This is a genomic window from Ruegeria sp. YTSC002 (assembly GCF_059609845.1).
Map to the genome: position 1 here is coordinate 1 of NZ_JBXWML010000002.1, position 56,935 is coordinate 56,935.

General features: G+C 55.5%; 57 protein-coding genes and 1 tRNA gene (1 of these 58 cut by a window edge). 41 read left to right on the plus strand and 17 right to left on the minus strand.

Annotated elements, in window-relative coordinates; translation table 11 throughout:
- Window positions 1-427: 427 nt before the first annotated feature.
- Window positions 428-1,993: a DUF6538 domain-containing protein gene (locus AC2FFD_RS05165; RefSeq protein ID WP_496872264.1), complete on the minus strand. Its 1,566-nt coding sequence runs from the start codon at window positions 1,991-1,993 to the stop codon at window positions 428-430.
- A 277-nt stretch (window positions 1,994-2,270) separates the two neighbouring features.
- On the opposite strand from AC2FFD_RS05165, the gene AC2FFD_RS05170 reads away from it, so the two are divergent.
- From AC2FFD_RS05170 to AC2FFD_RS05215, 10 genes are all read left to right on the plus strand, one after another.
- A complete protein-coding gene (locus AC2FFD_RS05170) occupies window positions 2,271-3,455 on the plus strand; it encodes a tyrosine-type recombinase/integrase (protein WP_496872266.1) in 1,185 nt (394 codons plus the stop codon).
- Entirely contained in the window at window positions 3,455-4,330 is an 876-nt protein-coding gene (locus AC2FFD_RS05175) for a hypothetical protein (protein ID WP_496872267.1), read from the plus strand. The genes AC2FFD_RS05170 and AC2FFD_RS05175 overlap by 1 nt, the downstream gene beginning before the upstream one ends.
- 106 nt (window positions 4,331-4,436) lie before the next feature.
- Window positions 4,437-4,616: a helix-turn-helix transcriptional regulator gene (locus AC2FFD_RS05180; protein ID WP_496872269.1), complete on the plus strand. Its 180-nt coding sequence runs from the start codon at window positions 4,437-4,439 to the stop codon at window positions 4,614-4,616.
- A 116-nt stretch (window positions 4,617-4,732) separates the two neighbouring features.
- Window positions 4,733-5,104 carry a hypothetical protein gene (locus AC2FFD_RS05185; RefSeq protein WP_496872270.1) on the plus strand — a complete coding sequence of 124 codons (372 nt, stop codon included), beginning with the start codon at window positions 4,733-4,735 and terminating at the stop codon, window positions 5,102-5,104.
- A 327-nt stretch (window positions 5,105-5,431) separates the two neighbouring features.
- The gene (locus AC2FFD_RS05190) at window positions 5,432-5,641 is read left to right on the plus strand and encodes a hypothetical protein (RefSeq protein ID WP_496872272.1); all 210 of its coding nucleotides are present in this window, start codon (window positions 5,432-5,434) and stop codon (window positions 5,639-5,641) included.
- Window positions 5,638-6,495: a DUF7146 domain-containing protein gene (locus AC2FFD_RS05195; RefSeq protein ID WP_496872274.1), complete on the plus strand. Its 858-nt coding sequence runs from the start codon at window positions 5,638-5,640 to the stop codon at window positions 6,493-6,495. Before AC2FFD_RS05190 ends, AC2FFD_RS05195 begins: the two co-directional genes overlap by 4 nt.
- Window positions 6,492-8,000 carry a YfjI family protein gene (locus tag AC2FFD_RS05200; RefSeq protein ID WP_496872276.1) on the plus strand — a complete coding sequence of 503 codons (1,509 nt, stop codon included), beginning with the start codon at window positions 6,492-6,494 and terminating at the stop codon, window positions 7,998-8,000. The genes AC2FFD_RS05195 and AC2FFD_RS05200 overlap by 4 nt, the downstream gene beginning before the upstream one ends.
- Window positions 7,997-8,452 (plus strand): hypothetical protein, encoded by a 456-nt coding sequence (locus AC2FFD_RS05205; protein WP_496872278.1) that lies wholly within the window; start codon window positions 7,997-7,999, stop codon window positions 8,450-8,452. Before AC2FFD_RS05200 ends, AC2FFD_RS05205 begins: the two co-directional genes overlap by 4 nt.
- The gene (locus tag AC2FFD_RS05210; protein WP_496872280.1) at window positions 8,442-8,735 is read left to right on the plus strand and encodes a hypothetical protein; all 294 of its coding nucleotides are present in this window, start codon (window positions 8,442-8,444) and stop codon (window positions 8,733-8,735) included. The genes AC2FFD_RS05205 and AC2FFD_RS05210 overlap by 11 nt, the downstream gene beginning before the upstream one ends.
- A 678-nt stretch (window positions 8,736-9,413) precedes the next feature.
- Window positions 9,414-9,893: an HGGxSTG domain-containing protein gene (locus AC2FFD_RS05215; protein ID WP_496872281.1), complete on the plus strand. Its 480-nt coding sequence runs from the start codon at window positions 9,414-9,416 to the stop codon at window positions 9,891-9,893.
- A 579-nt stretch (window positions 9,894-10,472) separates the two neighbouring features.
- On the opposite strand, the gene AC2FFD_RS05220 is transcribed toward AC2FFD_RS05215, so the two are convergent.
- Together AC2FFD_RS05220 and radC are read right to left on the minus strand one after the other, a co-directional pair.
- Window positions 10,473-10,868, minus strand: coding sequence for a thermonuclease family protein (locus tag AC2FFD_RS05220; protein WP_496872283.1), 396 nt, complete (start codon window positions 10,866-10,868; stop codon window positions 10,473-10,475).
- 49 nt (window positions 10,869-10,917) lie between these two features.
- A complete protein-coding gene (radC, locus tag AC2FFD_RS05225) occupies window positions 10,918-11,856 on the minus strand; it encodes a RadC family protein (RefSeq protein ID WP_496872745.1) in 939 nt (312 codons plus the stop codon).
- A gap of 180 nt (window positions 11,857-12,036) precedes the next feature.
- Between radC and AC2FFD_RS05230 the strand changes: the two genes are divergently transcribed.
- From AC2FFD_RS05230 to AC2FFD_RS05250, 5 genes are all read left to right on the plus strand, one after another.
- Complete coding sequence (locus AC2FFD_RS05230; RefSeq protein ID WP_496872285.1) at window positions 12,037-12,255, plus strand: hypothetical protein; 219 nt, start codon at window positions 12,037-12,039, stop codon at window positions 12,253-12,255.
- Window positions 12,252-13,652, plus strand: coding sequence for a hypothetical protein (locus tag AC2FFD_RS05235; protein ID WP_496872286.1), 1,401 nt, complete (start codon window positions 12,252-12,254; stop codon window positions 13,650-13,652). Before AC2FFD_RS05230 ends, AC2FFD_RS05235 begins: the two co-directional genes overlap by 4 nt.
- Entirely contained in the window at window positions 13,649-15,865 is a 2,217-nt protein-coding gene (locus tag AC2FFD_RS05240; protein WP_496872288.1) for a hypothetical protein, read from the plus strand. The genes AC2FFD_RS05235 and AC2FFD_RS05240 overlap by 4 nt, the downstream gene beginning before the upstream one ends.
- Before the next feature lie 183 nt (window positions 15,866-16,048).
- Window positions 16,049-16,270 (plus strand): HGGxSTG domain-containing protein, encoded by a 222-nt coding sequence (locus AC2FFD_RS05245; RefSeq protein ID WP_496872289.1) that lies wholly within the window; start codon window positions 16,049-16,051, stop codon window positions 16,268-16,270.
- Window positions 16,271-16,322: 52 nt separating this feature from the next.
- Entirely contained in the window at window positions 16,323-16,586 is a 264-nt protein-coding gene (locus AC2FFD_RS05250; protein ID WP_496872291.1) for a hypothetical protein, read from the plus strand.
- Between the two features lie 135 nt (window positions 16,587-16,721).
- Here AC2FFD_RS05250 and AC2FFD_RS05255 read toward each other — a convergent pair whose 3' ends face one another.
- The 4 genes from AC2FFD_RS05255 to AC2FFD_RS05270 form a co-directional block, all read right to left on the minus strand.
- Window positions 16,722-17,150 (minus strand): Rap1a/Tai family immunity protein, encoded by a 429-nt coding sequence (locus AC2FFD_RS05255; protein WP_496872294.1) that lies wholly within the window; start codon window positions 17,148-17,150, stop codon window positions 16,722-16,724.
- A 196-nt stretch (window positions 17,151-17,346) separates the two neighbouring features.
- Window positions 17,347-17,514, minus strand: a complete 168-nt coding sequence (locus AC2FFD_RS05260; protein ID WP_496872296.1) for a hypothetical protein — start codon at window positions 17,512-17,514, stop codon at window positions 17,347-17,349.
- Window positions 17,515-18,949: 1,435 nt separating this feature from the next.
- Window positions 18,950-19,123, minus strand: coding sequence for a hypothetical protein (locus AC2FFD_RS05265; RefSeq protein WP_496872297.1), 174 nt, complete (start codon window positions 19,121-19,123; stop codon window positions 18,950-18,952).
- Window positions 19,124-19,396: 273 nt separating this feature from the next.
- Entirely contained in the window at window positions 19,397-20,191 is a 795-nt protein-coding gene (locus AC2FFD_RS05270) for a hypothetical protein (protein WP_496872298.1), read from the minus strand.
- Window positions 20,192-20,358: 167 nt separating this feature from the next.
- Between AC2FFD_RS05270 and AC2FFD_RS05275 the strand changes: the two genes are divergently transcribed.
- Window positions 20,359-20,745: a hypothetical protein gene (locus tag AC2FFD_RS05275; protein WP_496872299.1), complete on the plus strand. Its 387-nt coding sequence runs from the start codon at window positions 20,359-20,361 to the stop codon at window positions 20,743-20,745.
- 39 nt (window positions 20,746-20,784) lie between these two features.
- Window positions 20,785-21,078 (plus strand): MerR family transcriptional regulator, encoded by a 294-nt coding sequence (locus AC2FFD_RS05280; protein WP_496872302.1) that lies wholly within the window; start codon window positions 20,785-20,787, stop codon window positions 21,076-21,078.
- A 74-nt stretch (window positions 21,079-21,152) separates the two neighbouring features.
- Here the strand turns inward: AC2FFD_RS05280 and AC2FFD_RS05285 are convergent, their stop codons facing one another.
- From AC2FFD_RS05285 to AC2FFD_RS05305, 5 genes are all read right to left on the minus strand, one after another.
- Complete coding sequence (locus AC2FFD_RS05285) at window positions 21,153-21,467, minus strand: helix-turn-helix domain-containing protein (protein WP_496872303.1); 315 nt, start codon at window positions 21,465-21,467, stop codon at window positions 21,153-21,155.
- Window positions 21,464-21,838, minus strand: a complete 375-nt coding sequence (locus AC2FFD_RS05290) for a type II toxin-antitoxin system RelE/ParE family toxin (protein ID WP_496872305.1) — start codon at window positions 21,836-21,838, stop codon at window positions 21,464-21,466. Before AC2FFD_RS05290 ends, AC2FFD_RS05285 begins: the two co-directional genes overlap by 4 nt.
- 165 nt (window positions 21,839-22,003) lie before the next feature.
- Window positions 22,004-22,348, minus strand: a complete 345-nt coding sequence (locus AC2FFD_RS05295; RefSeq protein WP_496872306.1) for a hypothetical protein — start codon at window positions 22,346-22,348, stop codon at window positions 22,004-22,006.
- Between the two features lie 45 nt (window positions 22,349-22,393).
- On the minus strand, window positions 22,394-22,684 hold the full coding sequence (locus AC2FFD_RS05300; protein ID WP_496872308.1) for a hypothetical protein: 291 nt from the start codon (window positions 22,682-22,684) through the stop codon (window positions 22,394-22,396).
- Entirely contained in the window at window positions 22,681-22,902 is a 222-nt protein-coding gene (locus AC2FFD_RS05305; protein WP_496872310.1) for a helix-turn-helix domain-containing protein, read from the minus strand. Before AC2FFD_RS05305 ends, AC2FFD_RS05300 begins: the two co-directional genes overlap by 4 nt.
- Before the next feature lie 128 nt (window positions 22,903-23,030).
- Between AC2FFD_RS05305 and AC2FFD_RS05310 the strand changes: the two genes are divergently transcribed.
- Genes AC2FFD_RS05310 through AC2FFD_RS05320 form a run of 3 tightly spaced genes read left to right on the plus strand, consistent with a single transcriptional unit; the run spans window position 23,031 to window position 24,502 of the window.
- Window positions 23,031-23,597, plus strand: a complete 567-nt coding sequence (locus AC2FFD_RS05310; protein ID WP_496872311.1) for a hypothetical protein — start codon at window positions 23,031-23,033, stop codon at window positions 23,595-23,597.
- 12 nt (window positions 23,598-23,609) lie between these two features.
- Window positions 23,610-23,969: a hypothetical protein gene (locus AC2FFD_RS05315; protein WP_496872312.1), complete on the plus strand. Its 360-nt coding sequence runs from the start codon at window positions 23,610-23,612 to the stop codon at window positions 23,967-23,969.
- A gap of 11 nt (window positions 23,970-23,980) precedes the next feature.
- Window positions 23,981-24,502, plus strand: a complete 522-nt coding sequence (locus AC2FFD_RS05320; protein WP_496872314.1) for a hypothetical protein — start codon at window positions 23,981-23,983, stop codon at window positions 24,500-24,502.
- 208 nt (window positions 24,503-24,710) lie between these two features.
- Here AC2FFD_RS05320 and AC2FFD_RS05325 read toward each other — a convergent pair whose 3' ends face one another.
- A complete protein-coding gene (locus AC2FFD_RS05325; protein WP_496872317.1) occupies window positions 24,711-25,106 on the minus strand; it encodes a hypothetical protein in 396 nt (131 codons plus the stop codon).
- Window positions 25,107-25,768: 662 nt separating this feature from the next.
- Window positions 25,769-25,853 (minus strand) — tRNA-Leu (locus AC2FFD_RS05330).
- A 732-nt stretch (window positions 25,854-26,585) separates the two neighbouring features.
- Here AC2FFD_RS05330 and AC2FFD_RS05335 point away from each other — a divergent pair.
- The 13 genes from AC2FFD_RS05335 (at window position 26,586) to AC2FFD_RS05395 (ending at window position 43,843) form a co-directional block, all read left to right on the plus strand.
- Window positions 26,586-27,107, plus strand: coding sequence for a hypothetical protein (locus tag AC2FFD_RS05335; RefSeq protein WP_254439997.1), 522 nt, complete (start codon window positions 26,586-26,588; stop codon window positions 27,105-27,107).
- Between the two features lie 2 nt (window positions 27,108-27,109).
- Window positions 27,110-29,122 carry a dynamin family protein gene (locus AC2FFD_RS05340; RefSeq protein WP_170345366.1) on the plus strand — a complete coding sequence of 671 codons (2,013 nt, stop codon included), beginning with the start codon at window positions 27,110-27,112 and terminating at the stop codon, window positions 29,120-29,122.
- A gap of 8 nt (window positions 29,123-29,130) precedes the next feature.
- Window positions 29,131-30,882 (plus strand): dynamin family protein, encoded by a 1,752-nt coding sequence (locus AC2FFD_RS05345; RefSeq protein WP_496872320.1) that lies wholly within the window; start codon window positions 29,131-29,133, stop codon window positions 30,880-30,882.
- Between the two features lie 82 nt (window positions 30,883-30,964).
- The gene (locus AC2FFD_RS05350) at window positions 30,965-31,336 is read left to right on the plus strand and encodes a hypothetical protein (RefSeq protein ID WP_480684903.1); all 372 of its coding nucleotides are present in this window, start codon (window positions 30,965-30,967) and stop codon (window positions 31,334-31,336) included.
- 23 nt (window positions 31,337-31,359) lie between these two features.
- On the plus strand, window positions 31,360-32,232 hold the full coding sequence (locus AC2FFD_RS05355; protein WP_480684904.1) for a hypothetical protein: 873 nt from the start codon (window positions 31,360-31,362) through the stop codon (window positions 32,230-32,232).
- A gap of 68 nt (window positions 32,233-32,300) precedes the next feature.
- On the plus strand, window positions 32,301-34,343 hold the full coding sequence (locus AC2FFD_RS05360; protein WP_480684905.1) for a dynamin family protein: 2,043 nt from the start codon (window positions 32,301-32,303) through the stop codon (window positions 34,341-34,343).
- Entirely contained in the window at window positions 34,340-35,626 is a 1,287-nt protein-coding gene (locus tag AC2FFD_RS05365) for a dynamin family protein (RefSeq protein WP_496872325.1), read from the plus strand. Before AC2FFD_RS05360 ends, AC2FFD_RS05365 begins: the two co-directional genes overlap by 4 nt.
- 341 nt (window positions 35,627-35,967) lie before the next feature.
- The gene (locus AC2FFD_RS05370) at window positions 35,968-38,148 is read left to right on the plus strand and encodes a serine/threonine protein kinase (protein WP_496872328.1); all 2,181 of its coding nucleotides are present in this window, start codon (window positions 35,968-35,970) and stop codon (window positions 38,146-38,148) included.
- Window positions 38,149-38,349: 201 nt separating this feature from the next.
- Window positions 38,350-39,390 carry an FHA domain-containing protein gene (locus AC2FFD_RS05375; protein WP_496872329.1) on the plus strand — a complete coding sequence of 347 codons (1,041 nt, stop codon included), beginning with the start codon at window positions 38,350-38,352 and terminating at the stop codon, window positions 39,388-39,390.
- Window positions 39,391-39,393: 3 nt separating this feature from the next.
- Window positions 39,394-40,176 carry a PP2C family protein-serine/threonine phosphatase gene (locus AC2FFD_RS05380; protein WP_496872332.1) on the plus strand — a complete coding sequence of 261 codons (783 nt, stop codon included), beginning with the start codon at window positions 39,394-39,396 and terminating at the stop codon, window positions 40,174-40,176.
- Between the two features lie 21 nt (window positions 40,177-40,197).
- Window positions 40,198-41,460 carry a transporter substrate-binding domain-containing protein gene (locus tag AC2FFD_RS05385; protein ID WP_170345357.1) on the plus strand — a complete coding sequence of 421 codons (1,263 nt, stop codon included), beginning with the start codon at window positions 40,198-40,200 and terminating at the stop codon, window positions 41,458-41,460.
- Window positions 41,461-41,504: 44 nt separating this feature from the next.
- Complete coding sequence (locus AC2FFD_RS05390; RefSeq protein WP_224857035.1) at window positions 41,505-42,614, plus strand: LysM peptidoglycan-binding domain-containing protein; 1,110 nt, start codon at window positions 41,505-41,507, stop codon at window positions 42,612-42,614.
- Between the two features lie 194 nt (window positions 42,615-42,808).
- Entirely contained in the window at window positions 42,809-43,843 is a 1,035-nt protein-coding gene (locus AC2FFD_RS05395; RefSeq protein WP_496872746.1) for a glycosyltransferase family 2 protein, read from the plus strand.
- 574 nt (window positions 43,844-44,417) lie between these two features.
- Here AC2FFD_RS05395 and AC2FFD_RS05400 read toward each other — a convergent pair.
- The 3 genes from AC2FFD_RS05400 to AC2FFD_RS05410 form a co-directional block, all read right to left on the minus strand.
- Window positions 44,418-46,631 (minus strand): NADP-dependent isocitrate dehydrogenase, encoded by a 2,214-nt coding sequence (locus AC2FFD_RS05400; RefSeq protein ID WP_496872335.1) that lies wholly within the window; start codon window positions 46,629-46,631, stop codon window positions 44,418-44,420.
- Between the two features lie 319 nt (window positions 46,632-46,950).
- Window positions 46,951-48,009 carry an ABC transporter ATP-binding protein gene (locus AC2FFD_RS05405; protein WP_170345354.1) on the minus strand — a complete coding sequence of 353 codons (1,059 nt, stop codon included), beginning with the start codon at window positions 48,007-48,009 and terminating at the stop codon, window positions 46,951-46,953.
- Window positions 48,006-48,812 (minus strand): IclR family transcriptional regulator, encoded by an 807-nt coding sequence (locus tag AC2FFD_RS05410; RefSeq protein ID WP_257600981.1) that lies wholly within the window; start codon window positions 48,810-48,812, stop codon window positions 48,006-48,008. The genes AC2FFD_RS05405 and AC2FFD_RS05410 overlap by 4 nt, the downstream gene beginning before the upstream one ends.
- A gap of 141 nt (window positions 48,813-48,953) precedes the next feature.
- Between AC2FFD_RS05410 and AC2FFD_RS05415 the strand changes: the two genes are divergently transcribed.
- The 8 genes from AC2FFD_RS05415 to AC2FFD_RS05450 all read left to right on the plus strand — a co-directional run.
- Window positions 48,954-50,213, plus strand: coding sequence for an ABC transporter substrate-binding protein (locus AC2FFD_RS05415; RefSeq protein ID WP_496872338.1), 1,260 nt, complete (start codon window positions 48,954-48,956; stop codon window positions 50,211-50,213).
- A gap of 92 nt (window positions 50,214-50,305) precedes the next feature.
- Window positions 50,306-51,232, plus strand: coding sequence for a carbohydrate ABC transporter permease (locus tag AC2FFD_RS05420; protein WP_496872340.1), 927 nt, complete (start codon window positions 50,306-50,308; stop codon window positions 51,230-51,232).
- Between the two features lies 1 nt (window position 51,233).
- Window positions 51,234-52,082, plus strand: coding sequence for a carbohydrate ABC transporter permease (locus AC2FFD_RS05425; RefSeq protein ID WP_170345350.1), 849 nt, complete (start codon window positions 51,234-51,236; stop codon window positions 52,080-52,082).
- A complete protein-coding gene (locus AC2FFD_RS05430) occupies window positions 52,079-53,419 on the plus strand; it encodes an alpha-glucosidase/alpha-galactosidase (RefSeq protein ID WP_496872341.1) in 1,341 nt (446 codons plus the stop codon). Before AC2FFD_RS05425 ends, AC2FFD_RS05430 begins: the two co-directional genes overlap by 4 nt.
- A 58-nt stretch (window positions 53,420-53,477) precedes the next feature.
- Window positions 53,478-55,184, plus strand: coding sequence for an IlvD/Edd family dehydratase (locus AC2FFD_RS05435; RefSeq protein ID WP_496872343.1), 1,707 nt, complete (start codon window positions 53,478-53,480; stop codon window positions 55,182-55,184).
- A complete protein-coding gene (locus tag AC2FFD_RS05440) occupies window positions 55,184-55,948 on the plus strand; it encodes an SDR family NAD(P)-dependent oxidoreductase (protein WP_425079626.1) in 765 nt (254 codons plus the stop codon). The genes AC2FFD_RS05435 and AC2FFD_RS05440 overlap by 1 nt, the downstream gene beginning before the upstream one ends.
- Before the next feature lie 4 nt (window positions 55,949-55,952).
- A complete protein-coding gene (locus tag AC2FFD_RS05445; RefSeq protein WP_496872346.1) occupies window positions 55,953-56,846 on the plus strand; it encodes a 2-dehydro-3-deoxygalactonokinase in 894 nt (297 codons plus the stop codon).
- Window positions 56,843-56,935: the beginning of a 2-dehydro-3-deoxy-6-phosphogalactonate aldolase gene (locus AC2FFD_RS05450; protein WP_496872347.1), read on the plus strand. Its footprint extends 513 nt past the window's final position; the window shows 93 of its 606 coding nt (coding positions 1-93); the start codon lies at window positions 56,843-56,845; its stop codon lies off the right edge, out of view. The genes AC2FFD_RS05445 and AC2FFD_RS05450 overlap by 4 nt, the downstream gene beginning before the upstream one ends.

A 56,935-nucleotide genomic window follows, 5' to 3' on the forward strand; every position in this document is an offset into this window, starting at 1 on the left:
GCCTTCAACACCATGTTTTATATAGGAAATATAATGGTCAGGACAGCGAAATCAGCGCCTTACTTGGGAAATGTGGGTTCAGTGGTCGGCTGAAAACAATCCGGTCGTGAACTATAGACGAAACAAAGCACGCTTAGAATCCTAGTGTCATATAGCGATTAAATCCACGTTCTGATGCGGAATCATACACAACTGAATTAAGGTGGACTAAGGTTAATTGTTCCACCTCGGGAATGACCGCTACGACCGGTGGAACGTCGTTCTTGCTCAACGCCCAGCTCTCGAACGCAACATCCAGTCTAATTGGGCACAAGGGCATCATATTGCGCATTGGTTCCAAGTCGAGCCATGTTGATAATGCCCGACTGGAACGAAGTAGCGTTAGATGGTTGGTCAATTTCCTAAGTTTAATTTGTTATTCAATTCGTTAACTCAATACATAGAATGGCAGCTTCACAATTGCGTCGATCTTGGTTTTGAGCGTCACGTCGCCGTAATCGTCGCCTGCCGTTTTCCCGGCGTGGCCTTGGATGGCATCGACAACGCGATCTGAGATACCGAGTTCACGGCATTGGGTTTTGAGCCGGTGTCGCCAAGCGTGGTTTGGTTGCAAGCCTTCCGGGGTTAGTTTGCTCTCACGCAACCAGTCGGAAAGCTTGTTCGATACAATCTCAGCGGCCCGCTTGTATTTCTCGGGCTTGTCAGCGTTATGGAATAGAGGCCCGGGTGCAGAACTCGCCACAAAGTCTAAAAAACCCTCGCTGATGATCTGGGGATGCAACGGCACGTCGCGATAACCACCTGCTTTGACGGTGCCTGCGTCTGGTGTGATCCGCGCCACCCATTGCCCATCAACTTGGCGTAAATCCTCCTTGCGTAGCTGCGTGATTTCTGAAACGCGCGCACCAGTGAAGGCGCAGATGATAGGCACCCAGCGCTTCAGATTTGCCGCCTTCTCTGACTCTCTGACATATCCGTTCACATCTGCGACTGGCTGGTAAGTGCGCGTGGCTTTCAGCACTTTTCCGGCCTCAACATCTGTGTAGCCGCGCTCGCGACCATAGACCTTTTTGGGCTTGGGCTGTTTGACGTTGGCCGCGACGTTCTCGGGCAGCCGGTCGTTCTCAACGGCCCAAGAGAATAGCGACCTCACCCCCGACAGGTAGATATCGTTCACTGTCTTTGCGGACAGGTCTTTTCTCAGATGGTCACGCCAGCCGATGATATCTTTCTTGGTCACACGCCGGGCATCGTCGTGTCTTAGAAACTTGCGCAGCCTTTCTTCAACCGGGCGCAGACGCTTACCGTTGTCGCGCATGAACCCAGCCTGAACGCGGCCATCAACGTAATCGGTCCAGAGCTTTTTTAGGCTCACACGCTCAACGGCCTGTTCAGGAAGTCGTGCATTCACAATGATCGGCGCAGTGGGTTTGCCGCTGAAATCCCCTTCATCGCGCTCAGCGGTGCGCGCTAGGGCCTCAAGTTCAGCTTGGCAAAGGGCACGGGCTATAGTTCGCCATTCGGTGCTTCCCGGTGCCGCATCCAGATTGCCAGCAACCCGGAAGCGTTCAATCTGTGCGCCAACCAACTTCCTTAGCTCAGAGTTATCGGCGTTACCAGCAATCGCGGTGCGTAATCGGCAAACCAGCAGATCGTCAATACCGACCGACGCATAGCGTGGATCGTTGCGCAGTTCGTCATCAAAAGCCATGCGCTGCGTGTAGTGGCTGTGTGCGATCTGATCTGGGGCCAAAGGATACCGCGCCACGGCTGCCAATGGTCGCCCCTGATTGGCTTTCTGCTCAGCCAAGGCGATCTGATGTTGAAGCTGAGCTACCGCTCCCGGAAGCAGCTTGAGCGCCTGACGGTAGTCGCCTCCTAGCGGGGTGCGAAGCTCGGTCTTGCCGATGATTCCGCGTAAGTCTTTCGGGACCACCAGCCGCGCATGATACCGTCCATTGCGGTCGATCAGGTGACGAACCTTGCCTGCCATGAGAACACCATTTGTAACAAAATTTGTAACCTTCAAACGAATAAGCGCCCATATTTGCAAGGCTTTTCTTTTGTTTCAAGAGGTTAGTTTGGTGCGGGTGGAGGGCATTGAACAAAGCTTCCAGAGCATTCCATGCAATTCCGGTGTTTTGGGTAAATTGCTTTTTTTCTTAAGGTTGCCATGTCATTGTTGTTCCGGGTTGTTCCTAATTAATCCGTGATATACAAGATATAGTAGTGGGACTGAAAGTTGGACCGCCAGAAAGCACTTTCCACCAATGCGCCAAACAAACAAACTTAGTGGAGCTAAAGTTAGGACTGCCGATGCCGGAAAGTATGGCGACGGCGGCGGGCTGTGGCTGCACAAGCGCGACCAGGCGCACGGAAAGTGGGTACTGCTTGTAACTGTTCACGGTCGTCGCCGGGAAATGGGCCTTGGTGCCTACCCATCTGTTTCACTGAAAGAAGCTCGAGAAGACGCCGAAAAGTGGCGTATGGTCGCGCGGAAAAACTTGGACCCCATCAAGGAACGGGAACGCGAGCGAAGACAACTAGAGCGAAACATGCACCTTCTAAAGGACATTGCTCTTGATGCCTTCGAGTCCCGCAAAGCCGAACTAAAAGGTGATGGTAAGGCAGGGCGCTGGTTCTCGCCTTTGGATCTTCACGTTTTGCCTAAACTCGGGAAAGTGCCTGTTGCAGATATCGACCAGATTGACATTCGCGACACGCTGGCACCGATTTGGCATGAAAAGGCAGAGACAGCCAGCAAAGCCATGGACCGCCTGGGAATATGCCTTAAACATGCTGCGGCTCTTGGATTGGACGTGGATCTCCAAGCTACAATGAAGGCCCGCGCCCTTTTGGGAAAACAGCGCCATAAGCCCAAGAATATACCGGCGCTACCGTGGGCAGAAGTTCCCGCATTCTACGCCAGCTTAAATGAAGCTACGACGACGCACTTTGCGTTGAGACTGTTGATCCTAACGGCAGTTCGTTCTGGCCCAATACGTTACGCGCATGAGGATCAGTTCGACAGAAACGTTTGGACGATCCCTGCTGAGATAGTCAAAGGCCGAAGAGATGCTACCGAAGACTTTCGAGTCCCGCTGTCGGCTCCCGCTTTGGAAGTGATTGAAGCCGCCAAGAAACAAGCGCGTGATGGCTATCTGTTTCCCAGCGTCCGCAAAGGTGTCATTTCAGACGCAACAATGTCTCGCCTAATGGAGCGCCGAGACATGCAGGCTCGGCCTCATGGTTTCAGGTCAAGCTTTCGGGATTGGGTGGCAGAGACCACAAATACCCCACACGAAGTTGCCGAAACTTGTTTGGGTCATGTCGTTGGCGGAAGTGTAGAGCGCGCTTATCGCCGCACGGATCACCTCGACCAGCGGCGTATTCTCATGCAACGCTGGGCGGATTTCGTGACCCAGAAACAGGCTGAAATTGTGAGGATTGGTTGATGTTTGCTCCGGAGGGATGGATTTCTGCGCCTGACGTTATCCAGAGGCTTTTTGTCACGAATTTGTCTGACCCAAAATACAGAAAGCTAAGTAAGCGTGAACAGCAAGAAAAGGCTTTTGAGGATTTTCGGGTTTTTGTTGGTTCAGTGCCTGTAGGTGGTGCGCTTCATCCAAATGGCCAACTGTTTAGAATAGGTCCTGCGTTTCTCTACCAATTTACACCCAGTGGTAGGGATCACTATCTTTTTTCGCTTTGGTCAGGACAGGTAAGAAATCTAAGCGAAGCAAGGATCAGGGTGGAAGGGGGCAAGTCAAAGCAGAGGAAAATCAGGGGAATACGAGATTTCTTCTTTTCGCTTCTCCCATTCGTGCACTACTCCGCTGCCTTGTGCCTCAGCATGTTCTTGGTTGCGTTAGCTGCACTTTCATTGTTTCAAAACATCTCCCACCCGCATTTTTTTGAAATGCCACTAATTGGTACCGCTCTATATTTATCTGTTATCTTTGGGTTTCCGGCTGGCTTCGCGCTCTACGTGTTTCGAATAATGTACTCGATCCCCGTTTTAAGGGGGAGCAAGCCAATATTAGATGTGGGTGACTTCAAAGGGTGTTCGGTCGTTTTCCGTGAAGAAGACATTTATTCATTTGAAAGTGACATAGAAAACCTAAACGTGAGTGAACCGAATGGCGTTAGCGAAGAAATCGCGAGTAAAACAATAGTGGAGGCATTTGACAGGGGTGAAACCTTCACTCGTGCTGAAATGAAAGCTCTATTTGGAAATGACCTTACGTCGCGGGGATTTGAGAGAGCATGGAGTAGGGCACGCGAGTCGCGTCCCGAGCTTGGAAAGCCTGGTCGCAAGCGACTTAACTAAATCTCTACGCCGTTTCGATACGCATTTTTTTTCGTGACGGCTTTTTCTTCGCGCTTTGTCCCCCGAACCTTCCTGCATGTTCCACTGAATGCAGGAGAATACCGACATGCTGGAAAAGCATTATCGCCGCACCGAAGTTGAAGAAATCACCGGCCTGAGCCGCAGTGCAATTTACGACATGATGGATAAGGGTGAGTTCCCCCGTCCGATCCGTGTGAGCAGCAAGGCCGTTCGCTGGCCTGAAAGCAAAATTGCAGAATGGCTGTCCGAGCGTCAGGCCGCATAAACGAAACCCGCGCCATGGGGCTGCATGGGCACGGGCGATTTCGTTATTTTCGGTAACGGCTTAGACGCTCCATGCTTACATTATTCGCCCCCTTCGCGCAAGTGAGGATAGAGCAAATGGCTGCACGTAGAGGTAGCAAAACCCCGACAAAGGAACCGAAAAACACTCTGTACGTTCAACGCTGGGCGGACCTGCCTGCGCTGACGGATATGGCCGAGTTCGCAATCACAAACAGTGATGGCGACAGCCACACGATCCACATCAACAAAAACACGCGCCGTGTATTTGAGGCACTGTGGAAGAGCCCAATTTATTGCGCCTCACGTTGCCGGATCAGCCACTACGTCAACCTGCTGCGTCATGAGTACCACGTGGAGATTAAGACCGACCGTTACAGCAACGACCCGGATACAGGCCGTCTAACCTACGGCGTGTTTCGATTGGTCAGCAAGGTCGAACGGATCGACAGTCAGGCGGTGAAGTCATGACATCGATCGATATTCAAGCCCGCACGTTGCGCCGCAGGTTCGGCCTTTCCGAGGTCGCTGCACGTCTGATTGCCAGCCTTTACTACGGGGAGGGCCGGTCATGATGATTACAGTTCAATGCAATGAGCGTGAAGAAATCCGCATTTCCCGGCCCCCGATTGAGGGTAAGCCTTGCCCTGGTGCCGACGTGGTAGATTTTCGCGTTTGGTCCAAAGCTCAAAAGGGGAACATGCGCCCCTCCAATCGGGGTATCACTTTCGACGCAACTCTCCTGCACGAAGTATTGCGAGCGTTGGTGGATGTGATGAACCGGAAGGGGGGTGCGTCATGAAAGCTGAGAACATCAAGCAGTTCCAAACTATATCCATCTGGGTCAAGCGCGACGGAACGCACCTTGTGCGCGGTTACTATCGAGGCTGTAGCTACCCCCTCGGTTCCTACACCTCGCTTCAGGACGCTTTTGACGCGGCCATTCAGAAGCCGCGCAAGCAAGATGCGATTGCCGTGGTTCCACCTTTCGAGGGAGGTGCAACGTGAACGCCAAAGACCTGACTTACAAGCTTGGCGGCGTCTGGCGCAACGGGCGGGGCTCTGTCCCCTGCCCTGTGTGCCAGCAGGAACGCCGGAAAGACCAGAACGCGCTTTCAGTATCAGAATCCGGTGGCAAACTGCTGCTGTACTGCTTCAAGAGCGGTTGCAGCTTCAGTGACATTGCCGAGGCGGCCAACGTTCCGGCCAGCTCGGCGCGGACCGATCCCGAAGCGCAGCGAGAGGCAGACAGAAAGCGCGAGGAATACGAGGCGCAAAAGCGCGACCAGGCGCGCGGGATCTGGGATGCCTGTCGCCCCATTGAGCGCACCAAAGCCGAGGCCTATCTGCGCGGGCGCGGTATCACCTGCCCCTTACCCCCTTCTTTGCGTTTCGCCCCGGATATCTTTCATGGCCCGTCAACGTCTTGGTGCATGGCTATGGTTGCTCAGGTCACGACCGGAGGCATTCACCGGACGTTCTTCGACAAGAAGGGTAATCGGCTGACGAAGAACGCCAAGATGATGTTGGGGCCATGCTCTGGCGGCGCGGTTGTGCTGTCAGAGGCCGTAGAGCCGCTTGTAGTGTGCGAGGGCATCGAGACAGGTTTATCCCTGCTTTCAGGCATGTTCAGCGGCCCTGCTACGGTGTGGGCCACGCTCAGCACCTCGGGAATGAAGGCTCTGCGCCTTCCCAAAAAACCGGGGGCGTTGATTATCGCAACAGACGGAGACCCAGCCGGATGGGAAGCGGGCGATAAGCTCGCCTCTCGGGCTCACACCCTTGGCTGGACTGTATCGATGATGCCCGCACCAGGCGGACAGGATTGGAATGACGCCCTGATAGAGGGAGCAGTAAAATGACAGACCGACGAACACCGAACATCGTTCCATTCGACCCCGCTTCACAATGGCCAGAACCGGATATGAGCTTTGGCATTCCGAACCGCCCCGAGGCACCGCAGATGAGCGAAACTGAATTTGACGCCGTGTTTGGCCCTTGGTCGAACTGGATCAAGTCGGCGGCAGCGGTCAAGAACGTGCCAATTGATTATGTGGCTCTGACATTGCTGAGTGTTGCTGGCGCTGCAATCGGCAATACCCGCTGGGCTGTTCCTTGGGACGGGTGGAAAGAACCTCCTGTCCTATGGTCAATGCTGATTGGTGATCCGTCGGCTGGTAAAAGCCCAGCGTTGGATAGCGTTCTTGATCCTGTCAAAGAGATTGAGCGCCTTCTATCGGAAGATTATCGGCGCGACCGAGAAAAATGGGAGGCCGAAAATGAACTGGCCTCATTCGCTTTGGCGCAATGGAAAGCAGATGCCAAAGCCGCCGTAGCCGAGGGCTTGGAACCGCCTGCAAAACCTAATGAGGCCGACGCAGGCAAGCCCCCGGTTCGGGAACGGATCAGCATAACAGATATCACAACCGAAAAAGTTGCTGAGTTGCTTTCTTCAACATGGCGCGGGTTGCTATTGGCGCGTGATGAGCTTTCCGGCTGGTTATCCAGCATGGATCGCTACAATGGTGGCGGAGACCGCCCGTTCTGGTTGGAAGCATATGGCGGGCGCAGTTACACCATCGATCGAAAGAACAGCCCCGAGCCGATTATCGTTGACCACCTGAGCGTTGCCATCGTCGGGGGAACTCAGCCTGACCGACTGTCCGACCTCTTGGTCAAAGCGGATGATGACGGCTTACTTGCCCGATTCATGGTGGTGTTCCCGGATCCGGTGCCTATTGCGCGGCCTGCCGCTGTCCTTGATGACGCACGTATGGTTCGCGGAATTTCGCAACTCAGGGCCTTACCTCACGCAGTCGATGAGGATGGCGGAAAACGTCCATTCTTCGTTCCTTTCAGTGATCCTGCCGCAGATATCTTGCAGCAATTTCGCGAGCAATGCAGGGGTTGGGAGGCGAGCGCATCCGGCTTATTCAAAAGCCATATCGGTAAGATGCCGGGTTTGGTTGTCCGTGTCTCCAATGTACTGGCGCATCTGGATTGGGCCGCTACCGAGGGCGCATCGTACCCGTCCACCATTGACGAAAGCCATGTAGGCCGCGCCTGCCACTTCGTGGGCGAGTACCTCCGCCATCACGCGTACCGCGCTTATGGTGCAGTTAGGGTTCCACCTGAAATGGAGGCAGCACAGTCAATCGCAAGCGTCATTCGTGCCGAGGGGCTGCAACTGTTCAAGGCCCGTGACATTTACAATCGCCGTCGCTCTGGGCTCACGAAATCGAAACAGGTCAAGGCAGCGTTGGCAATCTTGATCGAGGCTGATTGGGTGCGTGAGGTCCGTTCCTCCACTGGTGGTAGCCCGAGCGTTGACTATGCGGTCAATCCTAAATTGAGGTTCGACACATGAGCAGGTGGTTAGACATAGCGCGCCAGGCCGAAGCAATTGCCCCTTCCCTTACCGGCACCCAGCAAGAACCAGCAAAAAGGTCGGAAAGCCTTAATCTCAAGGGCGCACCCAGCGCTATGACCGCCCAGCAAGAACCAGCAAAAAGGGACGCAAGCACTACCCGAGAGGGCTTTTTGCTGGTTTCTGCTGGCACGGGGCCTTCCGATAATAACCAAACAAAAAAGGGACCAGATGGCTTTTTAATGGTTTCTGCTGGGTGCCGGGTGGAAGCCGAGGGGAAAGGTTCTGAAACACCGAAACGCCCCACTTTGAGTAGTCGTCCTACAACATGGACCGGCAAGGTTGTCAGCCTGGACGATTGGCGAAACCTATCCGAATGGGAACAGCACGGCCCGAACGGCAAGGTATGGAACGGGAAAACGCGGCAATGGGAGAAACCCAATGACGGATAGCCCCCAATACCTACCGCCCGAAGAATCCAAGAACCTGCTTGCCGGAATTCTGTTGGACTTCGCGGAGCAAGGTGCCGAGGAACTGGGTAAGTATCTGATGCACATTGGGTTTGATATCTCGGCAATATCCAGCACTGAAGAATTGCTGCCCGCCTTTTTCGGCCACTACAGGATCGGACAAGGCACCTATGACACGGATAGGGCTTCGCGTGACCTTCTGACGTGGCCCCCGATAGCGGCTCACGTGTTTGAGCTGATGGAAAGCCGGGGTTTAGCCAATTGATTTGTGAAGCCGTTCAGCAAACACGGATTGGGGACTTTGACACAGCGGGGCGTGATTGGGTCACTGTGGGAGGGTGCCGTGTGGAACTGGATCGAACCCCGTGCAACCTGGGTGGGCTACGGGTGTGGTTCCTGTGTCCCGGCTGCGATCGGCGCTGTGGTGTTCTCTACCCTCTCGAATGCCGCCTGTGCCTCGGGCTGCGGTATGCGTCAGAAGCCAAGGGCATTCAGGACAGGGATTACCAACAGGCGTTCAAGGTGCGTCGCGGTCTCGGGCAGATCAAAGGCGGTCTTGAGCAACCCTTTCCACCAAAGCCGAAGCTGATGCGCTGGCACACATACTTGCGGATAAGAAAACAGGCACTGGCCAGAGAAGCACGGGTATTGGGCCGTTTGGCCACTGTGCTACCTCATGAGGTTAAACACTCTGACGCTTAAATAGAGGCGGTCTATGACAGAATGTAGATTAATCCGGGGTCAATCCGAGCGCGCGCGTGGTGGGGTGTTAGATACCAGTAAGTTGACCAGCACGCACGCGCGCGTAAGGCTCTTACTGGCCTGCCGGAAATTTGAGGCGGTCATTAGGTTTTGCAGATTTTCTTCCGGTCTCGATGTGCGCGCGATATGGGGTTTTATTCTGCCGTGTTTTGCGAGGCCCTAAAAAGAAGGATTCAGGCAGATGTTGACCGGCAAGGATATCAAAGCGGCCCGCAAGGCCCGTGGTCTCAATCAAACCGAGTTGGGCAGGCTGGTGGGCTGTGGTCGGCATACAGTGAGTTATTGGGAGAACAGAACACGCCTTAGCCGCTGGGGCGCTTGTGCGGACATCTGTGAGGCTTTGGATCTGTCCAAACTTCTGTTGGCTGATTGGAGCAGGTTCCGCGACAACCAGAAAGAAGCACTCGACCACAAGGTAGAAGTGGAGATACAGCGCGCCAGAAAGGCCGCAGAGCGACGGAAAGCAACACGCCGGGTGCCTTGCGGCGCAAAAACCCGTAAGGGCCACCCTTGCCGCGCTCTGTCGGAGCCTGGGAAGAGGCGTTGCCGGTTTCACGGGGGCATGTCCACCGGGCCGACAACCGAGGCCGGAAAGAAGCGAATTGCCGAGGTTCAGAAACGGCGATGGGCGGCATATCGCAGCCAGAACAACCGGGACTGACCACCCTTTGATTACCCTGAGGTTTCCGCATCCTTGATGGCCACCAGCTTAAAGGGCAGCATGGCGAACCCTCGTTTATTTTGCTTAAGCTTAACACTGAACCCATGCGAGGTCATGAACACATCAAATTGCCGTTTTTGCGCTGGAGATAGCCCCTCCGTCACACCGCTTTCGGTGCACCTATGGCATATTTCTATGCCCCATTTGTTTCGCCCAAACCATCGTGAGTTTTCCCTAATAGGACGGCTGCACAAGTGGCACATTGAATAGTCAGCCATAACTTTCTTCCCTTTTTTTGACTGACCCATGAGTATCCCCAGACGGAAAAGTGCCAAATGCACGGCAAACTCTCAGGCAACGCAGCTGTGCTATTCTTCGTTCAAAACATCGAAGAATAACCACAGAATAGCCATAGACCCGAACGGTGACCAACAAAGGGAAATAATCCACCAGGGCCAAGGGCTGTGGCCTCGCGCCCTAGCCATATCTCCGACTAGGGCAAAGATCTGATAAACAATAAAGAAAACTGTCAGCAGAATTACGATAGCAGTTAGAGGTTCGAGCAACACAACCAAGCCCTCATCTGCAATACCGGGCTCTTTTTAGCCGTGATTTGGCCGCTGGTGTCTCTAAATGCCTGTATCGGCCCCCTGAATACCTCGCACAGTCCAAAGCGTGCCCAGCAGCAATTACTGCGGCTCCTATGTCCTGTCCATCCGCATAGCAGATACCTACCCAGCGGTCATAAGTGCGCTCACCGTTCAATTCGCAGGATATCGACTTGCCGCGCAGATAGTTCACCATCCAGCGCTTTGCGTTCCGACCAGACTGTGTACCCAGTTCTGGAGCGTCTACACCGTTCAATCGCACAGGCGTTCCATCAACGACGATTGTATCAGCGTCTCGCACATGCAGACTGGCGGCGCTTGCGGAAGTTGCGAGGAAAAGTGCTAAAGCGGGCAAAAAGGTCTTCATTCTGATATTGGTTCCGTATCAATCGCGTCTCGCAAACTCTATTTACAGGCTATAACTTGAGTAGCAAACCACTTGAACCGAAAGAAAATTCTTCCTTTTTTCCTATAATAACGTGGTCATGGACGAGAATACCCAAGGTGCTACAGGCGTCTTGGATACGTTCAGTCATAGTGATGTCTGATTTGCTCGGAGTCGGATCGCCGGACGGATGATTGTGGACGAGGATGATCGAACTGGCATTCAATTCCAGAGCACGCTTGACCACCTCGCGCGGATAGACCGGCACGTGGTCAACTGTGCCCCGCGCCTGTTCTTCATCGGCAATCAGAACATTCTTTCGGTCGAGGTACAAAACGCGGAACTGCTCGACTTCACGATGCGCCATTGCGGTGCGACAGTAGGTCACCAAGTCCTCCCACGATGACATAACGTCCCGCTTCATCACTTGCGCTTGCGCCATTCTGTGCCCAAAGGCTTCAACGACACGAAGATGATAATAGACCCAATCGTTAGCCCCTTCGACCTGTAGGACGCGATGCTTCGAAGCTGCAATCACACTGTTGAGGTCACCGAATTCCGCCAATAGGCGTTTAGCCAGCGGTTTGACGTCGATCCTGGGAATTGCGTTGAACAACAGAAGTTCAAGCAACTCGTATTCGGGCATCGGCTCATGACCCCCTTTTAGGAACCGCTGCCGCAGGCGTTCGCGGTGACCCCAATAATGTGGACGCTTTGCACCGTCATCACCTTTGACTAAGCCGCCCCCCGCTGCGCTCTTTGGCGAGAGTCTTTCACGATAGACATAGGACGGTGGCGATGCAGGTTCTACAATTGCGTCAGTTGGTGGAATTCGTGCATCGAGGTCTGCAAGGCCTTGCAGGGCATCCTCAGAGAAGCCGTTCTGCCCGTCGTGTTTGACCAACCTGCCATATCGCTTTTGGTCACCGGCAATGACTCGTCTGAGCTGGTTGATTATTTGGCTTTTCATCAATGCATCCAATTCGCTCGTCTTTATAAGAACGATGCCCGACGGTTGGTTAATGTAAGGTAAATACAACCAAAGTCTCGGCGTCCGTTGCTTCATCAAATGTTCATGTACTGTTCTTGTTTTTCTTGGGGTAATATGATACCCTAAATGCTAATGGTTGAGGCAACAGCGGTGTGACAAATGAGCGTGGAAATCAGAGAAATGATGGCCGCAGTGCGAAAGTCCGAAGTGGAAACCGAAGCCGTCTACAAGTGGCTCAACAGTGACCGTTCTGAACCTCTGGCACCTGAACTGAAGGCGCGGTTTGTTGATATGGTGGCCTGTCAATTCGGCCAAAGTGCTGCCTGCAAAGCCATGGATCAAATCGCAACAAATGGCATGCCGGAGAAAATGCAATGAGCAGAATGGACCACTCAATTATTCTGGGGGCTCAACAGCCCAACTTTGGCAACGCCTTGGCACAAGGGCAGGCGCTGCGGATGCGTGAGGACCAGATGGCGAACCAGAACGCATTGCGGAACCTGTTCCAGACCCAAGGGGCGGGCATTTTGGCTGGCGATCCTGCTGCAATGAATGCGCTGGCGCAGTTCGATCCCGGCCAAGCAGTCACAATTCAGGGGCAGCATCAGGTTCAACAGGTTCGTCAGCAGGTACAGGCGCGTCTTACAGCAGAAGAGCGCAGGAATGCCGAGGCGCATGTTGCCAAGATGGACGCGGCAGAACGCGCAGCCAAGGCAGAACGGATTCAAACCGGTCTAAAGGCTGCTTATGGTGCTCAAAGCCCTGAAGAATGGGACGCGATAGCTCAGCAATTCGGCGCGCCTGAACTCGTGGGTGAGTTCGACAACAAAGAGGCCCACATTCGGCGTCACATGGAATTTGCGGAGATTTTGAAAGCGGATCAGCCAGGCGCGCAGGATTTCAGCAACTTCAAGGTGGTTGGCAATCAGCTCTATGACCTTTCTGCTGAAGGTGGCCCTGCCGTTGTCGGCAGCAGTCGGCAGACACCGGGTTTCAGTGTCACCACACCTGACGGGACTGTTGTGCAGCATGGCTGGCAAGGCGACACACCTCCGGGGCAAAACCCCGATACCACCGGCACCCCGCGCAACCCCGGCCAATTGGGCAAGGAATTGTCCAAGAAAGACGCCGCAGCCCTTGAGGAAATCAACGCCGCAGGGCGCACTGCAACTGACCTCGAAAGCCTTGCAACCCAGCTTGAGACAGTCGCGCCTCAGGTGGGCTACACTGGCCCCGGAGGGCAGGTTTACGGGTTCGTTGATGATGTTGTCGGCTTCCTGCCCGGCGACAGTGGCGCGCGTGGCGCGTTCAAGTCGCTGGCAATGGAAGCACAGCTTACGTTCACCGAGAAAACCAAAGGTGCAATCACGGATCGGGAAATGGGTATGTTCCGCGCAGCCGTTCCGAACTTGGGCCAGACCCAAGAAGGTAATATGGCGATTGCACAGGTCATGAAGGCAAGCGCCGCACGGGTCCAAACACGCGCAGCCTTCTTCGAAAATTGGGCGCGCAAACATGGCAGCCTGGAAGGCGCGCAGGAAGTCTGGTCGGAGTACATGCGGGATAACCCGCTTATCGCTGAGGACGGTAATGGCATCAAAGCCAATCCAGAGGGTGACTGGCAAAGCTACCTGAACCGCCAGCCTGCCATGAGCTATACGCCTGAAAACATCCTACAGATGGACGCAGCCGCGTTAGCGCAAATTCCTGTTGAGAAGATGACGGGGCCACAGCTTGACGCCATGGAGCGGCGCTTTCAGGAGCTTAACCAATGAACGGGGATATTCAGCAGCGCATCGCTGACCGGCGCGCAGAACTGGCCCAGCAGGGCAATCTGGCGGGAATGCAGAACCGCATTGCCAAGCGCAGGCAGCAACTATCCGGCGAGGTTGTCGCTACAACCGACGATGGCGGGCAGGTATTCCGGCATGAGGATGGTTCGCTGTCCTTCAAATCGCCGGGATATGCCACGAATGACCAAGAGCGGATTGCAGAAATCATGCAGGGCGCAAAGCCTGTGGATCTGGTTCAGCGTGACGTCGATCAAGAGCGTATCTCTGAAAACCCAATCGCCGCCCGCGCGCAGGAGTTTATTCAAGGCACCCCGCTTGTTGGTGAGTGGGCAGATGAGGCGGTGGGTTTAGTAAGCCCGCAGGCCGCAGAGAACATGCGCCTGACGTCTGATGCGATGGAACGCCAACATCCCGGCCAATCCGCAGCCCTGAACGTCACAGGCGGTATTGCAACGGCACTTCCGCTGGCTGTTGGAGTAGGTGGTGCAAAGGCCGCAGATTACATAGCCAAGGGGGCCAATTGGCTAACACGTGGCGTTCGGGCTGGCACGGTTGCCGCCCCAGCCGGCGCGGCCGAAGGTGCAGCCAGTTTTGCCGGTCGCGCCGATGATGGCAATCGCCTAACAGAAGGCGCAAAAGGTGCCGGGATAGGTGGAACGCTTGCAACATTCCTAGGCCCTGTTGCCACGTGGGCGGGTGAAAGCGCCGTCCATGTCGCCAAGCGCATCAAGAAGCTGGACGTGCGCACAATTGCGGAAGAACTTGGCATTTCTCCGGCAGCGGCCCGGATCGTCAAGCAGGGTATCGTCAGCGACAATCTGGACGAGGCTCAGGCCCGCCTAGTTCAACTGGGTGAGGACGCGTTGTTAGCCGATGCAGGACCGTCTACAGGCGCTCTGCTGGACGCAGCGGCAACGACGGGCGGAAAGGCCCTGAACGCCGCCAGAAACGCCGCAGACGGGCGCGCGGCGCGTGTTGGCAAGCGACTGCCCGGTGTTCTTGACGGTGTGTTTGGCAAACCTAAGGGCATCAAGACCGCTGCAAAGGAAATCTCGCAGGGCTCTGCCTCTGCAAGGCATAAGGCCTACGGTGCAGCGTATGCTGCACCAATTGACTATTCGGGTTCAGCAGGACGCAAAATTGAAGACACCCTGTCACGCATCCCGCCCAATTCACTTAAAGCAGCGATAGGTGAGGCAAATGAAGCGATGATTGCAGCGGGTCAGCGCAATCAGCAAATCATGGCCCAGATTGCAGATGATGGCAGCGTGACGTTCCGGGAAATGCCCAACGTTCAGCAGTTGGACGAAATCAAGAAAGCGCTGGATGGCATTGCCAGGGAGTCGGTTGACCAGTTCGGCAGGCTCACGGCAGCGGGCCTGAGAGCGCGTAAACTGGCCACAGAGCTACGGGAGGCCACAAAACAGGCTGTACCGCTCTACGGGCGCGCTCTGCGCCTCGGTGGCGATAAGGTTCAACAGGATGAGGGTCTGGCTCTGGGCAAGAACCTCCTGTTCAAGGGAACCACGGTGGAAGACGTCAAAGCCTTCCTGAACCAAGGTGTCTCCAATGATGCTCGTCAGGCCGTCAGACAGGGCGTGAGGGAAAGCATCGAGCAAAACTTGTCCAATGTCCGGCGCACTATCACAGATCCAAACACAGACGCCCGAGAGGCCATGCAATTGGTCAAGGAAATGTCGAGCCGCGCCAATATCCAGAAACTGCGCCTTGTTCTCGGAGGTCCCCGTTCGGATCGGCTGTTGAACGAACTGGACCGCTCGGCAACCGCGCTGGAACTCAGGGCGGCAGTCGCGCAGAACTCCAAGACGGCAATTCGCCAGTCCATTCAGGAACAGGTGGCAGACGAAACCGCCCCCGGCCTTGCGCGCCGCACTGCTGGCAACATGGGCAACCCGCTGGATGCAGCACGGGAAGTAACGCAATCAATCGCCGCAATTGATCCGCGTTCGATGTCAGCCCGAGAGCGTGGCATGTTCGCGGAAATCGCAAAGGCACTGACAGGTATCAAGGGAAAGGACGCACAGGACGCGCTCCAAGCCGTCAGGAGCGCATTGAGCGGCCAGCCCCTCAAAGACGCTCAGGCACAGCTGATAGGCCGTGTGGTGGCTGGTACTACTGCTCTTGGGCTTTATCAGAGCGCCAAGCAGCCCCTAGCACACACACAGTCCCGCTGATGCAGGCTATGAAAAACGGGATGAAGCCGAACTGATGGTAAATCTGCATGTATCCCCAGCCCACGGCAAAGACCGTAATCGGGGCGCAAAGCAGGATGAGAACGATGGCAAGGGCGATAATCAATCTACGCATGTCACCAAGGTAGGTGTTCGCTCACCCTCAGTCCAGACAGGAGGCACCACATGACTAGCGAAACCAAAATCTGCGGAGCCAAGACAAAGGATGGCGTATGTATGTCAGCCCCTGTTGAGGGCAAGACCAGGTGCCGACTGCATGGTGGGCTTTCGACTGGGGCAAAGACAGCCGAGGGCCGGAGGCGCATATCAGAAGCAAACGTTGCACATTGGGCAGAGCGCAATCGTCTGATCGAACTGGCGCGGTCACTTGAGCAAGCAGCGAGTTAAATCGGATTCCTCAACAATAACAAAGGCTGTTCCCGGATAAGGTACACGACAAATGACCGACCGTGAAAGCGCAACAATCTGGATTGAGGAACTGGACCCGCCCTACGTGCGGATGGGATTCACGTCTTTCCCATGGCAAAACCCGCACCGGATTGCACAGCGGGCCAACGCATTGGCGCGGAACTATTCCAAAGGCTGGTACTGCGCCTACTGTGGTGAGCTTATGCCCGAGTGGAAACGGATCGATGCCAAGTTTTGCAAAGAAGGCTGTCGCAAGATGGCTGCACGGAAACGACGTGAGCGTAAAATAGGCTGATTTAGGTGCCTCTAATGTAGAGCGATATAAGAGCCCCCTGTAACGCCTTAAGGTTTTTCTGATTAGCTGTTCCGGCGTCTACGCGCCATGAAGCAAACCCTAGCCGTGGGATATGACTAAAACCGACGTGCAGCCTCAGTACTTACAAGGGTAGGCCTCCCTCATGGCTGCGAGGATGATCCCCGTCGCATCCACATGTCGCCATTCCGGGTGTTCCTTAAGGCTCTTCGTAACCGTATCAACAATTTGTCGGTTGGTTACTCCTGCCGGTGGACAGAAGTTGACGCCAAGCTCCGACAACTTCTCCAATTCACCAACGTCAATCGATTTGCCAGTGGCTATATAAATCTCTCGGAGAGCGGCGAATGCTCCGACACGAAGGCTAGAAACCGACCCGATAATGTAACCAAAGCATAGGGAATCCGGCTCATAGTTCTCACCATCATCACACCATTGAAGGAGAGTATTACCATCAAACACTTGCGAGGTGGGTTCTTCAGCACTCAACGTGGTCGCCGTCGTTATTGCGGTAGAAGTGATAAGGATTTTGACGAATTCAATCACTGCAAGTCTCCAAATGAAAAGGAGGCTATCTGCCTAGAGCGTGATTCTGCAAAGGTTAACCCCTGAAAGGTCAGGAAGTCAGTCACTTTCCTCAAGCTGCGGTTTTGTATCTACGGCGCAGGTGGCCCTTTCGCGCCACTGACGCCTATTCACCGAGTGGCTGAGCCCAAACCCCAATGGGGGACGGGCTATTGCTTCAAAGTAGCAAGAACTGATGAGCGCCTGCGGCTACGATTACCGTAAAGGCGATGACAACTCCGGCGGCATACCCAGTAGGTTTGCGCTGGCGCTTTTTGGGTTTCATGCTCCACTCAGCCCACTTTTTCTGGTCATCACTCAGATTTTCTTCGCCCCAATCGCGCATGGCATCTCAACCCGAAATTAGTCAATCATGACATTCAGAGCGCAAAAATAGGGCGGATGTATGGCGAGTCAGACGCATGAATGCCTTAATTCATCTCGCGGACACAATCTGATAAACAAGGAACCCGGAGTGGGGTGTCCTCAATTTTGAGGAGGCCCTACTCCCAACCTCAAATTGAGGATGGGCTGTATCCGGATGCGATGGGGGTGTATCCAGATTTGGAGAGGCCCCCTATCGGGCCGAAAGGTATATGCATGACAACTATCCCCGCCGGAGAGTCCGACACGTTCGGCTATCTCGACATATTGCCTCTGGATGTAGGGCATCAAATTTCCGATTTGCAGATCCAAACCGCATCATTTTGACGATTTCGCGATTTTCGACCCGGCTAGTCAACCAGTCAGCTTGTAACGGTGTCCGTCTTGTTTCTGCCCAATTTGACCCATTGCAGAGGGAGCTTGAGGGAGGGAAAGAGGCATAGGACGACCAGCCCTAGCGTCTTGCTAGAGTTGGTCCCGCTGCCCTGCTGATCCATTGCGTCGGTCGCTGTCGGTCAGTCAGAGGCCCGTTGGTCGCAGAGGAGAAACGCCGCCGGTCGATTGCTACTTGCGAAAGCCTTCTCTGGCTTCCGGCAACCCCGCTTCAATCTTTCGGACTGCGGTTGGGATTTGGTTGCGCCCATTGGTATCCCGTTACCCCTTGCCGCCAACGTCTGTGAACCACCCGACAAGGTGAGAACAGGGGTAAGCTCATTGCCCGCATTTGTCCAGCAAATGTTCTTCCTTTGGACTCCTAATGTTGCGCATTGATTCCTGTCGTGCTATCCAATGCCTCGTGAACCACTGCCCGTATTCGGGTCCAGCCCTGCACCGATTGCGCTCGGTGTGGGGCTTTGTCTTACCGAAGGGCGAATTTAACGCGCTCAATTTTGAGCCCGTCGAATATCTTGATGCTAAGGGCCTCAGCCGCTTTTTTCAGGCGGTCCATGGGCTCAAAAAGAGGATATGCAAAACGCCGCTGCGGGTCTGATCCGATCCGCGCTGGTAAGGAGGGCTCTAGGATCACTTGCCGTGAGTGCTAACCCGCAGCGACAGAGCGCATGTAGGAGTTTCAAACTGACACGTAAGGGGGAAGAAAACGGCGTCTGACGCCACTTTTTGACTGACTGGTCAAAAAAACCAAATCGCTGCTTACGTTTGCGTCAACTTCTTAATGGGCACAATACCTGAATCGACGTTGCGTCAAAAACCACAGCGCAAAATCAGGTTCCGCATTTTGCGCTGTGGTTTTGGGAAGCGCGGTGCAGGTGTAACAGGCCAACCCCCAATGGGGGACCACCTATATGTGGATGCCCAAGGCAAGGAACGCGCAGTTTCAGTCTACCCCCTCAAAAAGCGGGAGAAGTAACTAACCGCAACGGCAGTTTATTGAGAAGTCAGGCCAACTCTTGCTCGGTTGGCTTGGCACTGCCGCGCCGCTCATACTTCTCGACTGCCGACAGATATTCTTTGAGCTTTTGACCCTCGTCGGTATCAGGCTCAGATCCCCACAGATACTCAATTTCTCTGAGCGCGGCGCGGTATTCTGTCGGCGTAAGAACAGTCGGCATAGTAAATCCTCAATGTATAAATCAATACTCAGCCTCATACCGGATAACGCGCGATTCTGATAGGTGGGCCTCTACGTCGATTTCGTACTTCCCCCCTAAGGGGAACAACCGATTCCGTGAGCTTGTTGGAGCCAAAAAAGTGGCGCGCCCGATACAAGCGCGCCCAGTCCACAGGGAGAAAATGAAAAAACTCGCGCCCCAAACTGAACTTGAGCGCTAACTCGTCAATGCCCCCACCATTGTCGGGTCTGGTGAAAGAGTCAGTGACGCTGTTCACACATCCTCGGTGGCATTTGTGTTCTGAGAAACAAAGGGATCCAGTTCGTCAATCTTTTGCCGTGCCCACGTCAGGTATTCGCTGATAGTCATACCCTTGATTTCGTACGCAAAGTCTTCCGGACGAGCCTGAAGTTCAGCAATGAACTGGCGTAACCCCTTAACTTCTTCCCAGTTGTTCGAAAGCTGCTTAAACTGTTGCCAGCGTTCGATTTCCAATTGTGCTGCCCGGCGTTCTTCTTCCTTGTGCTCACGCTCAAGTTCGAACTGGCGATGCCGCTCCTGACGCTCTTCGTCCTGTCTTCGAAGCATTTCTGGAGCTGCGTTTAAGGCCTCAAGGAACTTTGGCAGTATCTCGGGAGCCATGTTGTTTTCTTTTTCCACCCATTGCGGCTTAGGGTGTTTTCCAACGTACGTGTCGATTGCGAACCTAAGAAAGCCCGTTGGGCTACGATTAGAATTGTGAAGTCGCGGAAACGCTGTCCAATCAGCTTTTTGCAGGGACGGTCGCCTGTTCTGCTCCATCTTTTCGGCAATGGTGAATTCGACCTTAAAGCCGTCGATTGTAGCTTCCAGTTTACCGCTTACCTGCCCACCAATAATCGTGGCCCCTGAGCGTTCGAGACCCCGCAATAAGGCGCTTGTGACGCGGAATCGGTATTGGTCTCTATCTGTCAGGTCCGCAATTGGTTTGCCGACCCAAACTATCTCGTCGGGATCAGCGTCTCTTATTTCCTGATTTGCGCCGCTTGCTCTACTCTGTGTTCTTTGATCCAACGCGATACGACCCAATGTAAATGGCGCATATCATCAGGGATGGAAATTGCAGGAACCGCTTCAATTGACACTGGCTACCTCGTTCATAACTTTGGGGCGGAGTCGCACGTTTGTTGAAGTAGGAGCTAGGTGCAAGCCGATCCTGGTCGTTTAACAATTGTAAAAGTGAATTGGAGGACTGCATGGGAGCAACTGAAGCTCTATTGCTAATCGGCTTTGTGATTGTCGTGATTGTCGTCGTCCTTGTTAAGGAGCAACGCCTCCAAGACCCTGACAGGCTGGACACAATATACGTCGATCAGATGCGTGAAGTTTGTGAACTGGCTGACGGCCCAGTTGTTGCCGCGCTAACTCGACAGTCGGGCAATTTGTATCGAGAACTCGGCGGGTTCGATAGCGCCTCAGAGGCCTTGCATGAGATTGAGAAGTCCTTTCGGCGCGGTCGAATAGAAAGCATCTACGTTCAAACTAACACTGACCGGCGGTTCGAGGTGATTAGGCTGCACCATTCCCACGGCGGTAAAGCAGAGGGGAAGAAACTCGGCGGGGCCATTATCGAGATAGCATAAGTACATCTGCATTCAGCGACGATCCTATAAGGTAAACGAATGACCAAACTTTTGACCATCGAACAAGCCGCCAAGGTCCTCAACGTACCGAAGGGTTCGCTGCGCGCTGCGGCAGAAGAACACGGGTTTCTAATTCGCATAGGTAAGGCCGTTCGAATTGACCAGGACCAACTGGGGGACTTGGTTGAGAAGTGCAAAGTGCCGCCAATACCACGCGCACCTCAGGAAACCAGAAACCTACGCCACAGCTACGTGGAGCCCATTGTGATCCGCTATACCAAGGGTGCAGAGGAAGTCGCCGAAGAGCTCAAGAAAAAAGGGCGGAAGACCTAGAAAGCAGAGCGTACCTATCGAAAAGAAAAACCCCGCCGGAGCGGGGCTGTAAGCCAGTAAGCGGTGCTTATTGTTCAGGCTGCTTTTTCGCTTTCCCTTACAGCCTTGGAAAGCATTTCCGCCAGTTCGGCGGGGCAGCTTTGGATCAGCATCAGATATGCCCTTACACCCCCCAGAGGCCTAGAGCGATGCTGTTCCCAGTTTTTGATTTGGTCTATTGTGAAGCCAAAAGTGGCAGCGAAGTCCTCTTGTGACATTTTAGTGCCCTTACGGACAGCCTTCACATCGATATCAGCGGGGATAAAGGTTTTTGCAGCGGCAACGTCACCGCGCGCAATGCTGCGCGCCTCTTTGGCGGCACTGATTAAGCGATCCCCTATTTTAGTCATGATGCTCTCCCGACCTTTTTGATTTGTTTCTTTACGTTTTCTCTGTAGTCCTCGGCCATACCTTCAAGGATAGACTTTAAGACGTTCCTTTCACTTTTCGACAAGTTTATCTTGTCACTCTTCGCAAACACATCCAGCAAGAACACTGGAATGTCATCGGCAGCGTAGTACGTGATAACGCGAACCCCGCCACTTTTTCCTTTGTTCCGTAAAGGGAAGCGCAGCTTTCTTGCTCCGCCCGTTCCCGAAATCAAATCCCCCGCCTTTGGGTTGCGCGATAAATACACGATGATATCGTGTACATCGTCTTCCGTCAGACCTATTTCTTTTGCGCCTCTAGCGAACGCTTCCGTTTCGATTACTGTATGCACTGCTTCGACCTCGCCTACTATGTAACCTACATAGTGTAAATAGGCGGTTCATTCAATGTCTACTGTGTATAATACGTACTTTTGTCATTTTTGTGGCAAACGACCGTTGAACCTCCTTTCCAGCTTCAAGCCAGGGTCGCTGGTCTTGTCTATGAACACCAGCAATCAGGACTCCCTGAAGCCCCGCACTGCCCACCAAAGAGCGGTGCCGAAAAGTAAGACAAACAGGCTCATAACCGGGCCAACGGCTGTAAATTCTTTCATAACCGTCTTACTGCGCTCAACTTTCTCGTCCTCGCGCTCCAAAAGTTCAATATGCACGCGCCAAAGCGCTTCGTCCGCATTCTCCGACTTTACAGCCTTAGCGGCATTAGCAGCAGATACCGCTGCTGAATACGCGCGGCGATACTCGAAGAACGCTTCGTCCGGTCGCATAGCTACAAACCAAAATGAAATCCAAATAACGGAAAGCACTAACCAAAGGCGAAAACAACCTCGGCTGACATTCATGTCATCTCCTTACACTTTCGTTTTCGTGGCTTCTCGAGTGCCACTTTAAAACCTGTCCTTTGGCTTACCAATCCTAGATGGAATCTGTCTCAATCGCTTATCGATGGTCCTCTTTTGCGGCTTATGTTCCGCCAGTACTTTTCGACCTCGGTCCGTAATGCAGTAGCGCAAAGTGTCGTCGATAAATCCTTCGTTGAAACGTGCAATGTGCCCACGGCGTTCTAAGTCCTTCAGAGTTTCAAGTGACACGCGGTGTATCTGGGCCGCATACTCCCACGCCACGAGTGAAAGCGCCTTGAGCGCTTTAGCTTCAACAGGCTTTAGTTGTTCTGTCATTTGTCATTTTCCCTGACCAGAACCACACCCGGACCATTGGCTGTGTCTCCATTATCCAAGAACTGAATACCATGGGCCTCTAGGGCTTTGCGCACTGCCTCTGCGTTGCTGTGCTGCATCCCGCCTTTCTCAGTCTCAAAGCGGTTGATGGTGGTGAATGAAACACCAGCAATATCCGCTAGCTCTCTGGTCCCAATTCTAAGGGCATTTCTGGCCATTCTAAGCTGCTCAGGCGTCATTGTGCAAACCTCGTATGCAAAAGTGCTAACAGGGTATTGACAATATGCGTACCCTGTACTTAAAATTAATACACAGTACGCAAAACAGCAAGGTAAGGGTTTCCGCCATGTATGACCGCCAGAACATCATGAACCGCGCATGGGCCATTATGGCGGGTCGCAAGTTTCACCGGGTTATCTGGCGCAACGCACTGTGGCAGGCATGGGACGAAGCAAAGGAAGCTGTTCGCCGCGCCAGCATGACCGAAGCGGATCACATTCGCGTAGCCATGAACCTGCTGCAAAACAAGGATACATGGACGCAGGCAGACTATCGCAAGCATGACGAACTGGTATTGGCCCTGCGCGTTGCGCTGGACCATGAGGCCAAGGCAAAGGATTACGCGGAAAAGCGCGACCTGATTGCCAAGGCAAAAGGCCGGTTCGTTTCCATCACCTTCACCAAGAAAGACGGGACCGCGCGCACCATGCGTGTGCAACCCGCCACCCTGCATCAGCACGTCAAAGGCGATGCAGCAACCAAAGCGGCCCGCGCGGCCACCAAGACCCGCGCACGTCGCCACCCGCACCTTCTGCCCGTCTGGGACACTGAGGCACAGGCCCCGCGCTCTGTGAATCTCGCAACCGTGTCCCGGATCGCCGCAGACGGACACGTTCACCATTTCACTCAATAATAGGAGCCATTCATGATTGACCGCCGCACATTCATCACATCAGCACCACCCGCCGTTGCCGCGCTTTCGGCTGGTAGTGCTGCCACCGCAGGCAACCCGGACCCTCACGTTGAATGGGTGCGCCGCTGGACCGAACTTCGCGACGAAATGGACAGCGAGCTCGGTGTATTGTCCCTCTCTGATCCGCGCTGGGCCGAGGTTTACGACCTTGAGGAAAAGGCTGTTGGCACACTGGCAACGACAATCGAAGGCGTCACCGCACAGGCCAAAATGGCTGCGCACCCAAGCTTCGGCCTCAATGACGAAACCAGCCCGGACAACGATTGTGTTCTGATCCGATCCATGGCCGCCGCCCTGCAATCCCTGACCTGAGAGGATAAACGATGAAACAGTTTCACCGCCGTGCACTTTTAAAATCCAGCATACCAGCACTTGCTGTTGCTACGGCCCTCGGTGCAGCTGCACCCAAAGGCGACCCAGAGCATTGGTCCCAGCTGACCGCAGAGCAAGACAGGCGCTTGCTCGAGGCTCTTAAGGCCCTGCGCAAAGCCACAGGGCTGACGATGGATCAATGGGCGGACTGGCTAAATGGCCTACCGGTGCCCGAAGTTGAGCGGATCGCAGACAACGCCATCAAGGCGAAATCGGCAACAATTTCCGATTTACCCGATGCCCAGATGCTCCACCATGTTCTCGAGTTGGAGCGCCTGATGCGTGATACGTTCCCTGACGGCGCAAGGATGAAGGGGTTTCAGTTCTCATTTGCAGGCGATGAACTACAAAAGAGCAGTATCTGGGCTTCCGCCATTTCGTCTGACTATACCCTATTGCACATGCGGCCCGGGTTATTTGAGGGATTCCGTGAACAGCACGTTAATACCGCGAAGATGGGCGATGGTATCTGACATTGCATAAGTCGGCTGATCCGGGACGACGCGGAACGGCTGCTGGGCAAAGTGGATATCTAGACAGTCCCAGCCTCACACCTGCTGAGAGGCCGCCCTTGAACCGGGCGGCTTTCTTCTTCTCCTATGTCCGCTGAGAGCTCAACGCACCGGGGGTTCAAGGAACAACCGTTGGCGCACAGATCGAACAGGCGGTCTAGCAGATGCTTCACGCAATTCGACCCCTTGATTTGAAAAATGCTCTTATTCCGTAGAGCATCGCCGCCGTACACGCGATTTGGTAAACGTACACCCAGCCAGGGGCAAACCCAGAAGAAGCAAGGGATATCAAATTCACCAATACGCCAAGAGAAACTAGTCCTACCATCCAAGGGAACACTGAAGACATGTCAAGCGAGGAAAAGAACGAGTAAACAGCAATCATAATTGCTGCGATTGCCATTGCCTCCAACGGAATCCCTATAGCCATTGCGCCAACGATATCGTTGAGCGTGCGCGCACCCGAGTAAGTAAAGGCTGCAAGAATATGGGAGGCTACATTGCCCAAAAAACCTGCCAGCAACCAAACGCCAACATACTTCCAAGTTGAGGGCGAATCTGTCATGAAGTTTTCCAATCTCTCGTTTCACAAATCACTTCGCACTATGCCAACAGTGTAATAACCGAACGTCGGTTGGCCAAAAGGAATTTTCTAGTAAAATCAAATTGAATGGCTTTGGTAGCTCCATCTGAGGGACCCATTAGCCGTTACACGCACAACCAACTCCTTTGTGGCAGGTATAGCTCCGATTGATGCAGCTATTCCCGCAAGCCTTACCCTTGCGGCACACTTTGCAACACGCGGCGTTGTAGACCTTCGCGTCTTGTTTGCGGCTCAAAAGGTTCCAAAAGGATTCAGTAGCTAGTGTCGTTTTGCCTGGTTCTTTGTGCTGATTCTGACCAAATGCAACTGTGGATGAAAGGAAAAGTGCAGACAGGCAGAGTAAAAAAAGGTGCTTCACAAACATTCTCCGTTAACAATGTGTTAACATTTGCATGGCTACGCAGAGTTTGGAAAAGGCATTTTCAAGGTATCTTTCTGACACTTCGACTAAAGCGATTTAGGGGCAAAGCATGAGAGGCCTCAAAGTTATGTCCGCGGATTGTGGCTGGATTTCGCGCCGAACAAAGCTGTGGCACCAAAACTAAATGATAGGGCTCTTAGTGGGTCTGGCTTAGTTTATAAACTACCAAGTTATTGTTTTTATTGTACTTTACGTAAATTTTTGGTGCGGGTGGAGGGACTTGAACCCCCACGCCTTGCGGCGCCAGAACCTAAATCTGGTGCGTCTACCAATTTCGCCACACCCGCATCCAAGCGCATTAGCGCTGAATTGAAGCGGTCAATAACAAAGCTTGCATCGGAGTGCGAGAGGGAAAATTCCAGGAGTTTAAAGTTTGTGACTTGCCAAGCTGTCTGGTCGAAAACTGCAACCTGTTTTCGACCTTGTTGATACAGCAAGCAACAAAACAGCCGCGAAACCAGAGGCGTCTGACCCCCCCTTGCAACTGGTTTGCAAGCAGCTGTATGACGTTGCTTTTCCGCTTTTGGGTCACAGGTTGACGCTCGGCACAGTTAAGCCGGTCAAAAACGCGCTAACGTTGAATAAACGCCAGAACTACAGGTCGAAACTTGTGCCTCCAAAAGTGGTGGAGAATCAGAGTTCAACGGACCAGAGTTGGTGCAGTCTGATCCGGAAAACCGTCGCAGACTGTGATGCTGGATCTGCCCGGGCACATGGCTCCATCCGCCAGATTCGGTGCTTTCAGAAAAGCAGCGCAACTTAAATATCTGTTTTTATTTGAAAGTATGAAGCCAACAGGCTTTCAACCCTCAATTCATTCGAATGGACCTTAAAAGACATCAGCTTTGCCCATTTGACTGTGCCGACTATGCCTGCATACAAGCTTGCCAGACGTTTCACGGTCTGTTCTGCCGCTTTGAAATACTCGCGTCGGTTGAGGCATTCTTATGCGAGGTCGACCACATTGCCGCCACAATTCAACCGCTAAAAAATCTTATTCGCGCCAAAATAACACCGCCTTGAAGGTACTTGTTGTTTATCAGGAGTTAATGAGTCTTTTTGCCACTTTGGCACCGGTACGAGTTTTTTTGCTCAACTCCAATACAAGGCTTTCTGCTGTGACCGATTTGAATCCCTCCGCTGCCGCCGAGCAAGAAGCCGTCTTCTTCGCTCGTGAGAGTTTCCTTGGTGAGCTCAAGACTCTGAATCGCGACCATCCGACCACAGGCTTTGGCATTTCCCTTCGAACGCATTCGGGTGAACATTATCTGCTTGCGAACGCCCGCATGCCGTTACCCGCCGCAAAATCCGAAGGTTTCCCGACCGGGCGCCGCGTTGCATGCCTCGAAAACGGCGACCGCTTCAGCTCGATCGAAGTTCTGGCCGATTCCAAATCGTACGAGACCATTTCACCCCGGGCCGAAGCCGAAATACTGGGCAATGCATTGGACCTGATCGCGCGAATCGACACTCTGACAAGCGTTCCGGCGGGGCGTGTTGCACACGAACCCCAAATTGCTGCAACGGGAACCGGAGGTTAAGTATGGCGCGCAACGATCACCTTTTGTCTGTAGGCAACGAAGCACTGGCACCGATGACGGCGACCATGGCTTCACTGACGGCTCAGATTGATCAACTGACTGAGGTGGCTGATGCGCGCTCCTCGGCACGGCTGGCGACCCTCAAGACCCGGATGGAAAATTTTACCGCCAGCGTCACGATGGTGGGCCAGGTCAAGGCCGGAAAATCCTCGATCGTCAATATTCTTGCCGGGCGCCCTGGCCTGCTTCCGTCAGACGTCAACCCGTGGACGTCGGTGGTTACGACCCTGAACATCAACACGCGCCCGCCCGGTGATACAAAGGCCAAGTTCACGTTTTTCGAGCAGGAAGAATGGGACAACCTGATGGTCGGCGGCGGTCGTCTTGGTGAATTGGCCAATCGCGCCGGCGCAGATGACGAGATGGAAGACATCCGCCGTCAGATCGGTGAAATGAAGGCCAAGTCAGAGGAACGTCTTGGCAAGCATTTCGACCTGATCCTGGGCCAAAGTCATCAGTATGATCATTTCGATGAGGAACTGATTCAGCGCTATGTCTGCCTGGGCGATGAAGATGATCCCGATATTGATCCAAAAACGGGCCGGTTTGCCGATGTTACCAAATCAGCCGAACTGTATATGGACATTCCGCAATACCCCATCGCGCTGAAACTGTGCGACACACCCGGTGTGAACGATACGTTCATGGTGCGCGAACAAATCACGCTGCGCAGCCTGCGCGGATCTGAAGTCTGCGTTGTGGTGTTGGCGGCAAGCCAGGCCCTGACGACGATGGACATGGCCCTGATGCGCATTATCGCGCAGTTCGAGAACCGGCAGATCATCCTGTTCGTCAACCGGATCGACGAACTTTCCGATCCTGTGAAACAGGTGCCAGAGATCCGTGACCGCATTCAGGACACGCTGAAACAGAACAATATCGACACCAATACCAGCGTCGTTTTTGGCAGCGCGTTGTGGGCCGAAGCGGCGTTGACCGGGAACCCGGATATTCTGACAGAAGAGTCGCGCCAGGCTTTGAATACGTTCTACCTGGCGGCCGGTTTCGGTGATCAGGCGGCCTCGCTCGACAAAATCTGGGCGCTTTCCGGTCTGCCCGATCTGCTGCTGGCCATGAATGAGCGCATTGCGGAAGGTGCCGGAGCGCGCCTGATGGACCGCGTCCGCCATCGGGCCCGTAACATTGCCAGTCAGATCCGCGCGACTGCGGTTGCCAAGAATCTGTCGGAAGGCGAAGGCGTTGCACGGGATCTTGACGGCGTGTCGCCCGAAGAAGCGATAAACACGGTGTCAGCTGAATACGAAAAGAAAGCAGCCGAGTTGACAAATGCGTTGCGCGGCAAAGTGTTGGAGCGTCTGAAGTCAGCCGAGGACAATTTCGTCAAACGCGCGACGGACTCTCTGATCGCGCATCTTGAAAAAAATGGCGAACAAGGCACGTGGCAATACGATCCCGCAGGTTTGCGGACGTTGCAAAAGGCTGCCTATTTCAGTTTTGCCCGCGCCATGCGAAAAGACGCCGGGGCGTTGTATGCAACCGCCGCTGCGGATGTTGAGGCGCTTTATCACAAAATACTTGGCAACCATCTGGGCGAATTCAGCATCGAAGCACCCATTGTTCCCCGTGTTCCGCCACCTCTGGGTATCGGCCGGACGATTGCACTGGACTTGCAAAGCACTTGGTGGCGACGTTGGTGGCAACGCCGAAAGGGGTTTGAGGCATACGCGGCGGATTACACGCGGCTGATCGCGTCCGAGGCAAATTCGATCACCAAGGATATCGAGGAAAACCAGATTGCAGCGGTGCTGGAAAACGTCCGTGCGATTCTTACGGATTTCCTGCGTGAGCAGAAGGAAACCCTGCTGAGCATCTCGTCTGCTGCCGACAAGAATCCGGGTCAGACTGCGGCAGCGATGGCGGGTTTGCAGCCTCAGAAATCCAAGGACGAGATTCTGGGCGACATACTGAAAGATCTAAGCAACGAAGCGGCATAAGTAGAAAAATGGCAAAAGATACACAAACACGCTTTGTTTCACCGAAGGCATGGGAACGCATCGAGCAGTGGTCCCGCCGCAAGCCGGTTTTCGCCCTGATGGGCGAATTCAGCGCCGGGAAGTCCACGTTGATGAACTTTTTGCTGCGGACGCAGACCTTGCCGACGCAGGTGACGGCAACCCAGTTGCCACCGGTCTGGTTTAGCTGGGGCAATCAGGCGCCCTATATCAAACGTCATGATGGAAGTATCGAACTGATCGAGCTGGATCAGCTTGAAACCGTTGGCGTCAATGACGCACAGTTCATTCGTATCTTCCTTGAGGCCGATATTCTGGAAGCTGTCGACCTGATCGACACGCCCGGTATTTCGGATCCCAAGATCTCGACGGATGTATGGCAACGTGCGGTGGGTCAGGCAAACGGCGTCTTGTGGTGTACCCACGCGACACAAGCCTGGCGCGAAACCGAACGCGCGACATGGGTTTCCCTGCCCGAACGGTTGCAGCACAATTCTTTGCTTTTGGTGACGCGGGCAGATGCCCTGAGCCTCAAAGACCGCCAAAAAGTACTGCGCCGCGTTAACCGCGAGGCGGGTCACCTGTTCAATCGGTCCATTCTGTTCTCGGCTCGCGACGCGATCACTGCCCGGGACAAGACAGGCGATGCCGAGATGTGGTCACGCAGCGGCGGAGGCAAGATGATCGACAGCTTCCTGGAGATCACGGAACAGATTATGGACAACCGCGCCGACCAGCTGGCTCGGTACCAGATCGACAAGAGCCAGGCCGACGCACCCAAAGTCAAACCTTTGCGCCCTGCCCGTTCATCAAACGAGCCGACAGCCAAAGACGAAGCCACACCCTTGAGGTTGGTAAACCCGCTTGAGTCCGCCGGGCAGTCGAACGCTGAAGGCGAAACAGTTGTAACCAGCTTCCCGGTACGGCCTGCCCGGGTCGAGCGGCGCTCGGATGAGGCCGAGCGGGTTCGGATCGATGCGGAAGAGGCTGAACGGCTGCGCGCAGAGATGACGTCAGAGCCGGTACCGTTGCCCGTTGAACCCGACACAAGCGATGATCTGCGTTCCTTGTTCAAGGACACGTCGAACGATCCGCTGGAATTGACGAATGTCGCGGGCCTTGAGGATGACGAAGACGAATTCGAGCTGTCCGTTGACGCCGATCTGGAAGACTCATTGGATGATGCCCCGAGCGCCCTGGAGGATGCTGAAATCAGCCCCGCGCCTCTTGCGGCTGTTGACGAGTCCGATGATGTGATCGCCTCGCTGAACACTTCGATGCAAGAGACCTCGATCGTGCCGGATGGGGAAGACGAGGAATCCAAGCAGGCCGATTTGGCGGAAGATCGCGGCATAGAGGTTTCCGTATCCTCGATCACGGCATTGATGGCCGCGCAAACCGGCAACAATGCGGATGACTATGAGCCGGAACCCGAAACCAGCGGTTTGATCGAAGCGGCCACCACCGAACAGGTTGATGCAGTTGAAAGAAACGTTGCCACGCTGGGTGGCCTGCCCGAAGTTGCGGTTGGATCGCCCCTCAGCGCGTCGGATATGTGGCAGGAGGTTTCGAGAAATGAAGACCTGCCGCAGGATGCAGAAGGGCTGAAGAACGTATTCAAGGCTTTTCTGGCCGAGTTCGATCAGATCGCCATAGAACACAACGAAAAGCAGACCAAAGAGGCACTTCGAGCCATTCCGAAAGCCAAAGAAAACAGCGGCGCTGAATGGCATGTATTGTAAGGGCGCCCGAATCGAAGTAGTGAGAAACTAATAAATGAAAACAATGGCTTAGATGTCTATTCAAACCGCACTGAACTCCGCCATGGAAACGATACCCGACTGTATTGCAGCCGGGTATATCGACATGGAGACAGGGATGCTTTTGGGCAGCTCTGTTTCTGATCCTGACTGCGCGGATTCGTTGGATGTTTTGGCGGTGGCTGTGGCCAATCTGTTTCAGGGGCAAGGGGTTGCAGCCTTTGAAGCGCTCTTGCGTCAGGCTGGTAGTGCGGACGAAGAAAACGCTGGTTTCGGGGAAGTCGCCGTTTTTTTCAAGGATAGGCTGAACATCTTTTTGCGGACCAAGGAATATCCTGATCATGTGGTCTGCTACATCTGTCGCAACAGTGCGAATGTCGGACTGGCGCTTACCAAATCACATCTCAGTCTGGGGCCGGTCGCGGCTGCGGTTTGAACGGGACCAGAGGGGGTCACGGCATGATGGACACGGACATTCTCGACCTGCTTGAAGATATCAGGCGGACCTCGGTCGCACGGCTGTCTCCGACCGTAAGGATCGCAGGGGAAACAGCGGCCGCGCGCCGGTCTGCGGTATTGCGGGCAATCCGCGGCACAGTATTGCCACGCCGGTTGGAATTTACCGCCGCAAACGGGGATTGTCTGGCAATCGAGGTGAACAGCTCTCGGATCACGGATGTCTTCAAGGTACCGGCAGGTGAGGTTCCGGACTTTGAAACGGAACCACGCGCCGAACTGATCGAGAAGCTGGCTGGATTGGTGTCGGAGATCTCGGCCTCGCCTGCCCCGCTTGAGTTGACGTCGGGCAGGCCGGACACAGCGCTTGAAGTGGATGAGGTAGGTATCACCTTCAGCGAAATCGAGAACGCCTGCGCCGCCATCGAGCTTCCGTCCGAACCGATTGTATCCGTCGTCCCGAGCACTGAGAAACCTGTTGATGACTTTCCGCCCGCCGAGGCAACTCCTGATGCAGCGGAAACACTTCCCCAACGTTTTTTTGAAGCGTCGAGCCGCTTCGCCTCGGGGCGTGTGTTCGTGGACAGGTCGGACGAAGCCGCACCGCTTTTGGAAGGCGTATGCAAGCCATCTGAGCCGATGTATCCCGACCAGGAAACGCTGGCCCGTTTTGTGGCTGATCTTGCCGGCTGGGATGGTGATTCTCAGCATGAGAGTGAAGACCCGCAACTGATTGTCATGCGGCCATCGGGCGGTAAAGGGGCCGGTCTGGCCGTCTTGAGCGACGGTGGTCAGATCGCGGTCGCCATCCACGAAGCCCGCAAACTGGGGGCGGTCGTCAATCTGTGGACCTCTTTGCAGGAGGCAGAGAAATGATTGCCTCCGTTGAATTCAAATTTTCGACTACTTCAATCTGTTTTTTATTGTAGCCAGGGTAATGAGTAATGAGTGAAACACATCGCCGCGAACTTATTCGCATAGCAGAAGAAATGAACGGGATCAGCAACGATGAAACGCGCCAGTTCATTTCCCGCATCATTGGTGATCTTAGCAATCTGAAACCGTCAATTGCGTTTGTCGGGCAAATCAAGGCTGGAAAGTCGCGTCTGATCAACGGCTTCACCGGTCAGGCAGAGTATTTGCCTTCGGATGTCAACCCGTGGACAACTGTTATCACCGATATGCACTTCGGGCACCCGTCCGGCAGGACGCAAGGTGCCGAATTCCATTTCTTCGACAATTACCAATGGCAATCGCTGATCGCCGAAGGTGAAGAACTGCGCAACATGTTTCCCGATGACGAGGACAGTTACAAGCGCGAGATGATCGAGGAACAGGTCGAGGCCATGAAGGTCCGGGCGCGTCGGCGTCTGGGTGACAGCTATGAGCAGCTGCTGGGCCAACAGCACGATCTGGACGAACTGACGTCAGATGACCTGGCCAGATATGTCTGTGCCGGGGATGATCCGTCCGAGGACGGGGCTTTGGATCCGGGCAGTGATCGCGGGCTTTACAGCGACATCACCCGCAAGGCCGAGGTCTATTTTGAATTGGGCCATTTTCCGTTTCCACTGACGGTTACTGACACGCCCGGCGTGAATGACCCTCTGCTGATCCGCGAAGAAATTTCACGACAGTATCTGAAGGAATCCGATTTCTTTGTGGTGGTTCTGTCCGCGCATCAGGCATTGTCGCGCGCGGATCTGAAACTGTTCCGGTTGATGCAAGCGCTGGAACTTGGGCAGATCGTCGTGTTTATCAACCGAGTGGATGAACTGGGCGGCGGCGCCGAAGACGCTGCCAAGGTTCGTCTGGACGTATTGGACGGGTTGGAAAAGGCGCTCGGCAACTCGAACATCGATGTCCTGATGGGCAGCGCGCAATGGGCGCACTATGCTTTGACCGGTGATGAAACAGGGGTGAACCACGACCACGTTCTGGCATGGCTGCGCGCCCACCCGGAACAGATGCAGCAATACCTCAAGGGTGTGGCCGAGATCAAACAAGGCCCCGGACCGATCAGCCGCGAAGCGGTTCTGCGCTTTGCCGCAATGATCGCGTCCGGCCTGCCCGATCTGCGCCGTCATGTCACCCAGGCTTTGACGGACGGACCGATCAACGAACAGTTGCGGATGGCCTGGCAACATCTCGACAGCTTCGCGCGCGGAGAGCTTGAGCGCTCTCAGGTTCGTTTGCGGGCGCTTCAAGATGAAGACGGCTTGGATGTTCGAAATGCCGATGAAAGCGACAAGACACTTGGCGACCTGCGCAAGCTGATTGCTGAAAAAACGCAGGAGATCACGCGTGACATGGATGATGTCCTGTCGAATCTGCGCGGGGTCATGGATGACACTGTCTCGGAATCGGTGGCTATCGTTGTGCGCGGGCCGGACGGCCAGTCGCCTCTGCTGGCAAAAGGTGGAGAGACCGAGCTCAATTTTACACCATTGCGCGAACGTATGCGTGAACTGGTACAGGGGGCATCGCAAGTTGTTCGGCAGCGCATGCTCAGCGAGCTTTACGCGATCGACATGCATTGCAATGCCGCCTTGCGGGCATTGCCGGGATGGCAAGAGCCGGTCGACAATCGCATGAACACCAGTGCTGTACGTTGGTTCCGGCCGGACACCACCGCCCTGACCCGTGGCATTACCGTTGAATTGCGTGTAAACTGGTTGTCGCGTCTGATCTCGCGCAATAGCGTTGTGGCGCGTGCAGAACGGCTGATCGTGCAGGAATTCGAGCTGATCGGGGATGACCTGATCGACACGACTCGCGACGATCTGTTGGAACGGCTGAACACGGTTCTGGACCACTATATGGCCCTTCTGGCCGGTCATCTTGAACACCGTTCCAACTCAGGAGAACTGAACGCCCAGGCGGAGGCACAAGGTGCATTTGACAGGGCGCGTCGCATTGCAGCCGAGCTGGAGACGGTTTTTGGAACACCCGATGCGGATGAAAGACAAGCAAAGGCTGCGGAATGATTGAATTTCCCGGAACTGAAAAGGAAGTACGCCAACTGGAGCGCTTCCTGACCGCAACTGAAAACCTGACGCCGGACGCGGCGTTGGAGGATATGCGCGCGCGGGCTCTGTCCCACGCCGAACGTCTGTCAAATGCGGTCAATATCGGTTTCGCCGGGGAATTCGGCGCAGGCAAGTCAAGTCTGGCGAACATGCTGGCTGGCGCGGACATTCTGCCAACCGGCCCGCAGCATCTGAAATTGCCTCTGGTGATCGTCGCCTACGCGGAAGCGCCTGAAACGACTGTCGGTTGGTGGAACAGGGAGCCAAAGACCTATTCAGGCATAGTGCTGGAAAAAGCCGCCCAGGAAGAGCCCGATTTCATATCGGTCGGTATCAATACACCGGCTCTGAAGGAAATATCGCTATTTGATCTTCCGGGCTCGGGTGCTCTCGATGATACCTACAAGCCGACTTTGGATCTGCTGAAATTCGTCGATTGTGCCATCTGGTGCACAAATGGAACCAATGCCTGGCGCGAGACCGAGCGCCACCTGTGGTCCCAGGTGCCCCCCGAATTGCGGGCCAACAGCCTGCTGGCCGTTACACATGCTGATCTGCCACCGGTTCAGGGTGCCCTGGACCGCGTCCTTGCGCGTTTGAACAAGGAAAAGGAAGGAATGTTCCGCGCTGTTGTCCCAATTGGTACGCCGGTTGCGGTGCGTGCCATGGCGCAGGAGCCCGAGCCCGACTTTGCGCTTTGGGAAACCTGCGGCGGACAGAACCTTGCGGAACACGTGCTGGAAGCGGCCTCCGACCGGCGTCGCGGCGATCTCGAGGCTGCGCGGAAAGATTTGCAGCAGGACTTCCTGCCTTATCTTGAGGCGCTAAAGGGTGCAGAGCCAGAGCCTGTGTCGAATGATACCGCATCGATGCAGTCAACGCTGGAATCTGCCCTGCCCCCATTGAACAATCCCATTCTCGAGGACTGGCTGGCCGCAATAGCAAGCATCTATGAAGATTTACGGGAAACTTCTGACATCGAACCGGCCGTTTTTCTGAACAGCTGTCAGGAGATCGTCGAAGATTTTGCGGAACGGCTGGAACAAGGTGGCGAAATCGACCCCGAAGCTGATTGGATTCCTGCAGAATTTGAAAAGGCGACAGATTTGCTTTTGTTGCTGCAATTCGAAAGCGGAGACGCGCCGTTGAAGGACGCAATCAGCATTCTGGCGCAGCTGGGCGACAACCTTGCCTGGGCTGGTAGCACGGTTGCGGTAGCACAACCGAAGACCGGCACCTGACGTCTTCCCGTCAAGATTGAGCTGCATTGCAGCGATTCGAAGGGCCGAGGAATCGGCCCTTTATTGTTTCGAATTCGTGGACCAACACGCTTGATTTGGGGTTTCAGTTTTCAATTAGTCCATATCGCAGATCTATATGTAGTGGCCGCAACCCATCTGTGAACAATATCTGCCATCTCACAGAAAACGATCCATAGTGAAGCCATCAGGCGGCCCCAATAAAGTCAAATTTGAAACGTCTAACCGTTCTCAAGTGTCCTGCGGTTGTTTTTGGTTGTGAGTTCGTGGGCTGTCGGCCCGGTTTTTCTAAGCCGCAAAATGAATAGAACGGGCGGATTGAAATGAGCCACAACCAGGCTGTCGGTGCGACGCACGACGAACCAAAAATTGAGGGATTGCAGCCAGGCGCAAAGCTGTTGCGCGGGCAGTATGAAATCCTCCGCTATCTCAGCAACGGTGGATTTGGGATCACTTACCTGGCGCGCGACAGCCTGGAGCGCGACGTCGTCATCAAAGAGTGCTTCCCCGGTGCGCTGTGCCGACGCAACGGTGATCTGGTTGAGCCCAATGATCCATCCTACAAGGACGACCTGCGCTCGATCATTGACCTCTTTATTCAGGAAGCGCGCAATCATGCGCGCCTGGTACATCCCAATATCGTGGACGTACACCAGGTGTTCGAAGACAACGACACCGCCTATATCGCAATGGATCTCATCCGTGGGTGCGACCTGCTGGATTACGTGGAAAACCCGGAAAATGACGGCGGCCCGGATTTCATCGTTCAGGTCACCGAAAAAATGCTGTCCGCGGTATCTTTCATTCACCAGAGCGGCATGTTGCATCGGGACATTTCACCGGACAACATTCTGATTGATGAAAACGGAGACCCCGTCCTGATTGATTTTGGCGCCGCACGTGAGCAAGCGGCGAACAAGTCGGCAGCATTGTTGACCCTGCGCGTCATCAAGGATGGATATTCTCCGCACGAATTCTATGTCCGGGGCGCGGATCAAGGGCCCAGCAGCGATCTCTATGTTCTGGCCGCCACGCTTTATCACGCGATCAGCGGTGAACGCCCCATCGACGGCCAGAGCCGCCTGAACGCGTTCAACAACGGGCAGGATGACCCCTACACGCCACTGACCGGTCGGTTCGAAGGATACCCAGACGGGTTCCTTGAGGCGGTTGACAAGGCGATGGAAGTTCACGCCACGGATCGTCTTCAATCCGCATTGGATTGGTTGCGCATGTTCCGCGGCCCCGGTGTCATGTTTGACACTTTCGCCTATCGTCCCGTGTCCGTGATTGTCGGCATGGATCGCAAAGACAAAGAGGCAGAAAAGGCTCGGATCAAGGCCGAAAGCGAAAACGCCGAAGCCGTAGTTACGGCCCTGCTGGCCGGAAACTCGGACATCGTTCTTGGCAACGAAGACAAAAAAGATGGCGATCTGTCCAAGATTTCAAAGAAAGAGGAAACCCCGGTCGCTGTCGATACAGTGGTTCAGAGCGGGTCCGGCGGCAGCGGCAAGTTGATTGCAGGCGCGGCTGTTGTTGCAGTTGCTTTGGCCGCGGGCGGTTTCTTTGTGATGTCCGGCGACAAGACAGAAGACCAGGCAGAAACACCGGTCGCGCAGCCCGCGGCAGACGTACAATCCGCCGAGGCAGAGTCGCCCGCTACCGATCCTTCTGTCACGGAGGCCACCGAACCCGAAGTGGCCGTCGCCCTCGAACCCAAACCGGAAGAGCCTGTCGAGCAGGCACAACCAGTACCTGCGGAGCCAGCTGCCACAGAAACAGCCTCCGCAGACACTGTACGTTCCGAGGTTCCGTCACAGCCGGAAGAAGCGACTGAAATTGCAGCAGTGTCTGAGATTGAGACACCTGCGACTGATGCAATTGCCAACGCCGGTGTTCCGGCGGAACAGCAGGTGGCGTTTGCGCATTGGGATGTCGATATCCCCTTCCAGACATCCCGCCGCCGCGGCTCGACCGGAGCCACGATTGCAGTTACGGGGGTGGACGCCGATCAGGACATGAGCGTGATCGGCGATTGGGTGCAGCGTGGCGCTGTCATCTATACCCTGAATGGCCGCCCGGTCCGTCAGGATGTTTCTTTTGCGGCGCAGGTTCTGGATAACCTGAAAGTCGACACCGATGGGTACACAAGGGTTGCAGCCCGCTATCGCCCGCTGGGTCAGACCCGGGCGCAAAACGGCTTGTTGGCCCTTCCCGCCATACGATCCGTTGGCTTGGAAAATGGTTACACCTTTACCGTCAGCGCCGATGGCGACGCCGGATGGCAAACAAGGGTGAACGCAGTTCCGGCTGAAGCGGCAGGAAACCTGCAAAAAGGCGATGTCCTGCTGAATGAAAGCCTTTCCGGCATTACATTTGACGGCTCGGAAAGCCTTGATGAGATGCTGGCCGCACTCGTTTCAAGCGAGCAGTCTGAGGCAAAACTGACAGTGTTGCGCAATGGGGCCGAGACGGCCGCCACCATGCAGCTTGCACAGGAGTAATCTGACCGGTTCGAAAGTGATCTGCCAGTGTGTGTTTGCTGAGGGTGGCATCCAGCTTTGCCACCCTGGCGGGAACCGGCCCGCCGCAGAATGTACCAGTTCCCATGGGTATCCATTGAGTGGCTCTGCGCTGACGTGCAGGGAACAGTAGCAGCTTACGACGCGGATTGTCTGCGTCAATAACTTGAAGGTGTCGACACCATGTTCAAATACAAAAGCCCTCTGAGCCGGCTTCTCGAAGGTGCCGGCAAATCCAAAGAAGAAGACGTTGCCGAGAACACGACTGCAGTAGATGCCGCAGAAAGCGAAGAAGCAAAGCAGGAACCCATTGCGGATTTCAACGCGCTGCGCGCCGCATTGGCCGGTGGAAACATGACATCCGATTCCTATGAGGAAACGGATGAGTTGATCCCCGAAGAAAAGATGCCCGAGTTCGACGAGGCCGAGCCGGAGGCAGTGACCGAACCCGAGGAATCGATCTTTGCCGAGGACAGTTCGGAGGAGGAAGACACGCCGGAAGAAGAAGACGCTCTGAAAAACGTTCTGGCGGAAGAGCCTGCCGAAGAACCGGTTGAGGTCGAGCAGGTTGTCACCCTGCATGTGACGGAAACACCCCCTGAAACACCGCCAGAGGAAACAACGGCCCAGGTCGTGTCCGAACCTACCGGGCCGGAAGTCGTCGAGGTTGAGGCCGCGGAAGCTGCGGTTGCGGAAGCGAAGCAGGTCGAAGACACGGCTGAGCCTGTGATTGAGCAGGTTGAACCAGCCCCAGCCCCGGTCGAGGATCGCCGCTCACGGGTCAAGACGACATTTCTTGGATTTGAGCGCGCCGATACGCATGTTCAGGACCTGATCGAATCCTCCGAACCCCTGGCAAAAGCAGAAGCGACACAAGCGACGTTCCCGGTGGGCTGGCTGGTGGTAACAGCAGGTCCGGGACGGGGTTCAAGCATTACGCTGACCGAAGGCCTGATGCAAATCGGGCGCAACGATGACCAGGCCATTCAGTTGGATTTCGGCGATACCGGCATTTCGCGCTCGAACCATGCCGTGATCGCCTACGACCCCGAGGACCGGAAGTGCTATCTGGGCCATGGCGGCAAGGCCAATCTCGTTCGTCTGAACGGCAAGCCCGTTCTCAGCACCGTGGCCCTGTCCAGCGGAGACCTGATCCGCATCAGCGAAACCTCGATCCGGTTCATGGCCTTCTGTGACGACGGTTTTGATTGGCGGGATTCCTGATTGATGCTGGCAACTCCGGCATATGATGTTGCGCTGATCCTGAACCAGGGTCAGCGGGAAACGCAGGAAGACGCGATTGCGGCCCGCATGTTTGATGCGTCGGACGCGGGTTATGTTGTGATTGCAGACGGCATGGGTGGCCATGAAGCGGGCGAAATAGCGTCGGAAATGGTAGTGGCCGCATGGCGCGACGCGCTGGACGCAGAACTTGAGGCAGAAACCCTCAACGAAGGATCCGCGATGGATGCGCTTCCTTTGGCCGCCATGCAAGCCAATGCCGCGATCGCCAACTACACCGAGGCCCGGGGCCAGGGGTTCAACATGGGGTCAACCATGCTGGGCGTCCTTTTTCTGGGGCGGCGTGTGTTCTGGATTTCGATCGGCGACAGCCCTCTTTACCTGTTCCGAGATGGAGCGTTGACGCAGGTCAACGAAGACCACTCGATGGCACCCGTGATTGCTTCGAAATTGGCTTCAGGCAAGATTACTGAAGCGGAAGCCCGGGAAATGGACCGCAATCAATTGACGTCCGTGGTCATGGGCGGGGCCATTCCCAAAGTGGATTGCCCGGAAGATCCATTGATCGTCTCGCCTGCCGATGTCCTGATCCTTGGAAGTGATGGGTTGCAGTACATCAGCGACGCCGAAATTCAGGACATTCTGCGGGATCACCAACAGGGGCTGGCACAAGACATTGCCGAAGCATTGCTGAGGGCCGTGCAGGCCAAGGGTGACCCTGATCAGGACAATCTTTCTATCGCAGTGGCGAAACTTACAAGCACCTAAACAGGCAAAGCAACAGGACCCATGAAAAAGCACTTACTCATATCAAGCCTTGCCCTTGCTGCCGCCACGGGCGCGGCATCTGCGCAAGAGGCATGTTCAAGTTATGAAATTCAACGCGGCGATAGCTTACGGGAATTGGCAATCGAAGTGTATGCGACCGAAGACTTTCGCATCATTTTCGACGCGAACCGGGATGTTATCGGTTCCAACCCCAATATCATCCGCGTCGGCGACGTTCTGGAACTGCCATGTCTGGAAGATGTCGGGCGGGCTCCGGCGCTGGCTGACACCGAGGCAGAGCGGCTGGCTGCCGAAATGGCGGCAGAGCTGGTAAAAGCCGCAGAAGAGCGCGCCGAGAAAGCCGTGGCCGAAGCGGAAGCCCGCGTTGCCGAAGCGGAAGCCGAGGCAAAGAAGGCGAGTGAAGAGGCCGTCGTTGCAGCGCGGGCGGCTGCCAAGGAAGAGATCGAAGCCGCCCGTGCGGAAGCTGCCGCTTTGATCCGGAATGCCGGAACGGGTGAACGGCCCGAAATCCGGGACCGGCAATTGCTGTTGATCACTGGCGGGAACTACGCTCCGTTCACCGATGAATCTCTGCCCAATAGGGGGCTCTATACCCATCTGGTCGAGACAGCGATGTTTCGTGCCGCTCCTGAACAGGCCTACAAGATTCAGTTCGTGAATGACTGGTCATCCCATCTGGACCTGTTGATGCCGACACTTGCATTTGACGCCACCTTCCCCTGGTCGCGCCCCAATTGCGAAGAGGCCGTTGCACTGTCGGAAGATGATCGCAACCGGTGCGAGACCTACAATTTCTCAAACCCGTTCTACGAGGTTGTGGATACGTTCTTCGCCCGGGAAGGTTCCGGCTATGAACAGACGCTGACCTATGCCGATTTTGCCGGTGCAACGATCTGCCGGCCGGAGGGTTGGTCCTTGTCACACATGGACGCGGTCAGCCTGTACGAACCGGTCATCAAACTTCTGCGTCCGACGTCTCCGGATGATTGCTTTCACGCTCTGATGGATGGCACCGCAGATATCGTCGCCATCGAGGCACATCTGGCAGCCGAGGCAATAGATCGGCTTGGGTACAAGCACCGGATTATCGAAAACCCCAACCTAGCGGCCATCAAGTCGCTTAACGTCATGACCCACAAAGATAATCCTGATGGGGAAGCGATCCTCGAGACGCTGAATCAGGGTCTGGCAATCATGCAGCAATCGGGCGAATGGCGCGACATCGTGTCAACCGCCCTGCGTCATCAAATGGAAAATGGATAAGGCCCCTATCTGGCCTCACAAACTATAGTCTGGAGGAAGTGGACATGTTTAACGAGAAGATAAAGAAGGTAGCGCTTTCAGCAACCGCGATCACCGCTCTGAGTGCGGGCGCCGCTGCGGCGCAGGAAGCTTGTACCAACTACACCGTCCAGGACGGTGACACCATGGCGACCATTGCAATCGCAGCCTACGGCACGTCGAACTATCAGCCGATCTTCAACGCGAACCGGAACGAAATCACCAACCCCAACGCTCTGGAGCCAGGTCTTGTTCTGGCCCTTCCCTGTGAGGACGGTAGCCTGCCCAATGGTCAGAGCGCGCAGGAAATCATCGCAGCTGAAGAACAACGTGCGGCCAGTGTCAAACGATCGAGCGTCTACCAGCCGCCGATCAAGCTGGTAACCGGCAATGGATGGGCACCTTTCGCCGATGAATCGTTGAACGGTGGCGGAGCAATCACGCGTCTGGGCACCACGGCTTTGCAGCGCGGCGGCAACGCGCGGGACTATTCCGTAAGCTTCGTGGATGATTGGAACTCGCACCTGGAAACTCTTCTGCCTCTTGGCGCCTTTGACGTGTCCATGGCGTGGAACATGCCGGATTGCACCAACCGCACTTACGAATGGTCCTGGGAAACCGAAGTGCGCTGCACCCAGTTCGATTCATCTGTTCCGGTCTACGACATTGTCGTCGGTTTCTACACCATTCCGGAAAGCCCGTATGCGAGCGCGACAACCTTTGAAGAACTGAAGGGCGCCACCATCTGCCGTATGGATGGCTGGTTCATCCACGATCTGGAACAGGAAGGTCTGCACAACGGTGAAACCATGACGCTGATGCAGCCGATCACCGCACGCGAATGCCTTGACGCGGTTCTGACCGGCACCGCAGATGTTGCAACCTTTGAAGTTCAGTTGTTCTCGGACACAATGGTTGAAATGGGCCTGAACCAGAACGACCTGGTTGAGAACCCATACGTGACCTCGCTGTCTTCGCTGCGCTTTATCAGCCACCGCAGCAATCCGTTCGGGAAGCAATACCTGGCGATGCTGAACAAAGGCCTGAACGAGATGCGTGAAACCGGGGAATGGTATGCGATCGTCTCTGACACGCTGCGCGAGCACAACGAAAAACTGATGGCAGCTTCGAACTGATCCCTCGGTTCAGCTGAAACTTTGGGGCCGGTTCTTCAATCGGCCCCTTTTTTGTCAGCGTCAAACACGAGGTTTTTCAGAATGACAAATTTTGGCCTCTTATCTGCTTCATAACAGCCTCAAATGCGCAGCACCTTTTAACTCCAAGCACGATCATCATTCAATTGATGCAAATGAAAGAGCGTGATTTGCATATGATACAGGGCACCTTCGATATTCAGAAAAACTCTCCGTCGTCCACGACAAGATCGGATTTGGACGTTGCAGTGATCTTGCCCTGCTACAACGAGGCCGTTGCCATAGGGGAAACCGTTCGGCAATTCCGCGCGGCCCTGCCCGACGCAACGATTTACGTATATGACAACAATTCCACCGACGACTCCGTCAAGGTCGCGCTTGAGGCAGGCGCCCTGGTCTATTCCGAAACATACCAGGGCAAAGGCAACGTGGTCCGTCGAATGTTTGCCGACGTTGATGCGGATGTCTACGTTATGGCTGACGGGGATGCGACCTATGACAGCGCGGCGGCACCGGAATTGATCGACCTGCTCGTTTCGCAGAATCTGGATATGGTCAACGGCGCTCGGGTGAATGAAGAAACCGAAGCCTATAGGCGCGGCCACAAATTTGGCAACGCGTTGTTCAGTTGGCTTGTGAAATTCTTCTTCAACAGCAAAATCAACGATTTGCTTTCAGGTTACCGCGTTTTCAGCAGGCGCTTTGTCAAAAGCTTCCCCGCGGTATCAAACGGGTTCGAGATTGAAACAGAGCTGACAGTTCATGCGATGCAGATGCGCATGCCGATCGGTGAGGTTCAAACAAGATATTCGTCACGCCTGCCCGATTCGAACTCCAAGCTGGCAACGTTCTCTGACGGGTGGCGGATCCTCAAAATGATCGGTTTGTTGATCAAAGATGAAAAGCCCGTTGCGTTTTTCCTGTCTTTGGCCGTGATGATGTTTTTGCCTTCGCTCTTTGTGTTTGTGTCCGTATTCCGGGAATTCTTGGAAACGGGGCTTGTTGATAGAATTCCGTCTGTTGTCGTTGCAGTATCCGGTTTTGTTGCAACAATGCTGTCCATCGTCTGTGCTTTGATTCTGGAATCTCTGGCTCTTGCCCGGAGGGAAGCACGTCGTCTTTCCTATTTGCAGCACAAAGGTGTAGCTGCGTCAGGCGATGATCAATTCAAGCCAACACTTGTCGAGGCTGAGACCCGTCGATTTGGCTGATTAAAACCATCCCCCGGTTCCCAGTCAGGCGAATGGTCAGCCTGTTCCCGCGTAAGCACCTGAATACGCTGACGTGTTCAAGAATTTACTTAATCCAATAAGCAAATGGCCAGCACCCCAAATGCTGGCCATTTTTCTGAGTGAGTGATATAGCCCTAAGGCCTCACCAGTGAAATTCTTTGTCCCCACAAAACTAACGCAGACAGAAAACCGGCGCTATTGGGGGAATCCCGTAAATCCTGAGTTTTTCCGAGGATCCGGATGTTTCGATCCGCGCCAACCGCGCTGTTTGCAGTTTCAGGACAGCGATCGAAATTTGTGCCCGACGAGCGGACGGACAAGTGTTGAATACCAACGTGACGCGCAGCTGTCTTCCCGGCACACACTGCGCAAGTCGTTCATGGAACCTGACAAGGTTGGTTTTAACGGCGCAGCCACGGCATGCTAAAGATCGTCAGGCACAGGGTTCGGGGCGGGTCTTTTGGCAATCCCGCGGTCCATGAAAAGGACCGCGCAAAGGCGGTCCCTTCGTGTTTTGATGTCGGACGAAACTCGCCCGCATGTTCGACGGCGATCAGCCGATGATTGCGTTCAGCGTAGCGCTGGGGCGCATCACAGCGGCGGTTTTGACCGGGTCAGTGTGATAGTATCCGCCCAAATCCACCGCCGGTCCTTGGACTGCGGCCAATTCCGACAAGATCTGCTCTTCTTTGTCTTCCAGCTCTTTTGCAAGGGGTGCCATTTCAGCTGCCAGATCGGCATCGTCAGATTGGGCAGCCAAGGCTTCGGCCCAATAGCGCGCGAACCAGTAGTGGCTGTCGCGGTTGTCCGGTTCGCCAACTTTTCGACTTGGCGACCGGTTGTTATCCAGAATGCCCTGAGTTGCCGCCTCTGCCGCAGCGCCAAGAACACCTGCCTTCGCGTTTCCTTTGGCGTCAGCCAGGAAGTTCAGGGATTCCCCAAGCGCGCAGAATTCACCCATCGAATCCCAGCGCAGATGGTTTTCCTCGACCAGTTGCTGCACGTGTTTCGGCGCCGAGCCCCCTGCCCCGGTTTCGAACAGGCCACCACCATTCATCAGCTTGACGATCGACAGCATCTTGGCCGAGGTGCCCAGTTCGAGGATCGGGAACAGGTCGGTCAGATAGTCACGCAGCACGTTGCCGGTGATGGCGATGCTGTCCTTTCCGGCGGTGATGGTTTCCAGCGTCTGACGAGTTGCCTCGCGCGGGGCCATGATCTGGAACTTGTCGGCCACGCCCGCAGCCTCGAGCGCCGGTTGAACGTATTTGATCAGCTCGGCGTCATGGGCGCGGTTCGCGTCCAGCCAAAAGATCGCCTCGGATCCGGTCAGGCGCTGACGGTCCATCGCCAACTGGATCCAGTTCTCGATCGGCGCCTTCTTGACGGTGCAGGCCCGCCAGATGTCGCCCTTTTCGACCTCGTGCGAGTGCAGGGTCTCGCCATTGGCCAGAACGATGCGGATCGTGCCGTCGGCGGGTGCCTCGAAGGTGGTCGGGTGGCTGCCGTACTCCTCGGCCTTCTGCGCCATAAGGCCAACGTTTGCGACCGCACCGGCAGTGGCCGGATTCAATGCACCATTGGCTTTGAAGAACTTGATGCTTTCATCATAAACAGTTGCATAGCACCGGTCGGGGATGACGCAATTGGTATCGCCCTTGGCACCGGTTTCATCCCAACCCTTGCCGCCCGCGCGGATCACCGCTGGCATCGAAGCATCAATGATCACGTCGGAAGGCACGTGCAGGTTGGTGATGCCCTTGTCGCTATCCACCATGTACATGGATGGACGATCAGCCTTGATCGCATTTATTGCGGCGACGATCTCGGCATTGTCTTGAACCCGCTCAAGCAAGTCGCCAAGACCCGAGTTCGGATTCACACCCAGCGCATCCAGTTCCGCTCCGAATTTTTCAAAAACCGGCGCCAGCCAGGCCTTGACCGCATAGCCAAAAATGATCGGGTCCGAGACCTTCATCATCGTGGCTTTCAGGTGCAGCGAGAACATTGTGCCGTCTTTCTTGGTGTCCTCGATGGCCTCTGCCAGGAAGGACGACAGCGCTTTGACCGACATGAACGTCGCATCAGTCACCGTGCCCTCCTCCAACGGCCACGCGTCCTTCAGAACAGTCACACTGCCGTCTTTGCCGACAAACTCGATCCTTGCATCACCCGCCTGGGCAGCGGTGATGGTAGCCGATTTCTCGTTGGCGTAAAAATCGTTGCCCGACATGGACGACACTTTGGTTTTGCTGTCCGAGGCCCATTCACCCATGGAATGCGGGTTCTTCCGAGCATAGTTTTTGACTGCCCGGGCTGCGCGGCGGTCACTGTTACCTTCTCGCAGAACCGGGTTCACGGCCGAACCCTTGATGGCATCATAACGCGCGCGGATGGCCTTTTCCTCGTCGGTCGAAGGTTCTTCCGGATAGGCCGGGATATCATAGCCTTGCGATTGCAACTCTTCTATGGCGGCCACCAGTTGCGGAACCGATGCCGAGATGTTCGGCAGCTTGATCACATTTGCATCCGGGGTCTTTACCAGTTCACCCAACGCCGCCAGATCGTCCGAGACACGCTGCTCATCCGTCAGGTTCTCGGGGAAGGCTGCCAGAATGCGCCCGGCCAGTGAAATGTCCTTTGTACCAACGCTGACGCCAGCTGCCGAAGCGAACTTGCGAATGATGGGCAGGAACGATGCGCTGGCCAGTTCGGGCGCTTCGTCTACAATGGTATACAATATGTCGAAGTTCGATTTATCTGCCATATTCTTTTACCTTTTTAAGCCTTTCGGGGCGTGCGATCCAAGAGTTGAAGCCACATATACGTGGCGCGGGAGGGGCGCGATCATGATACCGCCCCTGGGTGACTCTGTTTTTGACAGGGCCTCCCTTAAATCACGTTGGGCTGGGAATCAATCATCTGTGCCCGCGCGTTTTGCCACGGGCTGGGCGTGGATGGCCTTTGATGCTATCAGCTCAACGTATCGCCCGCCTGTCTTGGGCGTTTCCCTTCAGGTCACGCCACATGTTTTCCATGATGCTGCACGGCTGGTCCCACGAAATTCTTCGGGTTGCGGCCAAGGATTACCGAAATCTCTGCCCTGTCTCGGGATCAAATACCATGGCACGGTCAGGTTGAATGGATATGCCAATCCGGTCGCCGGTTTTGCTGCGCTGGTCATCCCGCTCTTCCACAATCAGTTTGTCACCATTTGGCGTCAGCAGATAGGAGTAGGAAACACCCCCAAGCGCTTCGGTCAGATCCACTGTGCAGGTGTCCGCAGACCGGTCGATGTGGATATGTTCGGGGCGCATCCCCAACGTCACCTTGTCCGTTCCGGCAGGAACAGTTGCCGAGATCGGCAATGGCTGGCCCAAAGCGGGATGGGTGACATGGCCGTCGGCATAATCGCAATCGAGAAAGTTCATCGCAGGCGAACCGATGAAACCTGCAACAAACCGGTTGTCGGGGTCACGGTACAGATCCATCGGGGCGCCGACCTGTTCAATCCGGCCATCGCGCAGTACGACAATTTTGTCAGCCATCGTCATGGCTTCGACCTGATCATGGGTCACATAGATCATGGTTGCGCCGATTTCCTGATGCAGACGCGCGATTTCGACGCGCATCTCGACACGCAATTCGGCGTCCAGGTTGGACAGGGGTTCGTCGAACAGAAAAACCTCGGGCCCGCGTACAATCGCCCGCCCGATTGCAACCCTTTGCCGTTGCCCCCCGGACAGGGCCTTGGGTTTGCGCTTGAGATAGGGATCAAGCTTCAGAATGCTCGAAGCCTCCTGCACCTTCTGGTCGATCTCGGCTTTTGGGACACCATTCATGCGCAGGCCAAATCCCATATTTTCGGCCACTGACATATGCGGGTAGAGCGCATAGGTCTGGAACACCATGGCCACGCCGCGCTTGGCCGGGTCCATATGTGTCACCTCGCGCGATCCGATGTGAATCTCACCTTCCGAGGTTTCTTCCAACCCGGCAATCATCCGCAACAACGTGGATTTTCCGCACCCCGAAGGCCCTACGAAAACGCAGAACTCGCCATCTTCGATTTGCAGGTCGATCCCATGAATGACCTGTGTCTGACCGTACCGTTTGATTGCCCGATTCAGAGTTACACCTGTCATGTCATTAGCATCCTGTCGTTTTTCGAACCTGGGCCTGTTTCGGGAAACCGCCAGGCTTGTGCCTCGGTTCCGATTTGTTCAGCCACACGCCGCAGGCGCGGCACCCAGGCTTCGAGTTGATCGAAATCCATTCGTTCGGTGGACCCGGTTATCGAAATCGCCCCAAGCATCCGCCCGTTCGACGTCAGAACTGGGCAGGCGATGCAAATGATGCCAGGCTCGTGCTCTTCATCATCGACGGCAAATCCCCGGCTGCGAATTCTGTCAAGATCAGCCCGCAACATCTTTTCGGATGTCAGAGTTTTGTCGGTGAAGCGGTGATAGCTTTGCTGCGACACCGCCCTGTTCAGCGCATCTTCGTCCAAGAAGGCCAGCATCGCCTTGCCGACCCCCGTGCAGTAGGCCGGGCCAACTTTTCCAGCCTGAGAGTACATCTCGATCGGTTGTGCGGCGTTGCGTTTGTCGACGTAAAGAACCTGACTGGAATCAAGTTGCGCCAGGTGCACGGTTTCACCGGTTTCTTGGCTGAGGGCATCCAGAAAAGGCCGCGCTATCGGGGCCAATGAGCTTTGCGTCCATGCCGCATGGGCCAACCGAACCAACCGCATCCCGGGCGCATAGGTCTGCCTGTCGCGGTCATAAGACAGCATTCCCTGGTTGGTCAGGGATTGCAGAAATCGGTACAGGGTCGCCTTTGGAAAATCGCTGTTTTCCAAAAGTTCAGCGAATCGAACTGGGCGCTCGAACGACGCTACATGATCCAGCACATCACATGCTTTGCCTATAGTTCCGTCACCTGACACGGGCCATCATTCTCCTCCGATTGTCCCCCGCCATCCTCACGAGGGTCTTGACAACAGTAACCGAGTCGATGTGTAGTTTTCAATATATAAAACAAGGTTTCACTATATGGAACCTTTCATGGGAACAACAGGGAGGAGACCATGTATTCAACTTTCAAGCGCACGACGGCTGCGCTGGCGATCGGTGTCGCGATGGCGGCACCGGCAGCTGCGGAACTCACCGGAGAGCTGCGGATCTTTCTCGACACATCAAACCCGGCGCCCCGCGCGACGATGGAAGCGATGATCGAGCGGTTCGGAGCACAGCATCCGGGGTTGGAGATCGAAACAACGGTCATCGACCGCGAAGCATACAAGACGCAGATCCGGAATTTCCTGACGGCCGACACCCCGGACGTGGCCACATGGTACGCGGCCAACCGCATGAAACCATATGTCGAGGCGGGTCTGTTCGAGGATGTGTCGGACTTGTGGGCAGAGCCTGAGATCGCCGAAAACCTCGCTTCGACCAAGGGCGCGTTGACAATCGACGGCAAGCAATGGGGCGTACCCTATACCTACTATCAGTGGGGTGTTTACTACCGCAAAGATATCTTTGATGAACTGGGTTTGAGTGAGCCGACAACCTGGGAAGAAGAACTGTCCAACTGCCAGAAAATCGTCGATTCGGGACGCGCCTGCTATACCATTGGCACCAAGTTCCTTTGGACCGCCGGTGGCTGGTTTGACTATCTGAACATGCGAACGAATGGATTCGACTTCCACCAGCAGCTCGCCAACGGCGAAGTCAGCTGGGAAGATGATCGGGTAAAACAGACTTTCACCAACTGGAAACAGTTGATCGACATGGGCGCCTTCATCGACAATCACCAGACTTATAGCTGGCAGGAAGCCCTGCCCTTCATGGTCAATGGTGAGGCAGCGGCCTATCTGATGGGCAACTTCGCAGTGGCACCGTTGCGCGATGCGGGCCTGACAGATGACCAGCTGGATTTCTACCAGTTCGTCGCGATCAATCCCGATGTTGAGCTGGCCGAAGACGCCCCGACCGACACGTTCCACATCCCGGCCAATGCTTCGAACAAGGAAGCTGCGCGCGAATTCCTGCGTTTTGTGGTCTCTGCTGACGAACAGACCGAAATCAACAACGGCGCGAATCTCGGCCAATTGCCGGTCAACGCGCAATCTACTGTGGATGACGACAAGTTCCTGCAACAGGGCTTTGAAATGCTTTCGTCCAACAGCCCCGGTGGGGTAGCCCAGTTCTGGGACCGCGACGCGCCTGCGGAAATGGCCAAAGTGTCCATGGAAGGTTTCCAGGAATTCATGGTCAAACCCGACAACTTGGACCGGATACTGGCCAAGCTCGAACGCGCGCGCGCGCGTATTTACGATAACTGACCAGGCAAGGGTCGGGCCAAAGCCCGGCCCACGCTCCCTTGAATCGTAGGGCGGGTTCCGACCCGCCTTGCTCCAACAGATCCGAGTTTCCCATGACAGTTGCAGCCGACGCCTCGGAACAGGAAAGCTGGTTCCATCGCAACCAACAACGTATCGCACCCTGGCTGTTTCTAGCCCCCGGGATGCTGTTCTTTTTGGTCTATGTGATTATCCCGGTATTCCAGTCCTTCAACCTGTCACTTTACGAGTGGGACGGCCTGGGCGCTGCGGAATATGTCGGCTTTCGCAATTACGAGGACCTCTATTGGGAATGGGTAGACCGAGATGCGTTCTACATCTCGATGAAGAACAATCTGATCTGGCTGATCCTGTACCTGGCAGCGATTCCGGCAGGTTTGTTCATCGCCCTGTTCCTGAATCAGACAGTTTGGGGCATCCGCCTGTACAAGTCCCTGTTTTTCTTTCCTTTCGTGATTTCTCAGGTCGTGGTGGGGCTGGTGTTCACCTGGTTCTACGATCCGACGTTCGGGTTGCTGAACGAATTCCTCGGCTTCTTCAGCCTCGGCCCGGTAAACGTGTTGGGCGATGAGCGTTTCGTGACCTATGGCATCATCTTCGCCGGCCTCTGGCCACAAACCGCCTATTGCATGATCCTGTACCTGACCGGTCTGAACGCTGTGGACCCGGAGCAGATCGAAGCAGGACGCCTGGACGGGGCCAAGGGTTGGAAAATGCTCTGGCACATCATTATCCCGCAACTGCGGCCTGCAACCTTCATCGCGTTCGTCGTGACCATCATCGGCGCATTGCGATCTTTCGACCTGATCTCGATCATGACACAAGGCGGCCCCTTCGGATCCTCCCGAGTGCTGGCCTATTACATGTTCGAGGTCGCCCTGTCCGAATACGGCTTCCGCATGGGTTATGGCGCGGCCATCGCCGTGATCCTTTTCCTGATCATGCTGTGCTTCATCGCCTATTTCCTGTGGTCGATGTACCGTGAAGAGAAGGGGCGCTGAGATGTTTCCCAAACCCATCGAAAAACAACCCCGCGCGGCGCAGATCACGTATCAAGCCATGCTTCCATTGGCCCTTCTGTTGTGGCTGGGTCCCCTGCTGGCGGTTGCTCTTTTCTCGGTGAAACCCGCTGCTGACTTCACCAACGCGAATTACTGGGGGATGCCGTCCAGCTTTGAGGGCGCCTTCAACTATGGGCAGGTGTTCTTCAATTCGGACATGCCGCGATACCTGCTGAATTCATTCATGATCACCGTCCCTACCGTGATCGGTGCGGTGGCCCTCAGCTGCATGACCGGCTTCGCCCTTGGCATCTACAAGTTCAAGTCGAACCTCTGGATCTTTTTCATGTTCGTGGCCGGGAATTTCGTGCCCTTCCAGATCCTGATGGTGCCGGTTCGGGATCTGACCCTGCAACTTGGGCTTTACAACACCAAGACCGGGCTGGTCCTGTTCCACATCGCGTTTCAGACCGGGTTTTGCACCCTGTTCATGCGCAACTTCATCCGCGCCCTGCCCTTCGAGTTGATCGAGGCCGCACGGGTCGAAGGCATCAGCGAATGGCGCATCTTCTGGTATGTGGTCCTACCCCTGATGAAGCCCGCGATCGCCGCGCTCAGCGTGCTGATATTCACCTTCATCTGGAACGATTATTTCTGGGCCGTCGTCCTGACGCAAGGCGCAGAAAGCCAGCCTGTCACTGCCGGCATCACCAGTTTCAACGCCCAATTCCGCGCCGCTTATCAATTGATGAGCGCAGGCTCCATCGTGGCGGCTCTGCCACCGGTGGCCATGTTCTTCCTGATGCAGAAACACTTCATTGCAGGTTTGACTCTCGGAGCTGTGAAATGACCAAGATTACCTTTATCGGTGCCGGGTCCACAATATTCATGCAGAACATCGTTGGGGATGCTCTGTTGACCCCTGCGCTGGCCGACAGTCACTTTGCGCTTATGGATATCGATCCCGAGCGCCTGGCGGAAAGCGAAACCGTTGCGCGCTCCATGATCCGTTCGGTCGGGGCCGGGGCGACCGTCTCGACCCATACCGACCGCCGCGCGGCGCTGGACGGGGCCGATTTCGTCATCACCGCGTTTCAGGTCGGGGGGTACAAGCCTTGCACAATCACCGATTTTGAGATCCCCAAACAGTATGGCTTGCGTCAAACCATCGCTGATACGCTGGGTGTCGGAGGGATCATGCGAGGTCTGCGCACGGTTCCGGTGCTTTGGGATGTCGCAGGGGACATGATGCAACTCTGCCCCAACGCGACGTTGCTGCAATACGTAAATCCGATGGCCATCAACACCTGGGCACTGGCCGAACGCTTCCCGACCCTGAAACATGTGGGCCTTTGCCACTCGGTTCAAAACACGGTCGAGGAACTGGCCCACGATCTGGATCTGCCAAAGGATGAGTTCCGCTACAAAGTCGCGGGCGTCAATCACGTCGCATTCTTTCTGAAACTGGAACATCAGGGCCGCAACCTGTATCCCGCACTGCGGCAGGGCTATCACGCGGGGAAATTCCCCAAGGCGCCGCTGCTGATGCCGCGCTGCCCCAACAAGGTGCGCTACGAGGTGATGGATCACCTGGGCTATTTCTGCACAGAAAGCTCGGAACACCTGGCCGAATACGTGCCGTGGTTCATCAAGGACGGGCGTCAGGACCTGATCGACCAGTTCCAGATCCCGCTGGACGAATACCCCACCCGCTGCGAGGAACAGGTCGCGAACTGGAAGGAACAGGCCAAGACCCTGACCGACGGGCGCGACATCGAGGTGACCCGCAGCCACGAATTCGCCGCCGACCTGATGAACGCGATCGTTACGAACACGCCTTACATCGCCTATGGCAACCTGCCCAACACCGGCCAGATCCCGCAACTGCCCATGGGCGCGGCGGTCGAAACCCCCTGCCTGGTCGACAGCAACGGCGTGCAACCTTCTGTCGTGTCCGACATCCCGCCGCAGTTGATTGCCCTGATGCGCACGCAGATCAATGTACAGGAACTGACTGTTCGGGCCCTGACAGAACAGAACCCCGAACACATCTATCATGCCGCCATGATGGACCCGCACACCGCCGCCGAACTGGACCTGCGCCAGATCCGCAACCTTGTCACGGATCTGCTGACAGCCCATAACGATTGGCTGCCCGACTGGTGCCGCCCGGCCCGTGCCGCCTGATCTTCATCTTTTCACAAATACTCAGATCCAACTTCAGCCAAGAAAAACAAAGCCAGACATGACAAAACGCCGCTCACAGCATTGGTATGGAAAACTCGACAAGGATGGCTTCATCCACCGGTCGTGGATGAAAAACCAGGGCTTTCCCGACCACGCTTTTGACGGACGACCCATAATTGGCATCTGCAACACCTGGTCGGAACTGACCCCCTGCAACTCGGGCCTGCGCGACCTGGCCGAGGGCGTAAAACGCGGCGTATGGGAGGCGGGCGGCTTTCCGGTAGAGTTCCCTGTCATGTCTCTGGGCGAAACCCAGATGAAACCCACCGCGATGCTGTTCCGCAACCTGCTGGCCATGGATGTCGAAGAATCGATCCGCGCCTATGGAATCGATGGCGTGGTACTTCTGGGTGGCTGCGACAAGACCACACCGGGCCAGCTGATGGGGGCAGCTTCAGTCGATCTGCCTTCGATCGTCGTCAGTTCAGGCCCGATGCTGAACGGTAAATACCGCGGACAGGATATCGGGTCCGGCACCGATGTCTGGAAGTTTTCCGAAGCGGTGCGGGCTGGCGAAATGACCTTGCAGGACTTCATGAACGCCGAATCCGGCATGTCGCGCAGCGCGGGCGTGTGCATGACCATGGGCACCGCGTCCACCATGGCGTCGCTGGTCGAAGCGATGGGCATGAGCCTGCCCACCAACGCCGCGCTTCCGGCGGTCGACGCCCGCCGCATGGCGCTGGCGCACATGACCGGCCGGCGCATCGTCGAGATGGTGTATGAAGACCTCAAACCATCGGACATCCTGACCAAAGAGGCGTTTGAAAACGCCATCCTCGCCAATGCCGCCGTTGGCGGATCGACCAATGCGGTGGTTCACCTGCTGGCGCTGGCGGGACGTGTCGGGGTTGACCTGACCCTGAAAGACTTTGAAATCGGGTCTGAAATTCCACTTCTGGTCAACTGCATGCCTTCCGGCAAGTACCTGATGGAAGACTTCTGCTATGCAGGCGGCGTGCCGGTCGTGCTGAACGAACTCAAACCCTTTCTGCGCCCGGCAAAAACGGTGCTGAACAAGGACATCTCGGCCCATTTCGAAGGGGCCGAGTGTTTCAATACGGATGTGATCCGCCCCTTCAACGACCCTGTGAAACCCGCCGCAGGTTTGCGCGTTCTGCGCGGCAACCTTGCGCCGAATGGGGCAATCGTCAAACCTTCGGCGGCCACTGACGCGCTTCTTGAAACCGAGGGCGAGGCTTTCGTGTTCGACAACATCGAAGACCTGAAGGCCAATATCGACCGTGAAGACCTGCCAGTCACGGCCAAGAGCATTCTGGTGCTCAAGGGGTGTGGCCCCAAGGGGTATCCGGGCATGCCCGAGGTCGGCAACATGCCAATTCCGGCGAAACTGGTGAAAGAGGGTGTACGAGACATGATCCGGATCTCGGACGCCCGCATGTCGGGAACAGCTTATGGCACCGTCATTTTGCATGTCAGCCCCGAAGCACAGGCGGGTGGCACGCTGGCGCTGGTCAAAACCGGAGACCGCATCCGTGTTTCAGCCAGAAGCGGCGAGTTGGAACTGCTTGTGGACGAAAACGAACTGGACGCCCGTCGCGCCGCGTGGCAACCGGATGATCCGCACTATACCCGCGGCTATGCGAAGCTTTACATCGACCACGTGCTGCAAGCGGATCAGGGGGCGGATCTGGATTTCCTTGTGGGCAAAGACACCCGCCTCGTGACCAGAGAGAGCCACTGATGACCCAACCAGCTACATTCCATGATCTGAACGGGGCCTCGGTCTATATCACCGGCGGCGGCTCGGGCGTTGGTGCGGCGCTGACAGATGGATTCATGGCACAGGGGGCCAATGTGGCCTTCATTGGCCGGTCGGATGCCAGCGGGTTTGTCGAAGAGATGCGTGACAAGCACGGCCGCGCGCCGCTGTTCCTGCAAGGCGACATGACGGATACCGAACTGCTGCACGCGACGATGGCCAAAGCTGCCGAGGCTCATGGCCCTTTGAACGTCTTGGTCAACAACGCAGCCAACGACCAACGTCATACGCTTGAGGAAACCACGACGGAGTTCTGGGACTGGATGATCGAGGTGAACCTGAAAGCCTATTATTTCGCGTGTCAGGAAGCCGCCCGGCAAATGAAAGATGGCGGGGCAATCATCAATTTCAGCTCGATCAGTTACATGATGGGCAATGCTGGCTATCCGATCTATACGACCTCGAATGCCGGGATTACGGGGATGACGCGGTCATTGGCACGTGAACTGGGGCCGAGGAAAATCCGGGTAAACGCACTGGCCCCCGGCTGGGTTCTGACGCAAAAACAGTTGGATAAATGGGCCACACCCGAGGATCTGGCAGCCCATTTGGACCGGCAATGTCTGAAAGAGCACCTGAAGCCCGAGGATATGATAGCACCAACACTTTTTCTGGCGTCCAGTGCCAGCCATGCGATGACCGGGCAATGTATGGCTGTTGATGGCGGCGTCGTGGTTTCGGGGTGATGTTATGAATACTGAATGGATCGCCGTCGACTGGGGAACATCTCATTTACGGACCTGGGCCATGCAGGGTGCGACTGCGCTGGACCATGCGCAATCCGACAAGGGCATGGCGCATGTCGGAGCTGACGGGTTTCAAGCTGCCCTGCTGGATCTGATAGAAAACTGGTTGCCCGGCGCGCCGGTGGATGTGGTCGCCTGCGGAATGGTCGGCGCACGACAGGGCTGGGTGGAAGCCCCTTATTCGACGGTGCCGTCGGACCCCTTGCCGGATGTCCCGATCCGCGTTCCCGGATCAGACCCGCGTATCCGGGCCTTTGTCATACCCGGTCTGAAACAGACAACCCCGCCGGATGTGATGCGGGGTGAGGAAACCCAGATTGCCGGATTTCTGGGCGCGCGTCAGAATTGGGACGGCGTCATCTGCCTGCCCGGAACCCATACGAAATGGGTTCAGGTAAGCGCTGGCGAGGTTGTAAGCTTTCGTACCTTCATGACGGGTGAGTTGTTCGACCTGCTGTGTGGTCAGTCCGTGCTGCGACACTCTGTAGGTCCGGGCTGGGACGAAAACGCCTTCGCCGAGGCGGTTGCGGATACGTTGTCAAAACCCGAACAATTGGCTGCCCGTCTTTTCAACCTCCGAGCGGCGGACTTGCTGCAAGGCCAGGCCAAAGCCACCGCACGCGCGCGCCTTTCCGGAATGTTGATCGGGGCCGAACTGGCCGCGACACGGCCCTATTGGCTGGGGCAGCAACTGGCCATTATCGGAGCAGAAGGCGTGTCGCAGACATATGCAACAGCCCTGCAACGGCAGGGTGCATTCGTAGAAACCGCGAATGCCACCGAGGCAACTCTGGCCGGGCTTGCGCTGGCCCGAAACATGACAAGGCAAACCGCATGAGCCGTCCCATCATCGCCATATTGCGGGGCTTGCAACCGCACGAAGCCAAAGCCGTTGGCCGCGCCATTATCGATGCCGGCATTGACCGG

Coding starts and splice junctions, on each gene's coding strand:
- AC2FFD_RS05215 (WP_496872281.1), top strand. CDS start 9,414: ATGTTGACCGGCAAGGATATCAAAGCGGCCCGCAAGGCCCGTGGTCTC.
- AC2FFD_RS05320 (WP_496872314.1), top strand. CDS start 23,981: ATGAAACAGTTTCACCGCCGTGCACTTTTAAAATCCAGCATACCAGCA.
- AC2FFD_RS05230 (WP_496872285.1), top strand. CDS start 12,037: ATGAGCGTGGAAATCAGAGAAATGATGGCCGCAGTGCGAAAGTCCGAA.
- AC2FFD_RS05285 (WP_496872303.1), bottom strand. CDS start 21,467: ATGACTAAAATAGGGGATCGCTTAATCAGTGCCGCCAAAGAGGCGCGC.
- AC2FFD_RS05360 (WP_480684905.1), top strand. CDS start 32,301: ATGAGTGAAACACATCGCCGCGAACTTATTCGCATAGCAGAAGAAATG.
- AC2FFD_RS05350 (WP_480684903.1), top strand. CDS start 30,965: ATGGAAACGATACCCGACTGTATTGCAGCCGGGTATATCGACATGGAG.
- AC2FFD_RS05385 (WP_170345357.1), top strand. CDS start 40,198: ATGAAAAAGCACTTACTCATATCAAGCCTTGCCCTTGCTGCCGCCACG.
- AC2FFD_RS05400 (WP_496872335.1), bottom strand. CDS start 46,631: ATGGCAGATAAATCGAACTTCGACATATTGTATACCATTGTAGACGAA.
- AC2FFD_RS05280 (WP_496872302.1), top strand. CDS start 20,785: ATGACCAAACTTTTGACCATCGAACAAGCCGCCAAGGTCCTCAACGTA.
- AC2FFD_RS05180 (WP_496872269.1), top strand. CDS start 4,437: ATGCTGGAAAAGCATTATCGCCGCACCGAAGTTGAAGAAATCACCGGC.
- AC2FFD_RS05315 (WP_496872312.1), top strand. CDS start 23,610: ATGATTGACCGCCGCACATTCATCACATCAGCACCACCCGCCGTTGCC.
- AC2FFD_RS05185 (WP_496872270.1), top strand. CDS start 4,733: ATGGCTGCACGTAGAGGTAGCAAAACCCCGACAAAGGAACCGAAAAAC.
- AC2FFD_RS05415 (WP_496872338.1), top strand. CDS start 48,954: ATGTATTCAACTTTCAAGCGCACGACGGCTGCGCTGGCGATCGGTGTC.
- AC2FFD_RS05345 (WP_496872320.1), top strand. CDS start 29,131: ATGGCAAAAGATACACAAACACGCTTTGTTTCACCGAAGGCATGGGAA.
- radC (WP_496872745.1), bottom strand. CDS start 11,856: ATGAAAAGCCAAATAATCAACCAGCTCAGACGAGTCATTGCCGGTGAC.
- AC2FFD_RS05420 (WP_496872340.1), top strand. CDS start 50,306: ATGACAGTTGCAGCCGACGCCTCGGAACAGGAAAGCTGGTTCCATCGC.
- AC2FFD_RS05390 (WP_224857035.1), top strand. CDS start 41,505: ATGTTTAACGAGAAGATAAAGAAGGTAGCGCTTTCAGCAACCGCGATC.
- AC2FFD_RS05175 (WP_496872267.1), top strand. CDS start 3,455: ATGTTTGCTCCGGAGGGATGGATTTCTGCGCCTGACGTTATCCAGAGG.
- AC2FFD_RS05370 (WP_496872328.1), top strand. CDS start 35,968: ATGAGCCACAACCAGGCTGTCGGTGCGACGCACGACGAACCAAAAATT.
- AC2FFD_RS05405 (WP_170345354.1), bottom strand. CDS start 48,009: ATGACAGGTGTAACTCTGAATCGGGCAATCAAACGGTACGGTCAGACA.
- AC2FFD_RS05240 (WP_496872288.1), top strand. CDS start 13,649: ATGAACGGGGATATTCAGCAGCGCATCGCTGACCGGCGCGCAGAACTG.
- AC2FFD_RS05380 (WP_496872332.1), top strand. CDS start 39,394: ATGCTGGCAACTCCGGCATATGATGTTGCGCTGATCCTGAACCAGGGT.
- AC2FFD_RS05305 (WP_496872310.1), bottom strand. CDS start 22,902: ATGGCCAGAAATGCCCTTAGAATTGGGACCAGAGAGCTAGCGGATATT.
- AC2FFD_RS05245 (WP_496872289.1), top strand. CDS start 16,049: ATGACTAGCGAAACCAAAATCTGCGGAGCCAAGACAAAGGATGGCGTA.
- AC2FFD_RS05205 (WP_496872278.1), top strand. CDS start 7,997: ATGAGCAGGTGGTTAGACATAGCGCGCCAGGCCGAAGCAATTGCCCCT.
- AC2FFD_RS05310 (WP_496872311.1), top strand. CDS start 23,031: ATGTATGACCGCCAGAACATCATGAACCGCGCATGGGCCATTATGGCG.
- AC2FFD_RS05340 (WP_170345366.1), top strand. CDS start 27,110: ATGGCGCGCAACGATCACCTTTTGTCTGTAGGCAACGAAGCACTGGCA.
- AC2FFD_RS05265 (WP_496872297.1), bottom strand. CDS start 19,123: ATGCCGACTGTTCTTACGCCGACAGAATACCGCGCCGCGCTCAGAGAA.
- AC2FFD_RS05165 (WP_496872264.1), bottom strand. CDS start 1,993: ATGGCAGGCAAGGTTCGTCACCTGATCGACCGCAATGGACGGTATCAT.
- AC2FFD_RS05395 (WP_496872746.1), top strand. CDS start 42,809: ATGATACAGGGCACCTTCGATATTCAGAAAAACTCTCCGTCGTCCACG.
- AC2FFD_RS05170 (WP_496872266.1), top strand. CDS start 2,271: ATGCGCCAAACAAACAAACTTAGTGGAGCTAAAGTTAGGACTGCCGAT.
- AC2FFD_RS05250 (WP_496872291.1), top strand. CDS start 16,323: ATGACCGACCGTGAAAGCGCAACAATCTGGATTGAGGAACTGGACCCG.
- AC2FFD_RS05190 (WP_496872272.1), top strand. CDS start 5,432: ATGAAAGCTGAGAACATCAAGCAGTTCCAAACTATATCCATCTGGGTC.
- AC2FFD_RS05440 (WP_425079626.1), top strand. CDS start 55,184: ATGACCCAACCAGCTACATTCCATGATCTGAACGGGGCCTCGGTCTAT.
- AC2FFD_RS05375 (WP_496872329.1), top strand. CDS start 38,350: ATGTTCAAATACAAAAGCCCTCTGAGCCGGCTTCTCGAAGGTGCCGGC.
- AC2FFD_RS05430 (WP_496872341.1), top strand. CDS start 52,079: ATGACCAAGATTACCTTTATCGGTGCCGGGTCCACAATATTCATGCAG.
- AC2FFD_RS05210 (WP_496872280.1), top strand. CDS start 8,442: ATGACGGATAGCCCCCAATACCTACCGCCCGAAGAATCCAAGAACCTG.
- AC2FFD_RS05220 (WP_496872283.1), bottom strand. CDS start 10,868: ATGAAGACCTTTTTGCCCGCTTTAGCACTTTTCCTCGCAACTTCCGCA.
- AC2FFD_RS05300 (WP_496872308.1), bottom strand. CDS start 22,684: ATGACAGAACAACTAAAGCCTGTTGAAGCTAAAGCGCTCAAGGCGCTT.
- AC2FFD_RS05355 (WP_480684904.1), top strand. CDS start 31,360: ATGATGGACACGGACATTCTCGACCTGCTTGAAGATATCAGGCGGACC.
- AC2FFD_RS05325 (WP_496872317.1), bottom strand. CDS start 25,106: ATGACAGATTCGCCCTCAACTTGGAAGTATGTTGGCGTTTGGTTGCTG.
- AC2FFD_RS05275 (WP_496872299.1), top strand. CDS start 20,359: ATGGGAGCAACTGAAGCTCTATTGCTAATCGGCTTTGTGATTGTCGTG.
- AC2FFD_RS05260 (WP_496872296.1), bottom strand. CDS start 17,514: ATGCGCGATTGGGGCGAAGAAAATCTGAGTGATGACCAGAAAAAGTGG.
- AC2FFD_RS05235 (WP_496872286.1), top strand. CDS start 12,252: ATGAGCAGAATGGACCACTCAATTATTCTGGGGGCTCAACAGCCCAAC.
- AC2FFD_RS05435 (WP_496872343.1), top strand. CDS start 53,478: ATGACAAAACGCCGCTCACAGCATTGGTATGGAAAACTCGACAAGGAT.
- AC2FFD_RS05295 (WP_496872306.1), bottom strand. CDS start 22,348: ATGAATGTCAGCCGAGGTTGTTTTCGCCTTTGGTTAGTGCTTTCCGTT.
- AC2FFD_RS05425 (WP_170345350.1), top strand. CDS start 51,234: ATGTTTCCCAAACCCATCGAAAAACAACCCCGCGCGGCGCAGATCACG.
- AC2FFD_RS05445 (WP_496872346.1), top strand. CDS start 55,953: ATGAATACTGAATGGATCGCCGTCGACTGGGGAACATCTCATTTACGG.
- AC2FFD_RS05365 (WP_496872325.1), top strand. CDS start 34,340: ATGATTGAATTTCCCGGAACTGAAAAGGAAGTACGCCAACTGGAGCGC.
- AC2FFD_RS05200 (WP_496872276.1), top strand. CDS start 6,492: ATGACAGACCGACGAACACCGAACATCGTTCCATTCGACCCCGCTTCA.